This window comes from Balneola sp., assembly GCA_003712055.1.
Classification (GTDB): domain Bacteria; phylum Bacteroidota; class Rhodothermia; order Balneolales; family Balneolaceae; genus RHLJ01.
Genome location: RHLJ01000001.1, coordinates 461,372 through 519,042 on the forward strand (window position 1 = coordinate 461,372; position 57,671 = coordinate 519,042).

47 protein-coding genes (1 of these 47 cut by a window edge) are annotated in these 57,671 nt (G+C 39.4%); 27 read left to right on the forward strand and 20 right to left on the reverse strand.

What is annotated here, in order from left to right:
* The 6 genes in view from ED557_02130 to ED557_02155 are tightly spaced (at most 18 nt apart) and all read right to left on the reverse strand, a layout consistent with a single transcriptional unit that may run on beyond the window.
* Positions 1 to 1,843: the 5' portion of a hypothetical protein gene (locus ED557_02130; GenBank protein ID RNC85592.1), read on the reverse strand. 1,535 nt of this gene lie to the left of the window's left edge; 1,843 of the gene's 3,378 nt are visible here — the first part of the coding sequence; the start codon lies at positions 1,841 to 1,843; its stop codon lies beyond the left edge, outside the window.
* 18 nt (positions 1,844 to 1,861) lie between these two features.
* Complete coding sequence (rnr, locus tag ED557_02135) at positions 1,862 to 4,015, reverse strand: ribonuclease R (protein ID RNC85593.1); 2,154 nt, start codon at positions 4,013 to 4,015, stop codon at positions 1,862 to 1,864.
* Positions 4,015 to 8,724 (reverse strand): hypothetical protein, encoded by a 4,710-nt coding sequence (locus tag ED557_02140; protein RNC85594.1) that lies wholly within the window; start codon positions 8,722 to 8,724, stop codon positions 4,015 to 4,017. Before ED557_02140 ends, rnr begins: the two co-directional genes overlap by 1 nt.
* Before the next feature lies 1 nt (position 8,725).
* Positions 8,726 to 9,820: a 3-dehydroquinate synthase gene (aroB, locus tag ED557_02145; GenBank protein ID RNC85595.1), complete on the reverse strand. Its 1,095-nt coding sequence runs from the start codon at positions 9,818 to 9,820 to the stop codon at positions 8,726 to 8,728.
* Entirely contained in the window at positions 9,813 to 10,376 is a 564-nt protein-coding gene (locus ED557_02150; protein RNC85596.1) for a shikimate kinase, read from the reverse strand. The genes aroB and ED557_02150 overlap by 8 nt, the downstream gene beginning before the upstream one ends.
* A 2-nt stretch (positions 10,377 to 10,378) precedes the next feature.
* Positions 10,379 to 11,950, reverse strand: a complete 1,572-nt coding sequence (locus ED557_02155; GenBank protein RNC85597.1) for a DUF814 domain-containing protein — start codon at positions 11,948 to 11,950, stop codon at positions 10,379 to 10,381.
* Between the two features lie 39 nt (positions 11,951 to 11,989).
* Here ED557_02155 and ED557_02160 point away from each other — a divergent pair, with 39 nt between their 5' ends.
* Both ED557_02160 and ED557_02165 read left to right on the forward strand, forming a co-directional pair.
* Complete coding sequence (locus ED557_02160; protein RNC85598.1) at positions 11,990 to 12,643, forward strand: hypothetical protein; 654 nt, start codon at positions 11,990 to 11,992, stop codon at positions 12,641 to 12,643.
* A complete protein-coding gene (locus ED557_02165) occupies positions 12,643 to 13,041 on the forward strand; it encodes a hypothetical protein (GenBank protein ID RNC85599.1) in 399 nt (132 codons plus the stop codon). The genes ED557_02160 and ED557_02165 overlap by 1 nt, the downstream gene beginning before the upstream one ends.
* Positions 13,042 to 13,249: 208 nt before the next feature.
* Here the strand turns inward: ED557_02165 and ED557_02170 are convergent, their stop codons facing one another.
* Complete coding sequence (locus tag ED557_02170) at positions 13,250 to 13,543, reverse strand: integration host factor subunit beta (GenBank protein RNC85600.1); 294 nt, start codon at positions 13,541 to 13,543, stop codon at positions 13,250 to 13,252.
* Positions 13,544 to 13,705: 162 nt separating this feature from the next.
* On the opposite strand from ED557_02170, the gene ED557_02175 reads away from it, so the two are divergent.
* Genes ED557_02175 through ED557_02195 form a run of 5 tightly spaced genes read left to right on the forward strand, consistent with a single transcriptional unit; the run spans position 13,706 to position 18,382 of the window.
* Positions 13,706 to 15,346, forward strand: a complete 1,641-nt coding sequence (locus ED557_02175; protein RNC85601.1) for a sodium:alanine symporter family protein — start codon at positions 13,706 to 13,708, stop codon at positions 15,344 to 15,346.
* Position 15,347: 1 nt separating this feature from the next.
* Complete coding sequence (locus ED557_02180; GenBank protein ID RNC85602.1) at positions 15,348 to 15,974, forward strand: uracil phosphoribosyltransferase; 627 nt, start codon at positions 15,348 to 15,350, stop codon at positions 15,972 to 15,974.
* Positions 15,910 to 16,512, forward strand: a complete 603-nt coding sequence (gene lptC / locus ED557_02185) for an LPS export ABC transporter periplasmic protein LptC (protein ID RNC85603.1) — start codon at positions 15,910 to 15,912, stop codon at positions 16,510 to 16,512. Before ED557_02180 ends, lptC begins: the two co-directional genes overlap by 65 nt.
* Positions 16,512 to 17,927: a hypothetical protein gene (locus tag ED557_02190; protein ID RNC85604.1), complete on the forward strand. Its 1,416-nt coding sequence runs from the start codon at positions 16,512 to 16,514 to the stop codon at positions 17,925 to 17,927. The genes lptC and ED557_02190 overlap by 1 nt, the downstream gene beginning before the upstream one ends.
* A gap of 53 nt (positions 17,928 to 17,980) precedes the next feature.
* Positions 17,981 to 18,382, forward strand: coding sequence for a hypothetical protein (locus tag ED557_02195; GenBank protein ID RNC85605.1), 402 nt, complete (start codon positions 17,981 to 17,983; stop codon positions 18,380 to 18,382).
* 13 nt (positions 18,383 to 18,395) lie between these two features.
* Here ED557_02195 and ED557_02200 read toward each other — a convergent pair whose 3' ends face one another.
* On the reverse strand, positions 18,396 to 18,992 hold the full coding sequence (locus tag ED557_02200; GenBank protein RNC85606.1) for a M15 family peptidase: 597 nt from the start codon (positions 18,990 to 18,992) through the stop codon (positions 18,396 to 18,398).
* Between the two features lie 59 nt (positions 18,993 to 19,051).
* Here ED557_02200 and ED557_02205 point away from each other — a divergent pair, with 59 nt between their 5' ends.
* From ED557_02205 to ED557_02215, 3 genes are read left to right on the forward strand one after another with little or no spacing between them, the layout of a single operon-like run.
* Positions 19,052 to 19,717, forward strand: coding sequence for a class I SAM-dependent methyltransferase (locus ED557_02205; protein RNC85607.1), 666 nt, complete (start codon positions 19,052 to 19,054; stop codon positions 19,715 to 19,717).
* Positions 19,718 to 19,763: 46 nt separating this feature from the next.
* Complete coding sequence (locus ED557_02210; protein RNC85608.1) at positions 19,764 to 20,501, forward strand: DUF1080 domain-containing protein; 738 nt, start codon at positions 19,764 to 19,766, stop codon at positions 20,499 to 20,501.
* A 6-nt stretch (positions 20,502 to 20,507) separates the two neighbouring features.
* Positions 20,508 to 20,996, forward strand: coding sequence for an N-acetyltransferase (locus ED557_02215; protein ID RNC85609.1), 489 nt, complete (start codon positions 20,508 to 20,510; stop codon positions 20,994 to 20,996).
* A gap of 103 nt (positions 20,997 to 21,099) precedes the next feature.
* Here the strand turns inward: ED557_02215 and ED557_02220 are convergent, their stop codons facing one another.
* From ED557_02220 to ED557_02235, 4 genes are all read right to left on the reverse strand, one after another.
* Positions 21,100 to 21,753, reverse strand: coding sequence for a DNA-binding response regulator (locus tag ED557_02220; GenBank protein ID RNC85610.1), 654 nt, complete (start codon positions 21,751 to 21,753; stop codon positions 21,100 to 21,102).
* Between the two features lies 1 nt (position 21,754).
* Positions 21,755 to 24,166, reverse strand: a complete 2,412-nt coding sequence (locus ED557_02225; GenBank protein ID RNC85611.1) for a tetratricopeptide repeat-containing sensor histidine kinase — start codon at positions 24,164 to 24,166, stop codon at positions 21,755 to 21,757.
* A complete protein-coding gene (locus tag ED557_02230) occupies positions 24,144 to 24,500 on the reverse strand; it encodes a hypothetical protein (protein RNC85612.1) in 357 nt (118 codons plus the stop codon). The genes ED557_02225 and ED557_02230 overlap by 23 nt, the downstream gene beginning before the upstream one ends.
* A 435-nt stretch (positions 24,501 to 24,935) precedes the next feature.
* Positions 24,936 to 27,062, reverse strand: coding sequence for an elongation factor G (locus ED557_02235; protein RNC85613.1), 2,127 nt, complete (start codon positions 27,060 to 27,062; stop codon positions 24,936 to 24,938).
* Positions 27,063 to 27,205: 143 nt separating this feature from the next.
* Here ED557_02235 and ED557_02240 point away from each other — a divergent pair, with 143 nt between their 5' ends.
* Positions 27,206 to 28,198, forward strand: coding sequence for an asparaginase (locus ED557_02240; protein ID RNC85614.1), 993 nt, complete (start codon positions 27,206 to 27,208; stop codon positions 28,196 to 28,198).
* An 85-nt stretch (positions 28,199 to 28,283) separates the two neighbouring features.
* Here ED557_02240 and ED557_02245 read toward each other — a convergent pair whose 3' ends face one another.
* On the reverse strand, positions 28,284 to 29,309 hold the full coding sequence (locus ED557_02245; GenBank protein RNC86145.1) for an alkane 1-monooxygenase: 1,026 nt from the start codon (positions 29,307 to 29,309) through the stop codon (positions 28,284 to 28,286).
* 114 nt (positions 29,310 to 29,423) lie between these two features.
* Between ED557_02245 and ED557_02250 the strand changes: the two genes are divergently transcribed.
* From ED557_02250 to ED557_02260, 3 genes are all read left to right on the forward strand, one after another.
* The gene (locus tag ED557_02250; GenBank protein ID RNC85615.1) at positions 29,424 to 30,137 is read left to right on the forward strand and encodes a hypothetical protein; all 714 of its coding nucleotides are present in this window, start codon (positions 29,424 to 29,426) and stop codon (positions 30,135 to 30,137) included.
* Position 30,138: 1 nt separating this feature from the next.
* A complete protein-coding gene (locus ED557_02255; GenBank protein RNC85616.1) occupies positions 30,139 to 30,750 on the forward strand; it encodes a hypothetical protein in 612 nt (203 codons plus the stop codon).
* A 174-nt stretch (positions 30,751 to 30,924) separates the two neighbouring features.
* Positions 30,925 to 32,223: an ammonium transporter gene (locus tag ED557_02260; protein ID RNC85617.1), complete on the forward strand. Its 1,299-nt coding sequence runs from the start codon at positions 30,925 to 30,927 to the stop codon at positions 32,221 to 32,223.
* Positions 32,224 to 32,277: 54 nt separating this feature from the next.
* On the opposite strand, the gene ED557_02265 is transcribed toward ED557_02260, so the two are convergent.
* The 4 genes from ED557_02265 to ED557_02280 all read right to left on the reverse strand — a co-directional run bounded on the left by ED557_02265 (position 32,278) and on the right by ED557_02280 (position 37,317).
* A complete protein-coding gene (locus tag ED557_02265; protein RNC85618.1) occupies positions 32,278 to 33,759 on the reverse strand; it encodes a mercuric reductase in 1,482 nt (493 codons plus the stop codon).
* A 79-nt stretch (positions 33,760 to 33,838) separates the two neighbouring features.
* A complete protein-coding gene (locus ED557_02270; protein ID RNC85619.1) occupies positions 33,839 to 36,508 on the reverse strand; it encodes a pyruvate, phosphate dikinase in 2,670 nt (889 codons plus the stop codon).
* 120 nt (positions 36,509 to 36,628) lie between these two features.
* Positions 36,629 to 36,973 (reverse strand): hypothetical protein, encoded by a 345-nt coding sequence (locus ED557_02275; GenBank protein ID RNC85620.1) that lies wholly within the window; start codon positions 36,971 to 36,973, stop codon positions 36,629 to 36,631.
* An 11-nt stretch (positions 36,974 to 36,984) separates the two neighbouring features.
* Positions 36,985 to 37,317, reverse strand: coding sequence for a hypothetical protein (locus tag ED557_02280; GenBank protein ID RNC85621.1), 333 nt, complete (start codon positions 37,315 to 37,317; stop codon positions 36,985 to 36,987).
* A 464-nt stretch (positions 37,318 to 37,781) separates the two neighbouring features.
* Here ED557_02280 and ED557_02285 point away from each other — a divergent pair, with 464 nt between their 5' ends.
* Positions 37,782 to 38,255, forward strand: coding sequence for a hypothetical protein (locus ED557_02285; protein RNC85622.1), 474 nt, complete (start codon positions 37,782 to 37,784; stop codon positions 38,253 to 38,255).
* Positions 38,256 to 38,258: 3 nt separating this feature from the next.
* Complete coding sequence (locus ED557_02290; GenBank protein ID RNC85623.1) at positions 38,259 to 40,481, forward strand: TonB-dependent receptor; 2,223 nt, start codon at positions 38,259 to 38,261, stop codon at positions 40,479 to 40,481.
* On the opposite strand, the gene ED557_02295 is transcribed toward ED557_02290, so the two are convergent.
* Positions 40,453 to 40,917, reverse strand: a complete 465-nt coding sequence (locus ED557_02295) for a hypothetical protein (GenBank protein RNC85624.1) — start codon at positions 40,915 to 40,917, stop codon at positions 40,453 to 40,455. The two genes, ED557_02290 and ED557_02295, sit on opposite strands and share 29 nt — an antisense overlap.
* Before the next feature lie 58 nt (positions 40,918 to 40,975).
* Here ED557_02295 and ED557_02300 point away from each other — a divergent pair, with 58 nt between their 5' ends.
* The 9 genes from ED557_02300 (at position 40,976) to ED557_02340 (ending at position 50,863) form a co-directional block, all read left to right on the forward strand.
* The gene (locus ED557_02300) at positions 40,976 to 41,209 is read left to right on the forward strand and encodes a hypothetical protein (GenBank protein ID RNC85625.1); all 234 of its coding nucleotides are present in this window, start codon (positions 40,976 to 40,978) and stop codon (positions 41,207 to 41,209) included.
* 199 nt (positions 41,210 to 41,408) lie between these two features.
* Positions 41,409 to 42,263: a hypothetical protein gene (locus tag ED557_02305; protein RNC85626.1), complete on the forward strand. Its 855-nt coding sequence runs from the start codon at positions 41,409 to 41,411 to the stop codon at positions 42,261 to 42,263.
* Positions 42,264 to 42,269: 6 nt separating this feature from the next.
* Positions 42,270 to 42,728 (forward strand): methylated-DNA--[protein]-cysteine S-methyltransferase, encoded by a 459-nt coding sequence (locus tag ED557_02310; GenBank protein ID RNC85627.1) that lies wholly within the window; start codon positions 42,270 to 42,272, stop codon positions 42,726 to 42,728.
* 60 nt (positions 42,729 to 42,788) lie between these two features.
* Positions 42,789 to 44,375, forward strand: coding sequence for an amidohydrolase (locus tag ED557_02315; protein RNC85628.1), 1,587 nt, complete (start codon positions 42,789 to 42,791; stop codon positions 44,373 to 44,375).
* A 23-nt stretch (positions 44,376 to 44,398) separates the two neighbouring features.
* Positions 44,399 to 44,866 carry a hypothetical protein gene (locus ED557_02320; GenBank protein ID RNC85629.1) on the forward strand — a complete coding sequence of 156 codons (468 nt, stop codon included), beginning with the start codon at positions 44,399 to 44,401 and terminating at the stop codon, positions 44,864 to 44,866.
* A gap of 16 nt (positions 44,867 to 44,882) precedes the next feature.
* Positions 44,883 to 45,413: a PepSY domain-containing protein gene (locus ED557_02325; protein ID RNC85630.1), complete on the forward strand. Its 531-nt coding sequence runs from the start codon at positions 44,883 to 44,885 to the stop codon at positions 45,411 to 45,413.
* Positions 45,293 to 46,102 (forward strand): 5'-methylthioadenosine/adenosylhomocysteine nucleosidase, encoded by an 810-nt coding sequence (locus tag ED557_02330; protein RNC85631.1) that lies wholly within the window; start codon positions 45,293 to 45,295, stop codon positions 46,100 to 46,102. Before ED557_02325 ends, ED557_02330 begins: the two co-directional genes overlap by 121 nt.
* Before the next feature lie 89 nt (positions 46,103 to 46,191).
* Positions 46,192 to 50,217 (forward strand): T9SS C-terminal target domain-containing protein, encoded by a 4,026-nt coding sequence (locus tag ED557_02335; GenBank protein ID RNC85632.1) that lies wholly within the window; start codon positions 46,192 to 46,194, stop codon positions 50,215 to 50,217.
* A 193-nt stretch (positions 50,218 to 50,410) separates the two neighbouring features.
* On the forward strand, positions 50,411 to 50,863 hold the full coding sequence (locus ED557_02340) for a hypothetical protein (GenBank protein RNC85633.1): 453 nt from the start codon (positions 50,411 to 50,413) through the stop codon (positions 50,861 to 50,863).
* A 62-nt stretch (positions 50,864 to 50,925) separates the two neighbouring features.
* Here the strand turns inward: ED557_02340 and ED557_02345 are convergent, their stop codons facing one another.
* Complete coding sequence (locus ED557_02345; GenBank protein RNC85634.1) at positions 50,926 to 53,526, reverse strand: hypothetical protein; 2,601 nt, start codon at positions 53,524 to 53,526, stop codon at positions 50,926 to 50,928.
* Between the two features lie 169 nt (positions 53,527 to 53,695).
* Here ED557_02345 and ED557_02350 point away from each other — a divergent pair, with 169 nt between their 5' ends.
* Positions 53,696 to 54,109, forward strand: a complete 414-nt coding sequence (locus ED557_02350; GenBank protein ID RNC86146.1) for a Dabb family protein — start codon at positions 53,696 to 53,698, stop codon at positions 54,107 to 54,109.
* A 112-nt stretch (positions 54,110 to 54,221) separates the two neighbouring features.
* On the opposite strand, the gene ED557_02355 is transcribed toward ED557_02350, so the two are convergent.
* Positions 54,222 to 56,513 carry a hypothetical protein gene (locus ED557_02355; protein RNC85635.1) on the reverse strand — a complete coding sequence of 764 codons (2,292 nt, stop codon included), beginning with the start codon at positions 56,511 to 56,513 and terminating at the stop codon, positions 54,222 to 54,224.
* 146 nt (positions 56,514 to 56,659) lie between these two features.
* On the opposite strand from ED557_02355, the gene ED557_02360 reads away from it, so the two are divergent.
* Positions 56,660 to 57,616, forward strand: coding sequence for a pyridoxal-phosphate dependent enzyme (locus ED557_02360; GenBank protein ID RNC85636.1), 957 nt, complete (start codon positions 56,660 to 56,662; stop codon positions 57,614 to 57,616).
* Positions 57,617 to 57,671 lie beyond the last annotated feature (55 nt).

Genomic DNA, 57,671 nt, shown 5'->3' on the forward strand with positions numbered 1-57,671 from the left:
GGGCATATAGAGTAGCAGGCACTCTTTCTTCTTGTGTCTCCTGAACCCTTCGCTGTGCCCAGTAATTTTTTACCAAAGGCTCAGTTTTCTTTCTTGAAAAAGGTGATTTCAAAAGAAAGATATCCAGATATCCTTCATTTATTGCTCCAATAGCAATTCTTGAACCGTCGGCACTCATACTAAACTGAGAAACACCAGCCTGAAGGTCGGTAAGTGCATATGCTTTCTTAGTCTCGAAATCATACTCATAAATATTCTGAATACCATTTTCATCAGAATTGAATGTTAATCTTCCAGAGCGTGTCACAGCAGGTTGCTTTTCACTCCAATCACTGGAAGCAGTAATTCGCTCAACTTGTTTTGTATTAATGTTAATCTGATAGATATCTGTTTGGTAGAAATCCAAATCAGCTAATAAACGATATTCTGTTTTATAGGTATTCGTTTCGATCTTTTCTCCCCTGTCCGAAACAAAGAAAATAGATTCAGAATCGCTTGACCATGCGGGCTGGAAATCAGAGAAAAAATCCTGGGTTAAATTTGTTAATTCTTCAGTATCAAAGTTGTAGACAAAAATATCTTGATAAGGACCGATGTTACCATCAAAAGCAATCTTTCTTCCATCGGGTGACCATGCCACAGATTCTATTGCATCAATCGTCTCAAACTCCAGCTTCTCCACTTCTTTAGTCCGATAATTTACCAGAGCGATATCATCCTTCCCTTTCCTTTTCGTTGACAACGCTATGAATTCACCATCGGGTGACCAAGTAATATTTGGGTTTAGAATATTTAGTTCTTCAAAATCTGGATTATCCTCGCCTCGAACTAATGTTTTAAGTTTTCGGCCATTTAATGCATCGATAACAATTACATCGAAATACCCTCTGCCATTTGTGATAAATGCAATCCTGTCTCCTTGGGGTGAAATAGTCGGGCTGGTATTGTATGTACCAAATTCGCCTCTTCGGGTCATTAGCGTAGAGATACTCTTTGCGCTTTCTCGTTCTGCTACTTCAGGGAAGTACCGCTCCTTAAGGCTTTGCTCCCAGCGTTCGGATAGTTCATCAATAGTAAGACCTAAAGCATCTGCAAACCCATATTCAATACTACGGGAAGTCTTTATACGATTTAATATTTCCGCAATTTTTTCTCTACCATATTCTTCAACAATAAAATTCCAAACAGACTGTCCTCCTCTGTATGCATAGTAATTTCTCAAATACCGAATTGGAGGCAAATATCCATTAATAACGGCATCCCTTATAAACATATCTGTATTTGTATCCCATCCAAGTGCTGTATACTCTGCAAGCCCTTCTTCGAACCAAAGTGGAAATACCAATTGAATATTATTCTGAATTATCGACTGGATGTTTCCACCATAGAACATGTCGTTGAACACAGCATGCACAAGCTCATGATGCAATGTTCTTCTGAAGTCATTATAGTCTCCCATAAATGGAACTGTCATCCTGTTTTTCCACTTATCGGTTACCCCACCTATTCCCTCGGTACCAGTCGGGTCAAGTGGTACGACATTTGTCTGAGAGAAATCGTTATGAGAATCATAAACTATTAGAGGAATACGACTTACAATTTCATGGTTAAAATCTTCCGAAAGTTGTTTGTAAGCGGATTCCAGGCTTTGGGCAGAAAACTCAGCAAGCTCGTAATTTTTCTCTCCGTAATAGTAAATATCAAAGTGCTTCGATTGGATGAATCTCCACTCAAAATTTTCATATTGAACACGGTTTTTCCCAAACGGAAAGTACTGTGCTTCTGCTGATGTAATACCAAACCCAACAGCTAAAATCAGAATAGTTACAAACTTTGCTTTCATATCTTACCTCGATAATGCTTATACAGGAATAAAATCAATTTGCCTTTTTTGGTGATTAACACTATCCACTTTCACATGGATTTCGTTTCCTAATTGAAACTTTTTCTTCGAAGATCTTCCGACTAGCTGATGACTTTTCTGATCATAAAAAAAGAAATCTCCTTTCAAATCACCAACACGGATCATCCCCTCACAATGTATATTTTTTAGGTCAACAAAAATACCTCTTTCAGTAACGCCGCTGATTACGCCTTGAAAGGTTTGCCCGATTTTGTCGCTTAAAAATTCCACCTGTTTAAGTTTAATAGAATCGCGCTCGGCATCAACTGCCACACGTTCTCTTTCGCTACAATGTTCACCGTGTTTTAAAAGAGAGTCGTAGGAGTAAGAAGTAGTACCTTTTGCATACTCTTTAAGAATACGGTGAACAATCACGTCAGGGTAACGGCGAATTGGGCTTGTAAAGTGTGCATAATGTTCAAAACCAAGACCAAAATGACCAATATTTTTGGGACTATACTCTGCTTTAGCCATTGCTCTTAAAGTAAGCTCATTTACAATGGTTTCAACTGCCGTGCCCTTAACCTCATTTAAAAGCTTGTTAATCCCCTTTGGAGATAAGGAATTATTAACTGAAAAGTGAATCCCTAATGGAGAAACTTGCTCCGCTACCGCGCTCAATTTTTTAGCATCTGGCTTATCATGGATTCTGTAGAAAAAAGGAAAAAGATTCTTTGACAACTTTTTTCCCGATTGTTTTCGGAGGTTATCAATATGGATGGATACGGTTTTATTTGCCATTAGCATGCATTCCTCAATGAGCCGATGAGCAAACTTCCGTTCTTTGAGGATAACTTCAATTGGTTTTCCTTTGCTATCAAGTACAAAACGTGGTTCAGGGGAATCAAAATCAATTGCTCCTTCTCTGAATCGCTTTTCCATCAATGTTTTGGCTAGCTTACCTGCCAGGTGTACCTCTTTTTTATATTCATGATCAGCACCGTCCAAGATCTCCTGAGCTTCTTCATAGGTAAATCTTTGCTTAGAATGTATTATGGTTTCTTCAATAGAATAATCAACAAGGTTTCCTTTGTCGTCAATTTCCATAAAACAACTATAGGTAAATTTGTCTTCATTCGGTCTTAAACTGCACAAGCCATTACTTAGTCGTTCAGGAAGCATTGGTATTACCCTATCAACCAGGTAGATACTTGTACCTCGTTCGAAAGCTTCTTTATCTAACACTGTTTCCGTTTTCAAATAATGGGTGACGTCTGCAATATGCACTCCGAGATAATAATTACCTTGTTCGGTATAGGAAATACTAAGAGCATCATCAAAATCCTTAGCGTCAGCGGGATCTATTGTGAATACCATTTCAGACCTTAGATCCCTCCTGCTACTTACATCGTCCTGAGTTATTTCCTCAGAAATTTCCTCAGCATATTTCTCTACCTCGGGAGGGAATTCGGCTGTAAGTTCATTTTCAGCTAGAATAGATAGAATATTTGCATCGTTACTGCCAGACTTCCCTAATACGGAAGTAACCACTGCTTCTGGTAGCGCTTGTGGATGAACCCATTTCTTTAATTCGAATGTGACTTTATCATTGTTCTCAGCACCATTCAAATTTTTTGATAATACATAAAAATCTGTGTGAGCTGATTTTTGATCAGGCTCGATAATAAAGGTCTTGGTACCGGTCTTCTTGAGTGTTCCTACATAAAACTCTTTCCCTCTTTTTAGTATTTCTTCAATCTTACCCTGAGGCTGACCTGAATACCGATTGGTTCCACTTATTTTAATACTAACCCAATCATCCTGAAGAGCGAGACCAACATCTCTTTTCGATATTTTAACGTCTTCATCTAATCCTTCAACCGTTACAAAACCCATTCCTGATCTGGTAATTTGGATTTTACCTTCCAGTAGATCCGGTGATTTCCTGGGTTCTTTGTTTCCTTTCTTAATGGATATACTATTACCGTCTTTTATAATTAGCCTCTTTGACGCCAGACTATTTATTGCCTTATCTAATCTTTTAAGCTCTTTCTTACTGCTTAATAAAAGTACATCAATGACGGTTTGTTTTGGAAGTCTTTTATTTGGACTGTTTTTGACAAGGTCCATTACAATTTCTTCGAGGGTGCTAAGCCGCTGGCTTCTACTCATTAATTCCCTGGTACTGATGAGGTTTGATTTTCTGTTATTTGATCTTCCTGTTCGTCGTTACTATTCTTTCGCCCGAAAAGCTTTCTAAATGGTCTGGTTATTTTTTTCAAAAATTCATCCCAGCTATTAAAGTTAACCTCTGCTTCTAGGCCTAACCCGTTTATATCCTGGCCTTGTTGGTTTTCATCGCCTGAACCTAAATTACTAAAAGTTGGATCTTGCCTGTGAAAAGCAGTCACCGATAAGGTTTGGTTAATTCGATAGGTCGCACCAATATCCCCAATATTTGATTGTGCTCCAGTAATCTGTCCTTCCCTGCTAAGTATGATACGGTCATTATATAACCTCAAAGCAACCGCTAGATCAACATTGTTATAGGTATTCAAATTAAAATCGATATCAAGACTACCAACATCACTTCTTAATAACGAGTTTATCTGATTAGAAAGTAACGGACTTATTACCTGGCTCGAAAGTAAAGGATTTAACACCGCACCACTTCCCGAAAAATTTTCACTAAAAGAGTCGGTAGTACTGGTCGTAGCAGTAGTAGATGGGATAAAATCTCCCATTAGCAGAAAACTTGTAGCCTGAATAAGCTTCTCATCTTCATTTCTGTTCAATGTGTTTATTTGAGCACTCAGTGCAGTGTTCTGTCGAGCTTCGAACGTATTGGGTAATCGGAAGAAGAAATTATTTTCAATACTGCTAAGTGTCCCACCCACATTTAATACCAACTGAACAGGTACCCTTTGAGAATTATCCTGATCAATATCTGACCTGGATTGTGTTAATGTATTAATGTCTGGTCTTGCTTCATAAAAAGCATTTAGATTTAAGCTCGCATCAGTCGGGTTTCCATTCCAGGTAATAGTACCTCCTCGTTCCAGCTCAAATCTTCTTGCAAATATATCACCACTTACAAATTGATAATTACCTCCTGATATATCGAACTGCCCAAACATTGACAGCTCTTCATCTTGTAATCGTATTTGTAATCGACCCGTACCATCTGCAGTAATCGCATCTCCGGTAACCGGATCAAATATTAGCCTCACCGTCATTGGTTGAAGAGCTATAAACTGCAAATCCATGGTAAAGCGTTCAGTAAATGTACGCTCAAACGGATCTTCATCTTCTTGTGCAAGAAAAGCTTGTGCTCCTGAAGTAGTGGTATTATCAATTCTTCCTAATGATGAAAAATCATCTACAAAACGGATGAATTTATTATCCTCATCAAATTCAGTTTCTTCTAACAGAGGAATTCCAATATTTGAGAAATCAGAAATATAAACGGGGGTAACTGTTTCCAGCACTGGATCCAAATTTGTACCAGTCAATCGAATCGTACTTGAACCATATGCGTCTCCAAAAAATGGAACATCCTGATCCAATATGCTATTCAAGAATTGGAATTCATCCATTTCAATGAGCAGATCCATGGAATGTAGCTTACTAAAATCGTTAAGATTATACGTTCCACTTACTATTGCAGCGCCACCAGATGGATCTATAACGAACACATCTTCAAAATTGAGTCCTTGATCACGACTAAAACTCAATGAACCAATACCATAATAGAAAGTATCCAAAAAACGGGGCCTCATATACACTGCATCGTCCATACCTATATCATAGTTAATATTGAAGTCATAATCTTCAAGATTCCCCCATACAAGTCCACTTCCGTTGGCTTTACCTGACATTTCAGAAAACACTTTAGGAGCGATGAAGGGTATGATCCATAGGTCTACATTCTCAAAATCTAAATCAAACCTGAATAGTGAATCTGTTTCCGGGAACCCGTTATTGTCTGGCGCAAGAATATACCCCTTCAAACTGATATCCTGACCTGTTCTGTTATTCCGGAAATAATAATCAGGGTATTTGGTTGAATCAGTATCTACGATTATTTCAGTATCAAATCGGTTTAATGGTTGATTGAATTCACTTAATACAGAAATGTCGCCAACCACATTATTGTCCAAACCTAAACCCAGGATGTTTAACTCTCCTTGAAGTGTCGGAGACCGAGTAAGAGATCGAGTTGTAAACTGACCATTCAAGTCCCCAGAGAAGTTTATTCGGCCATTTATCAAATCTGAAATTCGTTCCAGATCTACATTTTCTATCTGGTAATTCACAGAATCGGTTGCATCTGCACTTAAAATACCTTCAATCGCAATATTCTCGTCAAAATTGCTTAGCTCAAAATCCTGGAATCTTAATTTTTCATCGGCCAGATACTGCACTGACGGAGTTTCCACCCCTTCCCATAAGTATAAATCACTACCCAACGCAAATTCGTGAATGTAAGCTGTTATTGCTGAATCCGTAAGCGCTATACCACTTGTTAGTTCGAATTTTGAATCTTCAGCTATTTCATCAATCGTATGAGTATAAATGATCGAATCTTCCTGCATATCAAATTCAAAAGAGAGGCCTTTTGCATCAAGCAGACCTGTACTAATTGAACCAAGATCGAGCTGAGCCTGTAACCCGGAAAATGATTTAAGAGTCTCTGAGCTTCTAAAACTTCCGGTCACCTGTAATGCAAGTGAATCTATAGTAGTTTCCTTAAAACTGATTGATGGATCATTTATGGAAGCATTAAAGAGAAGTCTATTAGGATTCCCATTTACATTAGATCTAATTTGAGCTGCTGATTGAATTGAAGGGAATGCAGGCACATAGGCTTTTATGAAGTCCAGGTTTTTTATGGAAGCGTTCATAGTAAAATTCTGATCCGAGCTAATCACCAATGAATCCGAATCAAATGTATCTACTGTTGTTAATAGAACTTCCTCATCAACTCTTTCCTTAAAATAAGAACTCCAATAAGGGGCCATTCTTACTAGCTCATTAAGTTGAAAGCTACCCTGCATAGACATATCAAAAGCGGTAGAAGTGAACCTTAATGCTCTGGTTGCATTGCCAGGCTCATTTAAATCCATATACACCTGATGAGTTGGAAGAGTGTCTTCTCCTATAGTAGCAAATGGTACATCGATCGTAAGTTGCCCATATACATTATCCCAACTATTGCCTTTCAAAAAGATTTCGTACTCCAGATTTGCGAACACTGAATCTAATGACTGAGCCTGCGTCAAGCCTTTCAAATCAACATTTTCTCCACTTCCTGTAAACTCCAGACCAGGTATTGAATCTGTCATATCAATAGTGCCCCTCCCTGTTAGGTAAGCAGAGGGTGAGGTAAACATCAAAGACGGACGGATAATCCCTTCGTTCCATGTTCCTTCTGCTGAAAGAGTATCAAAATTTACCCTGTTTAAGTTACCATCAGAGAAGAAGAAACTAGAAGAACCAGAAGCGTTTCTTACGCTTCTCCAGTCATCAGAATTTATTGCAAAAGAACCGGTTAAATGACTTTCAATTATTTGATCCGAAATAAGTCCTCCTAAATTTATATCAGTAAAACTTCCATTAAGATCTATACTAGCATACTCAGTCATTCCCAGGTCAAAATTAGTAATCACCTCGCCCACAGAACTCAATACTTCAACCTCTCCTGCTAACCCCGATCTATTTCCACTGATCTTTACATCAAAACTGGAGGTTGTAATAACATCTATTTGAGGCTCGCTTAATTGAGGTACGAATTCCGAAAATTCTGAACTATCTACCAGGACGTTTTCTAAATCAACCTCAAACTGAAGACTTTCTAAATTCAAGGGAGATTTGACGAAGCCATACCCATCAATCCCGCTTCGTCCCATAAAGAAATCGAATTCCTCAAACCATAAGGAATCAAGACTTCCATTACCTTTAAAATTCGCATAAAGTACTTTATCAAACCTCTCATATTCAGGATAAAATCTGGTAATCAAACCAGGATTTACAAGAAGTTCACTTATTCTGTAGGAGATTTCGGAACTCTGAATCTGCCCGAGAAAATCATCTTTTAAAAAATCTACCCCATTAAACTCACTACTGAATTCAAGTGCTGAACTTCCTAACCTGATATTAAATGCATTGAATTCCAGGTATTGCTCATCGTTAAACACCTGCCCAAATATATTCGCGTTTTCAATATCCAGTTCTGGCATATTGAAACTGAAGCGATCTATATCAAAAAATCTACTTTCTCTTTTGTTTTCAATAAATATTTGGGCATTAATATCCCGAATTGTCAATGTATCCAGTCCTTCTTGAGCAGATTCTTGAGGGTTATCAAAAATTACCACCCCCCCACTTATTGTTGCTGATGGTACCAGTACTTCAAAATTAATGCCTTGAGCTTCATTATTGGTTGAATCGAAAGTATCGTTCTCACAAGGTTCAATAGCATACGCTAACGATCGTCCTTCTCTATCTCGAAACAATACCACAGGATCCTTAATATCAAGATGGTTAATGATGAGCTGGTTGCGAAATAATGCCCAAAAATCTACCGAAGCGTTTACCGTATCAGTAGAAAAAACCGGCCGGAATGACGTAGAATCTTGATATATGGCTACATTCTTAAACTCGAAATCAAAAGGAATTGCTCCTGAAAACTCTCCTAGCTTTAATACTCCCTTGTATTGGTTGTTAAAATTATCCTCAATCTTAGATGCTATATAACTCTTTGATGCAGGTAATTGTAGAATTGCAAAACCAAGGGTAGACAAAACCACACAAACCAGAATCAATACCCCTAGTATGGTCCAGAAAAGCTTCCAGGTTCTATGTACCCATCTATATGCCATATCACGAGAACTCCGAGATCAACGCATTCCAACTCTCTTCAATCAATAAAGTTTCGGAAAAAGGCTTAACAAAAGGATCACCTAATTCTTGAAGGAGAATTAATCGAATAATATTGTCCTTTACTTTCTTGTCGTTCAACATTAGCTGCGTAAGCTCTTTTCCGGTAGATGATAGTTCACTCAAATTAAAGTCATACAACGGTTTAAACTGCTCTAAATTGGCTAATCCTATACTTGCACCTATTGCATTAGAAACCGAAACAGCTCCAAACATTCCTGCAAAAACGGCCTCACCATGGGAGTACTTTTCATAATTACCTACATTTTCAATTACATGAGCAAAGGTATGTCCAAAATTGAGTGCTTCTCTAATACCAGACTCCTTCACATCTTTTGACACTATATCTGCTTTAATTTGTGCGCTCTGACTTATAATTGGAATCCATTCCTTTGGAGAGGCAAACTTTCCATTCTTGGTGAGCAAGGTCAATTGTTCAAAAATATCCGGAGCCTCAATCATTCCGTATTTTAAAATCTCACTTAATCCGTTTACCCATTCTTTTTTAGGCAAAGATTTCAAAAAACGAATATCAGCAAAAACTGCTTTCGGTTGATAAAATGCTCCTAATAAATTTTTTCCAACGGTATGATTAATCCCGGTTTTTCCCCCTATTGAACTATCAACCATTGCTAATAACGTAGTGGGCATATGAATTAAAGGAATACCCCTCAACACGCTTGCAGCAACAAATCCCGCTAAGTCACCAACCACTCCACCTCCAATTGCCAGTAACGCTGTATTCCGCTCTACTCCACTTTGTAAAACGAAATGAGCAACACTTGAAAATTGATCCAGACTTTTATTTGTCTCCCCACTAGGAACCACATATTTGATTACCCGTTCAAAATCTTTACTAAGACCTATATCGATATACTCACTGTGATTGGAATAGGCCTTTTCATCAATAATGACAAAGATTTTTTGGGAGCTGAATTTGGCAGAAATAAATTCAGAAGCCTCCTTTATGAGGTTTTTTCCAATTTTTATTTCGTAAGTATCTACTGAATTTGTTGAAACTGAAATGACTTCAGACATGCCTTTTGAGCTTTTCAATAAGTATTTGAGCTATTTCTTCTTTGGGTCGATAACCATCACTTTCCACAGTAATTTGCGCCTGAGAATACAACCCTTCACGACTTAAATATAAGCTTTTAAGCTCGTTTAACAGAGTTTCTCTCGATTTTATTTTTCCTTCTGCATCAAGAGTAATTGGCCGGTTTTTATTCCTCGAAACTCGCTCTATAATTACCTCTAAGGGTATCTTAATAAGTACGAGAAGACCGCGTAGTTTTAGTTGGTCAATTATCCTTTGATTTTGCAGAGCCCCTCCTCCTAAAGCAATTACTCCGGAAAAGTTTTTTGTTAGCTCTAAGAGGTATTCCCTTTCTTTATCTCTGAAATATTTTTCTCCTTCTTCTTTGAATATGTCTTTAATCGACTTTCTTTCCTTTTCTTCGATTATCTCATCAAGATCAACAAAAGGTCTATTTATTAATTCTGCAACTAACCTACCTATTGTAGACTTACCCGAAGCCATAAATCCGGTTAAAAAAATACTTCCTTGAAATCGATTCAATCTGTAGTCATTCATAATTATGGTTTTTCAGGCTCAACAAATTCAACCTGTTCTTTTTGAACCAGGACCGCACCGGGAGCTGCTCCTTTCGGTTTCCGTACAAATTTCCTCTTAGTGTAAATTACTGGTACCAATCCAGCACCCTTTGCTTTAGAATTATACGCTGCATACGCTGCTACTTTTTGTACTACCTCTTTATCTGGCATACTCTTTTGATTCCTCATCCTGATAATTACATGTGACCCGGATACTCCTCGTGCATGTAACCATACATCTTCCTTATGCGATAGTTGAACCAGTTTATCGTTACTCTTCGCATTTTTACCTATCCAGATTTCATAACCTAAAACATCCATTAGATGAAACGGAAGAGCAGCATTTTTTTCATTATTAGAGGTGTTTTTGAATAATATAAGATCGTCTTTATTCTTTTTCTCCCAATCATTTAATGCAAAAAAATCACTTACTTCATCAAGTTTGGATATCAAGTTTACTAATTGGTCTTTTCTTTGCTTCAACACAGGAATTTTTTCTCGGGCTTCGAAATATGATTTCTTAGAATTTGAAGAGCGTTCGTAAAACTTAGAAGCATTTTCTGCGATACTTAACTCTTGATTTACTTCTATTACAAGCTCCTCATTGTTATTATAAAAATCGACTGCTATAAGCTTCGTGCTTTCAGGCATCCCCTTGTGTGCATTAGCCATTAGAATATGCCCCTTTTGCTCATAATCTTGAGCACGGTTAAGACCGCCTTCTGCTTTTTCTAGATTCTTGAGCACAGCCTCAGTTCGCTGTAATTGCTTTTTTAACGATTTGATATGAATATTTTTTCTTTGATTAAATCTTAGTCGACCAGAGTAATTCTTAGTTCGCCATAGAATTAGCTCATTTATACTTTCGAAAAATCTTTCTGTACTTGAAGGAAAAATCCTTTCAGGAAAAACCGTTGTTTCTCCATTTGTTAATAATCTGAATTCTGCCTCATTTTCCAATGCTGTAGTTAACTCTTTGGAAAATTCGATAATCCCATCAGTTGTAAGCTCTTCCAAACCGTGGTAATTGACTAGATCGTCTAAATCAGCCCTTGGGAGCATCGGGTTACTTTCGATCAGTATTTTCTTAGCCGTTTTACCCTCCCCTGTTACTTCAAATAGTGTTTGACTCTTGGCTTTAGGAGTAGCTGAACCAATTTCACCGAAATCCTTGAATAGTTCGGCAATTATACCTTCTTCAATTAAATACGCATTTGCTCGTGAGCTAAACAGCTTGAACAAAAGTGCTTTTCCATCCCCAAATTCTATAGAAATAATCCGATCATTTTTAACCAATTCTACTCCCTGAATGGGTGTTAAATAAACATCCTCAAAAAAGGTAATCCGATTCGCTTTTTTTGGAGGACGATAGCTATCAAGGAAGAGTGAAATATTACCCGGAGACGTATTGAATATTAATCGGGAACTTTCCGAATCTCCTTTTATATACAGCTCAAGTGTGTTTTTGAAAGGCGTTGTTGCCAATTCAATTACAGCATTTGATAATTTGTTTTTCAGCTCCCGCTTTAAATATATTAGCTCGTAATAATTCAAACCTACTAAGTAAAGAGAGTAATTTAGTTAATCATACTTATGCATTATCCAATATTCAATTCCATTGTAAATACTGTAAGCACTCAATTGGATAAACGTGGAATTAAAAGTCAGACTTTTAAAACCTGGGAAGATAATAAGATTAATGCCATTGGCTTAGAATTACTTATTGAACTCGATAAAAGTTCAGAATTTCTTAAATCACTGTCCATAAACTTTGATTGGGATAGTTTTCGTGAAACCACTGTTGCCAGTAAACTTGAAGGGATGAAAGGACATCCTTTTTTAAAGATCAAAAAACTTTTCAAAACCCCCGTTGCCCCTACTATTGATATTGAAATTTCCTGGCTTTTCGATATCGAGCGTTGCCAACCTGAATACCCGGGGAAAGAAGGAAATTATCGGATTGAGCAGGCCAGCCTATGGATGGAATCGATAAGCAAACAGATTAACGAACTTCTTAAAGACCAGAACATTATCACAAGATGGCATATAGAAATTGAAGGAGATGAATCAGGTAAGTACCTCTCTGCCATAAATTTAATTTCCTACTTTCAATATGAGTTTACATCACCAAAAACGGTAAATGATGTGAACAATATTGTAAGTAAGAAATTTCAGGATCTTCTTTTAAAAGCTAGTAAAGTCATTCACCTTTGTGATGAGGTTCTTCAAGAAAGCGTAGCCGCTTGATGAATAAACCCATCGTTCTCCGTGCTTATCAAAACACCAATGAGGCTTACGCAAACAAATGCCTTTTAGAGGATGCAGGGATTACAGTTTTTCTTTATGATGAATATACTCCCTCTACCCTACCAAGTCCTTCTTCAGGAACAAAGATTGTTGTACCCGAATATCAGGTTGAAGAAGCACTGTTGATACTAGATCAAAACTTTAAAGAAAACCATCCTGATTTATATTCTGATGAAGATACAGTTCGGTGTCCAAAGTGTGATTCAAAAAGGATTTTCCTAATGAAGAACCGACTCACCTTAGCTCGATTAATATTCTCCATAACGTTTTTCTTCTTTAAAGATGACAGAAAGAGATACCAATGCAGAGATTGTCGAAATACCTGGAGAGAATTTTAGAAATAAAAAAGGCTCCGTAAAAGGAGCCTAAAATCTTACTTTTTCTTTTTATGCCTGTTCTTTCTCAGGCGCTTTTTGCGCTTATGCTTCGCAATTTTAGCGCGTTTTCTTTTTTTACCACTTGGCATAAATGCTCACCTAGGTGTTAATTCATTGTTTATTGTTCGAACAAGGGTCAAAAATAAGAACTTTACTAAGGTTTTCTAAATCAAATTTTAGCGGACATGGATTCATTAACCGCTTCTTTGAAGTCCCTGGACATTTTTAACACAGGAGCAAACTGCTCAGGTACAATTACTTCCACATTGGTTTTAGGATTTCGTGCAACTCGCTGAGCTCTTTTTACTACTTTAAAGCTCCCAAAGCCACGAAGCTCAATAGTCTCACCCCTTTTCATGGCATCAACCACTGTTTCCATGAAGCCATTTACAACAGCCTCAGTTTCAACTTTGGTAAGCCCTACTGATGATGATATAATATCTACGATATCTGCTTTCGTCATTTTTTTTTAGCTCGTTATTCTTAATTAGCATCGCAACACAATAGGAAAAGCAAATCGTTCATTTTATTGCAATAAAAGAAATCTGGTTGGATTCTCTTATCATTCTTTGTCAAATGTTTATTACTTTGGCAGCTTTAATAACCATTCAATCAAACATAGTGCATGGAAACTTTTGAAAGTATTGTTAATACCCTGAACAATCTTGTTTGGAGTACCCCCACCTATTTCCCATTAATGGTAGCTGTTCTTCTAAGTTTTGGGATCTTTATTACTCTTAGATTAGGCTTCGTTCAGGTAAGGAAATTCAAACACGGTATACTCTCCGTAATGGGGAAATATGATGACCCCGATGCAGTGGGTGATGTAAATCACTTCCAGGCGCTAACTACTGCATTATCCGCAACTGTAGGTATTGGTAATATTGCCGGTGTTGCGATTGCTATTCACTATGGAGGACCAGGTGCGCTTTTCTGGATGTGGGTAACCGCCTTTTTTGGAATGGCCGTTAAATACACAGAATGTACACTAGCTGTTAAATATCGGATCCAAAATGATGATGGATCCGTTTCTGGTGGCCCAATGTATTATATAGAAAAAGGACTCGGTGAAAACTGGAAATGGCTGGCAGTTTTCTTCGCCGCAATGGCAGTTATTTGTTCTTTCCTAACAGGAAATGCAGTACAGGCTAATACGGTAGCTGATACTTTACAAAGCACATTCTTAATTCCCGGATGGATAACAGGATTGGTAACTGCCTCACTTGTTGGTTTTGTAATTATCGGAGGGATCAAAAGAATTGGTAAAGTAACAGCTAGCTTGATGCCAATCATGGCCATTATTTATGTTCTTGGAGCACTAATTATTCTTTTACTCAATTATGAAAAAGTTCTTCCTGCTTTCGGTACCATTCTTGAGTATGCATTCACACCAAAAGCAGGAGCATTTGGAGTAGGTTCTGGACTATTCCTCACTACTCTTGTATGGGGGATCAAGCGAGGTTTATTTTCAAATGAAGCCGGACAAGGTTCAGCTCCTATTGCTCATGGCGCTGCTAAAACGAAAGAGCCAGTCCGAGAAGGTGTTGTAGCACTATTAGAGCCGTTTATTGATACTCTTGTGGTTTGTACCATGACAGGTCTTGTTATCGTGAGTACTGGCGTTTGGGATCAAAAGCATGATGTTTTATTCACATCTAATGCCACTGAAACCGAAATTGTTATTGACGGACCAGGAAGCACTCTTCTGTTGGTTGATGGTGTTCCGACAAATGGTACTATCCAAAGAAATGATCATGATAAAGGCACCTTTTATACCAATGAAGCTAGGACTCAGGCTTTTAATGGTAGTATAGAAGTACAGGATGATGGAAGTGTTGTTATAACCGCATCAAGTGGAGCGGAGGTAGAAACTCTCTACACAAGCATTGTAGAAAATGGTGCTCCTCTTACAGCTATTGCTTTTGAAAAAGGTCTAGCTCCCCTATTTGGTGGAGGAAAATATATCGTAACCATTTGTGTGATTTTATTTGGAGTTTCTACTGCCATTAGCTGGAGTTACTATGGTGATCGATCTATCCAATACCTGGCAGGTGATAAGTCAATTATCTATTACAAAGTGGTTTATCTGATCATGCACTTCATAGGTGCCGTACTTGCCCTTGAAACCGTATGGGCAATCGGGGATATTGCTCTTGGCTTGATGACCTTCCCTAACATTATAGCTTTGTTTGCACTTTCTGGAGTAGTTGCTACTGCTAGTAAGGTTTACTTTGCTAAAATGGATGGAATAGAATCAAAAGACTGAGATGAATAGACTAACGGTAGTTAAACACCCCATTGTTGATCGGTACCTCACGTTCTTAAGAGATAAGAACACAAATACTGCTTTATTCAGGCGGGCAATGTCAAACATTGGGGTGATTCTTGCCTACCACTCTTTGTCAGATTTACCACTTGATGAAACCGAAATAGAAACTCCTATTCAAAAAACAATGGGCTATGTTCCTGGCCCTGAGGTAGTCGTAATACCCATACTAAGAGCCGGGTTAAGCCTTGTTGATGGAATCGTTGATTTTATGCCTGAAGCAAAAGTAGGGCATGTTGGGGTGTATAGAGATGAGGAAACTCATGACCCGGTCAACTACTATGATAATCTTCCTCATGGAATTGAAGAAGCCTATAACCTGGTAGTAGATCCAATGTTGGCTACAGGAGGTAGCGGTAGCCATGCTATTTCATTCTTGAAAGAAAATGGAGCCAAGACCATAAAATTTGTTTGCCTCATAGCAGCACCTGAAGGAATTGAACGACTTCAGAAAGATCATCCCGATGTACCGATAATTACTGCAGCTGTGGATGAGAAGCTAAATGAGAATGCCTTTATCGTACCCGGCCTTGGAGATGCAGGAGATCGGTATTTTGGAACGATATAGCCTTTTCCCCTTCTTTTTATGCCTTCTTTTTTTGGTGAACTGCTCAAAGCTTTCTGAGTATGATACTCAACAAATAAGGAATGCACTGGCTGACTCACTACTCACAACTACCGAAAGTTGGGATGTTTCGATGAAGGTTATTGAAGATGGAAAAAGAAGCCTTAATATAACTGGTAGTTACTCCACTACTATTAAAGATTCCGAAAGACATGAGACAAGGATAAGTGGCCCTGTCTTTATCGAAATATTTGACAAAAATGGAGTGTTCAAAAGTAGTGTTGATTGTGATAGCGCGGTATACAGACCAGATGAAGGTATTTTTGAAATGTTCGGAGAGGTACGAGTAGTCACAAACGATTCACGTAAACTTCGATCCGAGTATCTGAAGTGGGATAGAAATAATGATAAAGTAAGTACTCCCGAATTCGTGATTTTCATTGCTCCTCCCGACAGTATTGCCGCAAATGGATTTATTGGGGATACTGATCTGACCAATTACACCCTTAATGAGGGTGGCGGACAAGTAGTTATTGATTAATGAAGTATCATTTTTTAATAGCACTCTTCTTTTTTATTGGGTTATCAACCTCCCCCTTTCAAAGTAAAGCTCAAAGTATTGTTACCCTCGAGCGCTTTGAGTCGGCCAGACTTGAAACCATAGACGGAGAACAAATTCGAAAGATTTATACAGCCAGAATGAGCCTCGGCGATGTAACTATGGTTTGTGATAGCGCCTGGCAATTTATTGATAAGAATGAGCTACGCGCTTTTGGTAATATTCAAATAGACACTTCTACCGAGAATATCTGGACCGATACACTATACTATTATACCAACCAGGAGCTAAGCAAACTTCGTGGCAGAGTAGTTATTTTTCAGGACAGTACCACCCTGTTTGGGGAAAAAGTAGATTATAACTTTGCCACCAAAGTCGCCTATTTCAAGGAAGGGATACGCCTTGAAGATGAGGATGGAGTGCTTACTGCTTTTCAAGGAGTCTATTTTCAAAACCAGGATAGTGCAATATTTCGAAATCATGTACAGATTTCGGACTCTGCCCAATATGCCGAAGGCGATAGTCTCTTTATCAATAGAGAGCGAGAATTTTTGCAGCTTTATAGCAATGTATTTGTAATCGACAGTACAAATAACGGGCTATTAACCGGAGATTTTCTGGAAGCCGATTCAACAGGTCGTAGATATGTAGAAGGGAATGGGTATCTGAGAAAAATAGATGCTGATTCAGCAAGCTCTGATACCACACACATCTATGCAGAAGAACTACTCATGATCGAAAATGACTCGACATCAACAATAAGTGGATTTATAGATGTATCTGTGTGGTCTGAAAATTTCTCCTCGTTATCAGATTCATTGTTTTATGATTCACAATCAGAACTCTTTGAATTGGAGGGTAATCCAATAGCGTGGCATAAACGTATTCAGCTTTCTGGTCCATTCATAGATGTGCAACTTGATAGCAACAAAGTAAAGCTGCTCAAATCTTATATAGGAGCTTTTGCTGTGCAGGAAGATTCGGCCACCGGTCGATTACATCAACTAAAAGGCGATTCTTTAATAGCATTCTTTGATCAAGGGGAAGTTTCTGAAATTCTGATCCACCCCAACAGCGAGATATTATACCATACCAAAAATGATAATGGAGATGCAGACGGGGCTATGGAAAGTACATCTCCAAGAACGATACTCTATTTTGAAAATGGCGAACTCACTCAGGCTAAAATGGGTAAAAACCAGGGATATTTCTTACCCGAATACGCTGAGTTAGCAAGTCGCAAGCTTGATGGCTTCCAGTGGAATCCTGAATTGAGACCTCAAAAAACAGAAACCAGTCCTGCACCAAAATGGGAACCTATTCCAACAGAGAGACCTTTTGCATTGCCTACAAGGTTTGTTAATTTTCTGGAGCTCAAAGCTTCAGAGAAAAATTAATTTTTGTGAAAAGCTTTTTCAATTAACTTTACCAAGAACTAAATAATCAGGTCATGAAGCAATTTTCAGCAACACTCTCTATTCTTTTTATGCTAGTAGTTTTAAGTTGTGAATCATCGACAGTTACTGGCAGCGAAGATGTTATTGTCATTCAAAATGTCAGTATTTCTTTAGATTCCACCTATGTATTCGGAAATGAATTCCGTGCTAATGGTACTATTACCAATAATAGTAACTCCAATATCATTCCTATTTGGTACTTAGAAGGATCTTTTTTCAGGGATGCTAATTCTTCTTTCAAAATGGGTGGAGAGAATACTTCTTTCACTTTTTCCCTTGCACCAGATCAAACTACTGGTTGGGAATTAAGATTTAATGATTCTCAATACCCTGCCTCAAATTACCCTGACTTTAGTGTTGGCGAACTAAGGGCTTATCGTTATGAAAGTGATTAGAATTGATTATGAACTAGACCAGCTTATGAATTGACTCCCAGGGCAATTGAAAGTGGTGGTAATCGGGCTTGTGTACCCAACCCCCTCCCCAATCTGTAAATCCGTGCTTCTCAAAAATTTGCACTATCGGTTCTACCATCCCTTTCCGAATTGAATTTCTATTCACATAATCAATTGCGCTTGATGGAAACACGTTAATTTTCGCCTGCTTCTTATCTAATAGCATATATGGATTCTGAGCCGGATTAATATCAATGGCACAACCATAAGCATGACTACTCCAACGATCGGTATTCATTATTCTACGTCCGTTAAAGGCAGAGGAGTTATTAGCCTCCATAGAAGCAACATCATCCCCTTTAAATTGCTCCATGGGTACGATACTATAGATTGGGAATGCAACAGAAAAAAGCTCTTCAAAAATAAGCTTCACCTGTTCAGAAATACTATCAAGTACAATCATCGTTGAGCTATGCTCATAATCATCAAATCCAAAGTATTTAATTTCAACAACACGAAGGCGTGAGTGATGCAATGGACAATCTTCGCTCCATATATTGCCTGATTGCATGGATTGAATCTCGTTTTCTGTTAAGGATCGTATCGACATCTTTTATAACTTTTGAGCAAAGGTAATCAAACTCATACCGTATTTTGAAAGAAAACAATATGCATGATGAGGCTTTCCTAAAAGAAGTAGCTGCCCAGCTTCGAAAACCAAGCGGGGAGTTTGGGACTGAAGTTGCTCTGGCCATGAATGAAAGCAACAAAACAATGAATCTGGCTACGATCTCTGCCCTTCAGATTGAAGAAGGTAATCACATTCTGGAAATAGGAATGGGTAATGGATTTTTTGTTTCTCAAATCCTGGAGCAGGCTGATGATCTAAGATATACTGGTATAGATTATTCTGAAGATATGGTTCAACTGGCTTCTTCAGTTAACCGAGAATATATTGAAAAGGGACTAGCAGTATTTCATACTTCTCCTGCTCAACACCTTCCTGTTTCAGAGCAATCTATTGACCGATTGTTTACGATTAATACCCTTTATTTTTGGAACGATCATACTTCAATTCTCAACGAATTTAGAAGAGTAATTACCCTGGAAGGTTTATTGGTCATTTCTATTCGCCCCGAAAATTGTCTAAAAGAATATCCGAGTACCCAATTTAATTTCGAATATTACACTAATGAAAAAGTGTCCAGCTTACTAGAAGACCATGGCCTTGCGGTACAAGAGATTATTAATAAAAAAGAGCCTGAAACAGAAGTACTGGGGAAAGTCATTATTCCTGAATATTCGATTATCATTGCCAGTATCAAAGCTACTTGAAACAAAGTCCTTTTACCCTTAACCTTTTCGAAACTAAAATTGATATATGAATACCAGACACGTCCTTTCACTTCTTTTTATTTCTTTTCTGATTTCCTTTTGCGCAGATGAACCTCAACAACAAGTAAAGGAAGTTGAAAGCGAGCCAGAATGGATTTCACTGTTTGATGGAGAAAGCTTTGAGGGGTGGAAAGAGTATAATTCTGACACCATCAATCCAAAATGGCAAATCGAAGATGGGACTATCATTATTTCTAAAGATGGAGATGATGTAACTAAGAATACCGGCTTTGGTAAATCTATCATCACGGAACAGCAATTCGGGAATTTTGTACTTGAGCTGGAATACAGAATGAGTCGAGGTGGAAATAGCGGTATCATGTACCATGTGGTCGAAGACCCAAAGTATAACAACGATTTTGAAACCGCCCCTGAATACCAGTTACTGGATGACGTGAACTCTGCTTCCGAATACCTCCCCCATCGCCTCACCGCTGCAAATTATGATATGTTTGCTCCTGATACTTCCTTAAAACAACTAAACCCTCCTGGCGAGTGGAATAAAGTTCGCCTGGTATATGATAATGGGCGGGTTGAACACTGGCTAAATGATATTAAAGTGCTGGAATTTACAGAAGGAAGTCCGCAGTGGCAGCAGGCTTATATCAAAAGTAAGTTCTCAAAACACTTTCCTGACTGGGGAAAATCAAATACAGGGCATATCAGTTTACAGGATCATGGGGATTATGTGGCATTTAAGAATATCCGTATTCGAGAGCTCTAGCCTGTTATGATCAGGGAAGCCACGCTATTGGACGCTCCGGCTATTACCAAAATCTACAATCATTACGTAGAACACTCGGGAGCAACGATGGAATACGAAACGGTTTCCTCTTCCTTCTATGAAGACAAGATAAAAAAGACATTGGATTCCGAGCAGTTTTGGCTAGTAGCAGAAAAAGATGGTGAGATAATCGGGTATGCATATTCGAGAATATGGAACCCACGAGATGGTTATCGTTTTACCTGTGAGGTTTCCATTTATATCTCCCCTACTGTTATCACCAAAGGATGGGGCACTAAACTCTACACTGCACTATTTAACAAGCTCAAAGAAGCAGGCATGCTGGTAATCATTGCTGTGATTACTCTTCCCAATGAAGCAAGTATCGCACTACACGAGAAGTTTGGAATGAAGAAAGTAGCTCACTTCCCAAAGATGGGAATTAAGTTTGATCGATGGCTGGATGTTGGTTATTGGCAGGTTAATCTCAATTAATATTCTTTCTTTTAAATAGTCATTCTGAGGCTACTGCCGAAAAATCTAATCGGATCTTTACCCAATTAGATCCTTCGCAAGTATGCTCAGGACGACTTTGTTTTTACTCAATCAACCCAAGAATAAAGGCTTTCTTAATTAAGCCAGCCGTATTTTTGACATCCAGTTTGGCCATTATATTCTTGCGATGAGTCTTTACAGTATGTTCGCTTAGAAATAAGCTCTCGGCAATTTCTTTCATGGTAAATTCTTCGGCGATTAGCCGAATTAGCTCTACTTCACGATCAGTAAGTTTTCCTGTATCATCATTAGTCGAAGTATCTAAAAGACCAGAGGAAGATTTATATCCGCTTACTATTACTTCCATAACCTCAGGACTAAATGCGAAACTGCCCATAGCAACATCTTTAATTGCTTTTTTCATTTCAGGGAAACCAACACTTTTCAACAAATATCCCGAAATCCCACTTTCCATCAAGTGACTGATAAAGTCTTCATTAAAGTAAGTGCTAAGCATAATTATCTTAACAGAAGGATATTGACGTAATACATTTTCTGCGACTTCTACCCCATTAGGTTTTCCCATTTCTATATCCAACATAAGCACATCAGGTTGAAGCCCTGTAGCAAGGAAACGCATCACCTCCAACCCATTAGTGAAGGTACCGATAACTTCTATTTCTTCATTCCGGTTGAGTAGTACCTCAACCCCTTGAAGAAATACTTTGTGATCATCTACAAGTACTACTTTAACCATATCAGTTTAATGTGAGTGAACTCCAAATGCCTTCTTTTTGAATGACAGGAATATGAATATCAATGGTTACACCCTTTCCTAACTCGGCCTCGAGGTTAAATTTACCACCTAATAGTTTTACCCTGTTCTCCATATTCTCCAAACCGTAACTATCCTGCCTTATACTTTCTGCTTCAATAATGCTGGTATCAAATCCTACCCCGTTATCTTTGATCATCACATTCAATTGATTTTCTTCATCCAGGTCTAATTCTAATTCAATAAGCTCCGCTCTGGAATACTTAAGTGAATTACTTAAAGCCTCTTGAATAATCCTATATACATTCATCTCCACAAGATTATCAAGTTTCCTGTCCAGTTCAATTCTACTATTTATCTCGATACCAAGCTTAGTAATTTTGGATAGCAGGGTCTCCAAATCCCTGGTCAAACCCTCACCAGAGGAAGTACCTTCTTTCATTTCCTTTATTAATGCACGAACCTCTTTAAATGCATCATCCAAAAACTGATTTCCTTCAGTAAATGAAGGAAGCAATTCGGGCTGCTTTTCCTTGATATCTTCGTTTAAGGAACTAAAGTATAGTTTTACCAAAGAAAGAATACTTCCGAGGCGATCATGTAGTTCTGCAGCAAGCCTTTTTCGTTCTTTATCTTGCCCTTCCATCATTGCCGAAATTGATTCCAGGCGCTGTTTATCTAACAAGGAGTCAATCTGGTTTTGATAAAGTGTTTCTTTTTGTGCTGAGATAATCCTCTTTTTCCTACTTCTATACTGAAACCAGGCGATGATCCCTATTACCGTACCCAGTAACGAGAATACACTAATTATAAGTGCTCTATTTTCAGCATTCCTTCGTTCAATTACCGCCTGATCCTCGGCGTTTTGAGCCCTTAAAACCTGATTCTGCGCCTCTATTTTTTCTGTTTCATATTCCGTGATTAACTCTTCAATAGCCTTTATTCGAGCAAGGTTTACGAGGCTGTCTTTATATGCATCATAAAGTAGCTGAAAGTTATATGCGTTCTCGAAATCATTAACATCAGCGTATAGCTCAGCCAATCCAAATGATGCACTTCGCTGAATTTCTAAATACTCCGATTCGTCTGCATATTGAAGACTCCTTAAATAGTAGTTCTCCGATTGAATGGCGTTTCCCAAATAGAAATAGGTCGCACCCAAATTATTATACACCTCAGCCAGCTTACGATGATCTTCTAATTCTTCGTACAAAGTTCCAGCCTCTAATAGGTAATCTCGTGCCTGCCTGTACTCCTTTTTTTGATTGAATAACACCCCAAGATTACTCAGAATATTTGCTCTTCGACCAGAATTATTGGTTCCTTCGACCATTTCTAGAGCCCTGTTGTAATATTTAAGCGCTGAGTCGGGTTCACTAATTTCATCAAATACTTTTCCAAGATTCTGGAAGACTTCTCCCTTTCCCTGAGGATCATCAAACTGAGTATATACCCGAAAAGCTTCTCTAAAATATTGAATGGCCTCTTCGAAATATTCTTGCTTTTCGTATACCACTCCAATGTTTAGATATTTTGAAGCCAACAGTTTACCGTCTTCCGGGCTTGATATAAGTGCAAGCTCTAAACTGGCTAGGTAATTGGATAGCGCGTTGTCATATTGTCCCCAATCGAAGTACAGATTACCAATATTATTTATCACCATCGATAGTCCAATAGTATCTTCTGAAGCGGTTTTTATCTCTTTAAATCGTTCATAATATACCAGTGCATTTTGATAGTCGGCTTCCCCTGCAAGCCAGTTACCCATATTTAATAACGCACTTGAAAGATAGCGCTCATCTCCCAGTGTTTCTCGTATGTCAATACTGGTTTGATAACTGGCATAAGCCGAATCAGAGCTCCCATGTGCCCTATATGCATTTCCAAGATTATTAAATGATCCGGCTACTCCTCTCATATCTCCAAATGCCCTTTTCAGGCTAATACTTTGTCGGTAGTAGCCGATAGCTTCATCATACCTACCTGTGCCCCGATATAATAGTCCAATTCTGTTATAGGAATCAGCCAGTTGCTGCTGATTCCCCTTTTTCTTGCTAAGCTCGATTGCTCTCAGAAAAAAGGTTTCTGATTCATTCGTTTTACCCTGCCTGCGATATATCAAGCCAAGCAAGTCAGCCATTTCTTCATGCAGAGGAGTATTTAATCCCAGGTTTTGTATGGAAAACCATGCTTCGTTTGCATAATAAGCAGCAGAATCTAATCGGGATGGATAAAACTCATCTGCTTTTTGAGCCTGATACTCGATCTGAGATAAATCTTGTGCGAATAATGCCACTGGCATAACCAGCAACACTATCCCCCATATTACTCTTAAAGCCCTTGAGATGAATACTCCCCCTAATGATAAAGGGTTACTCTTCTTCGGCTTCATCATATTTGGTTACTGTACTACCTTCATCCTCAGGATCATCTAGCCAAACCGTAACTTTTATCTGGGTATCAGGAGCTACTTTATTTTCAGGTGTGGGCAATGAAACTACCAATGGCACTACTTCCCATTGCTCTGAAGGATTTTTCTTTGGCCCATCAACATCTACATTAACCTGTACAAGTTTAGGATTTTCTATACTGATGGATGGCTGCTGAGATATTTTGTAATTCTTAGGAATGAATACAGCTATCCACAAAGAGTATTCATTGGAAGTATTTTTTGTTAATCGAATATATGGTTTCAGAAGGCCCAACGATTGATCTGATTTTGAACTCATGACAGCAAATTTTATTAAGATTGAAGTGATTTAGAAAAGCATATCTCTAGAATACCACAAAAGGGCTACCCATAAATACACCTTTTAGTGATGCCTTTAATATCAATTGAAGACAACTTTCTACCCGATAGAGTTAACATACTATCCAGCAACTTTGATTACAAATCAAGATTAATAAAAGGCGTGTGAACAAGAAATTATTTTTTTAAGCGATAGAGCTTTCTGAATAGAGACAGAAAGAATAGAGACAAACATAGATTTCAATGTCCTTCATTACCACCGAGGATGAATTCCGGGTGGTAATTTTTTATAAAGATTTCCCGCACGTTAATGGTTATTGGTGAATCTCCTTTCCAATAACCATTAACTAGTAACAAATAAGCTATTAAACAATTGTTGTGCTATGATCTATCTTACTTCATACACTTAATTACCTCATGCTTCTTCTAACTCCAGGTTTTCCTGTATCACCCGTTCCTGGATATCAAACGGAACCTGGGCATAATGGGAAAAACTTCTTGAATAAGTGGCACTACCTTGGGTCATAGACTTAAGCCGGGTTGAATAGTGATCCAATTCTTCTAAAGGAACATGAGCCTTAATCTTTTGAAGTGAACCTTCTGCATCCATTCCCTGGATCTGTCCCCGACGTGTGCCAAGGTCGCTCATCACATCCCCCATATAATCTGAGGGTACGGTTACTTCGATTTCGTATACAGGCTCCATTAACCTTGGATTTGCCTGTAGGAAACCATCGCGGAATGCCATACGGGCTGCAGTTTTGAAAGCTGCTTCGTTGGAATCAACGGAGTGCATCGATCCATCATACACAGAAACTCGAATGTCCCTGGCTCTACAACCACTCATTGGTCCATTCTCCATCTTTTCCATAATTCCCTTTACAATTGCAGGCATAAAGCGATTATCGATCACACCCCCAACTATGCAGTTCTGGAATACAAGCTTCCCTCCCCATGATAATTCATGGTCTTCTCTGTTTCTGACTTTCATATCAACAGGATCTGGCATTCCTTCTTCAAAAGGCTCAATCAGGAAATGAACTTCGGCATACTGCCCGGCTCCCCCAGACTGTTTCTTGTGCTTGTATCTAGTTTTAATTGGAGAGCCAATCGTTTCCCGATAAGGTATTCGGGGGGTAATGAACTCAATATCCAGATGAAACCTATTGGTAAGGGCGTGTTCTATAGTATTTAGATGCTCCTCACCTTGTCCATGTATAATTATTTGTTTCAGTTCCTGGCTGTGTTCAATTACTACGGATGGGTCTTCACGATGAATCTGATGGAGGGCATTGCCCAATTTATCTTCATCTCCTTCTTTCACTAATTTAACTGCCGTTCGGATAGTTGTAGCCGGAAAATGAATAGGATCCAGTTTTACATCATTACCTTTTTCATGAAGTGTATCATTCACCTCACTGTCCTTGAGCTTTACAACCGCTCCTATATCTCCCGTTTTAACTTCGGCAATTTCAATGCGCTTATGCCCTTCGGTTAGGTAGAGATTTCCAAGGCGCACCGTATTGGAGTTACTTTCATTTACCAAATCCATTCCAGCCAGAACTGAGCCACTATATACTTTAAAATATATCAGATCACCAACATGAGACTCGGAATGGGTTTTAAATAGAAACATGACTGGTTTTCCATCCGGATTCATGACGAAGTCGTCTCCTGCTTCGGTTTTTGGAGAAGATACTTCAAGAGGATTAGGAGCCACATCATCTATAAAACCCATGATTCTACCCGTACCCATATTCCTTGATGCACATGCACAGAAAAGCGGATAAATTTGTTGTTTTACTAAGGACAAATGAAGTCCTTTTTGCATTTGTTCTTCGTCCAGTTCTCCATGCTCGAAATAGATATCCATTAAGGTCTCATCATTTTCGGCAATTACTTCTACCAGCTCCTGGTGTAATCGTGATGCTCGCTCCTGCTCAGATTCAGGAATAGGAAGTTTATCGGGCTTACCTCCTCCTTCAGGAAATTCATACATTGTCATTCTTAGCACATCAATAATGGCATGGAAATCCCCTCCCTCACTAAAGGGGTACTGAACTACCGTTACTTCTCGGCCAAAGTGTTCTTTTGCTTCATCCACAGCCTTCCAAAAATCAGACCGTTCATTATCCAGTTTGTTAACCACAAACATAGAAGGGGTTTGATACTTTTGTGTGTATTTCCATAGAGAATCGGTTGCGACTTCTACCCCGTTTTCTGCATTAAGTGTAAAAATTGCTGTATCTGCGACCCGTAATGCTCCTACTACTTCCCCTATATAATCAGAGGTTCCCGGAGTATCGATTAGGTTAATTTTGTGTCCCCTCCAGTCTAAATTCATAAATGATGCGAAAATCGATTTACCTTTCTCTTTTTCCTGCTGATGGTAATCTGATACCGTATTTTGATCTTCAATAGTTCCTCGTCGATTGGTGGCTCCGGACTCAAACAACATAGTCTCAGCGAGTGTTGTTTTACCGGAGCCTGAATGACCCAACAGTACAACATTTCGGATGCGGGTAGGATTATATACTTTCATGGCGAACTCCGTTTTTGATTGCTGATTATTTTAGAAAAGAAAAGCGCTTTCATATTTTGCGCTTATATTTGTCAATGAACATGCTGAACATTCGTGAAGAGAATGTGAAGCGTTAAGTTAATCGACTGGAGCAAAGAATCAAGATGAAAAAAATCCTCATTATTCAAACCGGAGGAACCATCGCCATGAGCGCTAAAGGTGAAGGCGTTGAGTTGGATCCCGAAGCCTGGTCTGAAACCCTATATCAGCGAATTGAAGGACTGAATGAACTGGCCGAAATTACTACCGTTCCTCTTTTCTTTGAAGACAGCTCCGACCTAAACCGAGAACATTGGACTGAACTAGCCCGCTGTATCGAAGAACATTATGATGCTTATGATGGCTTCGTAATTCTCCACGGAACCGATACTATGGCCTTTACTGCCTCTGCCCTTTCTTTCAGCCTGATCAATCTGTCCAAACCGGTTATTTTAACCGGAAGCCAGGTTCCTTTAAGTAATATCAGAAGTGATGCCCGTCGAAATTTCATTAATGCAATCGAAATAGCTACTACTAAAATCAATGAAGTAGCTATTTGTTTTAATGATCATGTCTATCGCGGCAACAGAGCTACCAAAACGAGTATTGGAGATTTTGATGCTTTTGGCTCTCCAAATTTTCCTGAATTGGCAGAAATTGGATTGGAAGTAGAACTCAATATTTCTCCTATTTCAGGAGAACATCCCTTTAGTGTTCTTCCATCATTTGACAATTCGGTGCTGGTACTAAATGTATTTCCTTCATTAAACACCAACTACCTAATGGCATTGGAACTTTCAAAACTAAAAGCAATCATCGTTCGATCATTTGGTAGCGGAAATTTCCCAATGAAAGGTGAGTATAGTCTCCTCCCTTTCTTTGAAAAATGCAGAGAGCATGGAGTGATTGTGGTGCTCCTCTCACAGGCCGATTATGATGCCGTTAATCTTACCAAATACCCAGCCGGTAGAGCTGCTCTTAAGGCTGGAGCAATTTCCGGTGCCGACATGACACTTGAAGCTGCTCTTACAAAAATGATGTGGCTACTGGGCAACTATGAAGACAAAGGAATCATTGAGAAACTATTTCAACAAAGCCTGGCCGGAGAGTTAAGCTGAGTGAACATTGAACATTGATCATTGTACAATGCCTTTCAAATCTTACCTCTTAATTCCTTGTTCTTTATTCTTACCTAAACATCCCTCAAGGTATCCTCTTATCCATCAGAAAAAACCAAAGCGGAGGTAATAGTGCAGCCAGGATCATAGCAGGATAACCTGCAGGGAGTTGGGGTGAATCTTCATGGTGATCTAATATCTGGTACTTCTTACTTGCTATATAATGATGATCGGAATGGCGAGTAAGTTCATATAGTACAATTCGTCCAAAACTATGATTGGAATTCCAGGAATGCTTGGGTAGTACTTTTTCATATCGGCCATTTTCAAGCTTCTTTCTTCTTAACCCGTAGTGCTCAAGGTAATTGATGGTTTCAAGAAGCAACAAACCAATCACTCCTGCTAACAACACATAGAGCATATTTGGATATCCTGTAAAAAAATAAATCAGCCAGATATAGCCAATCTGTGAAAAGGTGAATAACAGCATGGTATTATCAATAGAGAACACTCCTTGCTTATTTTTTCTCAGACGATCTGCTTCAATCTTCCATGCACTGGAATACCCTAAAAAAGTTGATTTCAACCAGAAGAAATAAAGCCCCTCCCCTTTCTTGGCGCTGGCAGGATCAAGATCAGTCCCAACATGTTTGTGATGGCCTCTGTTATGCTCTACAAAGAAATGGACATAAAGCGCTGGAAGAAGCAAAAGCTGCGAAGTTAAATGATCAATCTTCGAAGTCCGATGCCCCAATTCATGGCCTACATTGATACCGCATGTTCCAATCACAATACCTACTGATATAAGGTTACCAGCCATTTCGAAACCAGTCATTGGAACTGTATTTAACTGATAGATAAAATAACCTAACACAAAGTACAGAATGGGAAGGTTGAGATATAACAACCAATCAAATAACCGACGTTTCAAAAATTCGGCTTGCTCATTTATTGAAACGTTCTCCTCTGAAATGGGACTAAACTGATCAATGATAGGAACAAGTACGAATACAAAAATCACATTCATGAACGTATAGCCCCCTCCTAACCATAGCCCAAGCACTGTTAGAGTGGGATTTATATAAGCAGCTAGATATTTGAGGTCTTTGATCATGACTGGCCTTAATTTAATTGGAGTGGGTCTACATATCAACGACAAGCTGTTCCGTCCAGTTGAAATGTCTACTCATTTTAGTATTATCAGCCAGCAATCCGGCCTTCTGACATGTATTTTATTTTTGATCTAGAAACTATTCCTGATATCGAATTTATTCGAACTGTACTTCATGATGATAAATCAGATGAAGAGCTGCTATTAGAAAAAGCCAGTGAAGAACTGGCAAGAAATAAATCCGGTTTCCTTCCACCTATGTACCATCGCATGGTTTCCTGGGTAGGTTTATGGATCGAAAATACTGGTCAGCCCCGACAAAAAGTCGCCTGGAATGGAACTGATGAGAAAGAAGGACTTCAGAAAATCTTCGAGACTATAGGTACCTATAAAGACTTTGGACTAATTCATCACAATGGAAAAGGCTTTGATATTCCCGTTCTCACCTATCGAGCTATGAAACACGGCCTACAAATGCCTGTCCGAATGAGTGATTACGATATCCGGTATCGATATAGCAAACATAACCTGGATTTGGTGGATGAGTTCAGTAACTATGGAGCCAGCTCCTGGCCTAAGCTAAAACATCTTGGACAACTTATTGGCATTCCCTTCAAGCAAACAGGCGAAGGAAACCAGGTGTATGAGATGTTCAAAAGAAATGAATTACCGCTCATTGAGCATTATTGTTATGAAGATGTAATGGCTACCTATATCGTCTGGCTTTACTACCAATTCACAGCTGGGCATATCCCAGAAGATCAGTTTACGAATTTGAGAGAAAGAGCCCTCCAGAACCTTAATCAGATACAGAAAAATAACTCTTAAGATGAATATTAAAATTACCTCTATTCTAGTTTTAGCTTCTCTTTTTTTAATCTATTGCACAACTACTAAGATAGATTCGCAGGTAATGGCTCCGAACTTTGATCAAAAAGTAACAAACCTATTTTATGTGATTAATCTCCAGGATAAAATGGAAAAAACTGTTCCGACCCTTGTTGATAAATCCAAGTCGATTTACACTGAAAATGGATTCCCATTTAATCATGAAGAATATACTTTCTTTAGTGAAAGAGGGACGTTTACACTTGAGAATATGGTTATTAGTGCTAAGGAAAAGAATTTCGATTTCTTTCTAATTCTTTTGGAAACTGACCATGACAGAGAAACATATTTTTCTGGCCCCACAGTGGGGGCTAATGGTATGTTCGTAGGAGGAAGTACATCAAAAACAATCAAGCATGGTCTGGAAGCCTACTTATATACAGTCTCTGATACTACAGAAATATGGAGAGCAAAAATTGAGGTTACAAGTGGTGATTATGGTAATTCTACTCAAACAGGTAATTCATTAGCCAAAGGAGTAATTGAAAGGCTTTTAAGTGATGGGCTTCTACCTTCAGGCTTTACCATACCTTCTGAATGGGATGAATATTAAAAAACCCACACTACTTAGTTAATTAGAAAAAGTCAATGTTTATTTTCCAGAAAAGCGCTTTTTATATTATTTATCCTTAATTATTTAGGAATAATAAAAAATAGACTAAAGTTTTTTTGTCTATCTACCCCTATACTCCCAACGCCTAATCGCAATTAATTTGGAGTACAATCGATGAAAAAACTCGCAGCTACCCTAATGCTGTTATTTTTAGGGACAATCTCACTTTACGGGCAAGAAACAGAAACAGCTATTAATGCAGGTGATACTGCATGGCTTCTTATTGCAACTGCTCTCGTTATGCTTATGACCCCCGCCGGCCTTGCTCTTTTCTATGGCGGATTAACCCAAAACAAACACGTACTCAATACAATAGGTATGAGCTACATGGCATTTTGTACCGGTACTATTGTATGGGTAGTAGTGGCCTATTCCCTCGCTTTTGGAGAAGGAAATGCCTTTATAGGCGACTTGAGCAATGTCTTTTTAAAAGGAATTGGCGTGAATGATGTTTCTGGAAGCATCCCCACTCTTCTCTTTGTGGTTTTCCAGGGAACCTTTGCGGCTATTGCAGTTGCTATTGTTAGCGGCTCAATTATTGAACGGGTACGCTTTTCAACATGGGGAATTTTCTCTGTTCTCTGGGTAATTGCTGTTTATTCTCCAATCGCACACTGGGTTTGGGGAGGTGGATTCCTAAGTGAATCTGGTGAAATGGACTTTGCAGGTGGAACAGTAATTCATATTAATGCTGGTGTTGCTGGCCTTGTACTTTCATATCTGGTCGGTAAACGAATGGAGCATAGTCTTGAGGAAATAAGAAAACCCTCCTCTATTAAATTTATGATTCTCGGATCTGCCCTTCTCTGGTTTGGTTGGTTTGGATTCAATGGCGGTAGCCAGCTTGCTGCAGATGGAATTGCTGCTAATGCATTATTGGTAACCAATGTTGCAGCCTGTGCCGGTGCTCTTATCTGGTTAACTATTGAATGGTTTATTGTTAAGAAACCAACACTAATTGGTATGGCATCAGGTGCGGTTTCAGGCCTGGTTGGGATTACCCCTGCTTCAGGTTTTGTGGATGTAAGTGGTGCACTTGTTATTGGAGTCGTTTCCGGTTTAGTTGGATACTGGGGTGTTGTTCATCTCAAATCATGGGTTCGCCATGATGATACCCTGGATGCTTTCGGTATTCACGGATTAGTAGGTATAGCCGGAGCTATCCTAACAGGTGTATTTGCTAACCCTGAGATCAATGGCGGAGCTGGAGCACTCTATGGAAATGTTGGCCAGATTTGGGTTCAAACAAAAGCAGTACTAATTACCATTGCTTATTCTGCAGTAGCTACATTCATTGTGTGGAAAGTCGCGTCCTTAATTACTTCCGGTGGTAGAATTACTGAAAACCTGGAGCTAGAAGGAATGGATATTGGATACCATGGTGAGAAGCACATGGATATCGAAACCGAATAATTTGCTCTCTCAATAACTCCTTAAAGCCTGTTGCCTATCAGTAACAGGCTTTTTTTATACAATCCGGTCAGGATCGCTGAAGTCAGGAATCTCTCCTCTATAGCCAAACACTTTTTTGATCAGCTTTACTGACCACTCACTTTGGTTCTTGATATACCATTGATCCGCAGCTCTTCGTGCTCCAAGGCTCCAGCTTGGATAAGGATGGATCGTATCAGCAATCCCCCTCATGCTTACTCCATTCTTCATCGCAAGCGCATATTCCGAGATAAATTCACCAGCATGAGCACCAACTACAGAAGCACCATAAATCTTGCCCGAAAGTTTATTGGCATAAATCTTTATTAATCCCGTTGCTTCACTTTCTGTTAAGGCTCGATCAATTTTGGAATATGGGAAACGATAGGTCTCAAAACTCACCCCTTGCTCTTCCAGTTGAGTTTCTGTCTTTCCTACATGGGCTAACTCTGGTTCAGTGAAGGTAACCCAGGGCACATTCTTTTCATCAATTTTCATTGGAAGTTTTAGTAAGGCACTTGTGGTGGCAACTTTTGCGGTATGCTCACTCATATGAGTAAACTGGTACCGACCATTTACATCACCAATTGCATAAATATGGCTCACATTGGTCTGACAGGAATCATCTACTGAAATACCCTTTCTGTCGAAGTTGACCCCTGCTTTCTCCAGGTCAAGCGTTTCAATATTCGGCTTTCTACCAGTGGCTATAAGTAAATGAGTTCCGAAAATTACTTTCGCTTCTCCGTTTTGAACCACATGTACTTCTACCCTTTCCTCATTTTTAACTACCGTTTTTATGGATGATTCCATTTCGAAAACGACCCCTTGTGATTGCAGCTCGCTCATTAAAATTTCTACAAGCTCTTCATCATCATTTCTCATGATACGATCGGCCATATCAATCACAGTAACTTTGGAACCCAAACTGGAAAAGGCCTGACTCATTTCCGTACCAATTGGCCCTCCACCAATTATCAATAGCTCTTCGGGAAGATTCTCGATCTCAAAAAGAGATTCGTTGGTTAAATGCTCCACTTCTTCCAATCCCTCGATAGGTGGAACTGAAGCAGAAGCTCCACTAGCAATAAAAAAATACCTGGAAGAAACTTTCCGAGAACCTCCTTGAGCCAGTTGGACATCTATTGTATGTGCATCAATAAAACTCGCCTCTCCAAATACTACCTCTACCCCTTGATCTTCATAAATCTTTGGATCATCCGCATCTTCATAAACTTCATCCCTTATTTTATGAACATGTTCTATTACTTTTTTAAAATCGACAACAGGTTCAGTATCAACTAATCCGAATTTAGAAGCTTCTTTTATTTGCCGAACTACTTTACCCGCTTTAAGAAGTACTTTACTAGGTACACATCCAGTCCATGTACAATCACCACCTAATCGATGGCGCTCAATCATCATGGTCTTAGCACCTATATTGGCAGCAATACCTGAAGCTGTTAGCCCTGCGGCTCCACCTCCAATTACTACAGCATCATATTCATATTTCGACATAAAGAACTCCGGTCTTAGTTTAAGCGTGACAAATATATCGTTCGCTTTTCCTCAACCAAAACCAGAGATCGATTGTTTACTAATTTGTTATAAATTCAGCTTTTTTTTTGAAGCTCCCGTGTTTGATTACTGATTGTGCTATTGCCAGGTGAGCTATTGGCACTCTATATGGCGAGCACGATACATAGTCCATTCCTAGTTTATAGCAGAAATCTATACTAGCAGGATCACCTCCATGCTCACCACAAATTCCAATCTTTAGGTCAGGATTGGAAGCGTGTCCAAGCTCAGTACCCATATGAACAAGTTGCCCGACACCATCCTTATCTAAGGTCTGAAATGGGTCATCTTTCAGGATACCTTCTTCCAGGTAATGAGGGATAAATTTTGCGGCGTCATCTCTACTATAGCCTAGTGCCATCTGGGTTAGATCATTCGTTCCAAATGAGAAAAACTCCGCCTCTTTAGCTATTTGATTAGCTACTAAAGCTGCCCTGGGTACTTCAATCATAGTTCCAATTTTGAAACTTAGTCGATCTTTGAACTCACCAAATACTTGCTCAGCTGTTTGCTCAACAATGGCACGCTGATTTATGTATTCCCTTACGTTTCCTACTAAAGGAATCATGATTTCGGGAATAACGGTTACTCCTTCTTTCTTTAGCTCCAGAGCAGCCTCGATGATCGCTCTAGTCTGCATTTCTGTAATTTCAGGATGTGTGATCCCCAATCGACATCCGCGGTGTCCAAGCATTGGGTTGAATTCCCTTAGAGCTGTTACTTTCCGTTTCAGTACTTCTACGCTTATTCCCAAATCATCTGCTACTTCTTTGATTTCACTTTTGCTTTGAGGTAAAAACTCGTGAAGAGGCGGATCAAGTAACCGAACTGTCACCGGTAACCCATCCATTACTCTGAAAATGCCTTTGAAGTCTTCCTTCTGGAAAGGAAGAATTTTATTCAAAGCCCTGGTACGCTCTTCGGTAGTTTCAGCTACAATCATTCGGCGCATTGCAATAACCCGATCATCTTTAAAGAACATGTGCTCGGTACGAGCGAGGCCTATACCCTTGGCACCAAGTTTTCTTGCAAGCGAAGCATCTTCCGGAGTTTCGGCATTGGCGCGGACATCTATTTTTTCGAATCCGGATACCCAACGCATAAAGGTTTCATATTCCTCGCTTAATACAGGAGGGTGCATATTATGCTGTCCCAACATGATCATGCCTCGAGTACCATCAATTGAAATCCAGTCGCCCTCATTCACGGTTACTTCACCATTTGTGAATGACTTATTCTTATAGTTGATAACAATATCACTACATCCGGCAACACAAGGTTTGCCCCAACCGCGAGCCACTACAGCTGCATGTGAGGTCATTCCTCCACGAGATGTCAGTATTCCCTCAGCTGAAGACATGCCACCAACATCTTCCGGGCTGGTTTCAATGCGAACCAGAATCACCATTTCTCCAGCTTCAGCAGCTTTTTCTGCCTTTTTACTGGAGAAAACTACCTTACCAACAGCTGCACCAGGAGATGCTGGTAATCCTTTTCCAAGTATTTCCTCTTCCTTAAAATCATCCACCGAGAATTGAGGATGCAGTAGCTGCTCAATATGCTCCGGCTCAACAAGTGTACTTATAGCCTCTTCTTTCGATAGTACATCCTGGTTCACTAAATCGACAGCGATCTTTACAGCTGCAGTTCCGGTTCTTTTTCCGTTTCTGGTCTGCAAGATATAAAGCACCCCCTCCTGCACAGTGAATTCAATATCCTGCATGTTTTTATAATGTCCTTCCAGTTTGCTTGTGTACCTGAAAAGTTCGTCATACACATTAGGCATCTGCCTTTTCATTTTTTGAATTGGCTGTGGAGTACGGATACCTGCTACAACGTCTTCTCCCTGTGCATTCACAAGGTATTCACCATACAGTTCGTGCTCTCCGGTAGATGGATTTCGAGTGAAACAAACACCAGTAGCACTGTTCTCTCCCATATTTCCATACACCATGGCCTGCACATTTACCCCGGTACCAGCAAGACCTGTAATATGGCTAATCTCTCTGTATTTAATGGCTCTACCACTGTTCCAGGATGAAAACACTGCATTGATGGCGAACTTTAATTGCTCAACAGGATCTTCAGGAAACATATGGCCTGAATGTTTACGATAAATAGCTTTGTATCGATCTGTTAGAATTTTTAGATCATTGGCTGAAAGCTCTATATCCTCTTTCACATTCACCTGTTCTTTAAGGTGCTCAATTGCTTCTTCAAAATGTTCGTGAGCTACCCCCATAACAACATCTCCAAACATATCTATAAAGCGACGATAGCTATCATACACAAAGCGTTCGTTCCCTGTCTTTTTGATCAGTGCTTCAACAACGGTATCGTTTATACCCAGATTCAATATCGTATCCATCATCCCTGGCATAGAAACAGCAGCTCCGGATCGAACCGAAACCAATAAAGGATTTACCGGATCCCCAAATTTGGTTCCTGTTTCTTTCTCTATGTGATGGATTCCATCCAGTACTTGATCATATAACTCCTCTGGCCAAACCATTGCATGTTCAATGGTATACTGGCATGCTTCTGTTGATATGGTAAATCCCGGTGGGACGGGAACTCCAATGTTACACATTTCGGCGAGGTTCGCTCCTTTACCTCCAATTAGTTCGCGCATCGTTCTATTACCGTCAGTCTTCTTTCCAAACCGGTACACAAAGTGTTTTTCTTGCATAATAAACCTCTAAATAGTTGGTTTAGATTTCCTCGAGTGAAGAGCGGGAGCACAGAGCGCCTGCTCGAAATACTCAACCTAAGTATTCAAAACGCTTATGAAGATATGATGTAGAAGAACCTATGCTTTTTCAGAAGATTCAGATTCTTCCAGTTTTGACGTGATCTTTTTTCTCACGGTATGAGTGCTATAAATGATGAGAAATACAATTGTGAGATATACCCACCAAGCCACATTCCTTCCAAAAATTGCTACATAAAGGGCTGGCATAATGAAAAAGAACAAGGTGCTTATAACAGGAAGGTTGATACTTTTGCCTTTCCTATTATTTCTAACTGCCCAAACCATTGAGCCCATGTATGGAGGAATGGAAGCGAAATAAAGTATCGCAAACAAAATAGGATTTACATTATGCTCGCTTCCAAGCACAGTAATTTTATCCCATAAATCTGCTAAATACTCCACAATAACTATTATTAATCAACTTCCTGGATTCTTCCTCGCACTTTTTTGTAGGTGGATATTGCTCCTCCCGTAACTAAAGCCAGAATGAACAGATATACCCAAAAAGGTACATTTCTTCCCGCAATTATCAGATATAAATAAGCCGATACAAAGAAAAAACCAGCGCTCAAAGAGGGTAAAACAATTGACTTACCTTTTCTGTAATTCTTTACCAGCCAACCAATTGATAGGGTAAAAAAAGGGATAGCTCCAACATAGATGGAACCAAATATAATTGGATTCACCCCATAGTTTTCTCCAAGCCCAAGAAACCATATTTTAAAGCTCTCAAAAAGTTCTGCCATAGGAACTAATTAAACTGTTTTTTACTTTTTTTGTACTAATTTTGAAATATTATATGAACTTGAATAGTTCATTTAATCACAAATTCATCAAATCTTGAACTCGGTCAGGTCATATTTCTTTGCTTGTGTTAGTGTCTTGTTGGTAGTTGGGTTATTAGGTTCAGCAACTCACTATCATCATGAGACCATAGAATGCCTGATTCATTTAGATGAGCAACATTTTGTACAGGATGAAAATACATTTTGCCCTACCTGTACGCTAGTATCTGAAGATGCTATTTATTCATCCTCTTTTACGTCTTATGTACTTGTTACAGACGAAACGATTTTAATATTTAATGAGCCATATATAGAAAAAAGTTTAGCACCATCTAATATATCCCGAGCCCCACCTGTGCTAAGCTAATCCCCTTCCCCACTTTCGTGGGCATTTTCTAAAACAAACATAACTCATTAAAAATACTATGAAACATTCATTCATTAACTCGGCAAAAACTGCCCTATTATTCCTATTAGTATCAGGTCTTCTAGTTGCCTGTTCAAACTCTACCAGCTCTGAAGAAGAGCACTCCGATCCGGAAGGCTTCCGTCTTAAAATGAACGGTGAAACCGTAGTTGAGCAGCTTCCAGGTGGAACATTAACTGGTGAATTCGAGCTTGAACCAGAAGAAGAAACAGCATTGATTACCATTTTCTTCCTTGACGATGATGGTGACGAATTCCAGCCAGATGAACCAGAGTATAGCTTAGGTGCTGTATTCGAAGATGAAGGAATTGCCGAGTTTGAGCAACATGAAGAAGACGGTGTCTGGAGCTTCCATATCCATGCCGAAGCTGAAGGTATCACTGATCTGACTCTTCAGTTAATGCACAATGGGCACTCTGACTTCAATACTCAGGCAATCCATGTTCATGTTGAAGCAGCATCTCCAAATTAATAAATGACCTCTGCTTTATTTATCGTAACTCTCCTTGTGAGCCTATCGGGAACTCCGTTAGACTCCTTGGAGAGTTCGTTTATTATTTCCGGTACTATAACTGATGCACAAGATCGTGAATCAGTATCCTTTTCTTACATACACCTCGAAGAGTTAAACCGTACAACTACTTCTAATAGCGAAGGCTATTTCGAATTAAAAAACATACCTGCCGGAAATTACACACTTAGTATTCACCGAATCGGGTATAAAACTCAAAAGAGGAAAATTGAATTAGAGAAAAATATTTCTCTGGATATTGTACTCTCCGCTACTATTCTTACCTCAGAAACGGTGGAGGTTATTTCCTCCGATAATAGTCTTACAGGTTCCAGTATAGGTCATGCCTCAAAAAGTGTTTCTGGTTCTTCTTTGCGGAGAGATTTGGGTTCTACTTTAGCTAATACCTTATCCAACCTTCCAGGGTTTGAGCAGCGATCACTAGGCAATGCCACTACCCGACCCGTGATTCGAGGGTTAGGAGATGAACGGTTAATAATCTTACAAGATGGTTTAACAACCGGAGACGTTTCTGATCAATCTGCTGATCATGCAGTATCAGTTGATCCGATTGCCAGTTCCGAAATAGAAATTGCCAAAGGCGCTGCCGCACTACAATATGGAGCTAATGCGGTAGGAGGAATTGTTAATGTGGTCAATAACCTTGTTGCTTCAACAAAGCCAAATACAATAAATGGAACAGCGACATTAAATGCTCAATCAGTAAATACCAGTGCATCAGGAGCGATAAATCTTTCGCTACCTACTAGTGATTTTGTTATAAACACTCATCTAAATGGAAAGATTGGTGGCGATACAAATACACCCGAAGGAATTATTGAAAACACTCAATTTGAAACTACAAACAGCGCTGTTGGAATAAGTTATGTGCGTGATTGGGGGTATATCGGAGGTTCTTTTGGAACTTATTTGAGTAATTATGGAATACCGCCGGACCCAAATGGTCATCCAGATGGTGTTGATATTGAGATGCGAAAATTTAATTACGCACTGAAGGGAGAGTATTTAATAGAAAACTCTGTGTTCAAAACTATTGAAGCAGATTTCAGCATTAATAATTACAATCATAAAGAATTTGAAACCACCAGCTCCATTGGAACTGAATTTGGATTAGTTACCACTACTGCTCAAGTAAATGCAAATCATGGCGAGTTGGGCTTCTTTGAAAGTGGTAAAATCGGACTTTGGGCGGAAGCCGAAGACTATGCAGTTTTCGGAGCTAGCACTCCGGATGCCAATAGCTATAAAATCGGGGTATATATTATTGAAAATATGCATCTGGGGGCTCTGCACCTGGAAACCGGAGTGAGATACGATTACGTACTTAATGAGCCTATAGAAGATGATCCGGATTCAGATATCGGATTTATAAGAGCCAGAGATTTCCATGCCCTTTCCAGCTCTGTGAACGCTTGGTATGACTTAGGAAAAGGGTTTTCAGTTGGCACTGTTTTACTACATTCATTCCGAGCTCCATCACTTGAGGAATTATATTCGGAAGGGCCTCACCTGGCTTCATTTAGTTTTGAAATTGGTAACCCCAACCTTGATCCTGAGAGGAGTCTTGCTAAAGAGGTTTTTACACAATGGCAGGGAGAAGCCTCAACATTCAGAGCCGCTTTATTCCATAACGGGTTTTCTAACTTCAATTATGCAAGAAATACCGGGGAACAAAATGTTCGATTTCCAACCCTGGACAACTACCAGTTTGTAGGAACAAAAGCCCGGCTTTATGGATTTGAAATTGCAGGAGAATCAAAAATTACCAACCGAATTGTAGCTGATGCTTCGGCAAGCTTTACCATTGGAGAGCAAGATACTACCTCTTTGACCGGAGACTCAGGTGTTCAGCCTCTCCCCCAGATTCCCCCTCTTAAAGTCAAGTTTTCATTGAAATATGTTAAAGGAGGGTTAGAAGCCGGAAGTCGATTAGTCCTTGCTTCAAACCAAGACCGAACAGGAGAATTTGAAACTGAAACGGATGGATATGTACTTACCAATTTATTTTCTCAATACCGGTTCAGTTCAAATAAGCTACTTCATACTTTCTCTCTTGGTATTAATAACCTATTTGATGTAGAATACAGAAACCATTTGTCAAGGATCAAAGAATTAAATCCTGAACCCGGTAGGAATATCACTTTTCTCTACCGAGTTTACTTTTAATTAGAGCGTTAATTTTCTTTTCTATTAATTCTATTTGGAGCTTCTTCTCGTCCTCGGATAAATTTTTATTCTTCAAAGCTTCCGTATAGAGTTTTTCTACTTTGCTTATGTCCTCAAAGAAGTCTTTCAATTGAACTGATGAATCATCCGAATCTTTGCTCGAATACACAGTTTGTGTTTCATTTACCTCATCTGATGGGGCTTCTTCCAATACCCAATTCTTGCCATCCTTGTTGACTGTAAATGGGAGTGGTTTCAATAACTCAAGTTGAGTGATCCTTTTTGGGGTACTCTTCCCGTTAATATATTTACTTATTTGTCCCTTATCCTTTCCAACCTCTCTCGATAACCAGGCAGGAGTTACACCAGTCCTGTCTAAAGCCTCTTGCAAAGCTAGACCGAAACTATGGAAAATATTAGATTTTGAAGTTGACAATAGTTGTTTATAATTGTATATTATTGGTAATCCAAATTTGGATAACCAAATGTAAACAATGCACGAACAAGGTAAAACTGATATTAAAAAGAGGATAAGAGAATGGAAGGCTAAGTGTATTGCTAATGAGATGTCCTATAAAGAAGTGATAGAAAGTGCAGATATGAATTACAATTCAGTTATAAATGCTCTGAATAATGCGCTGAAGGGAAACCCGGTAGCAATATCTGCTAAAAAATTAGAGAAACTCGAAAAGGCAATTTATCTCCTAGTTATAAAAAGGAACATATAAAAAAAGCTCCGGTGGTTCAGGCCGGAGCTTTGCTTTAGGTTTTTAGCTTAAGGAGTGACTAGTTGACTAACTTCTGTAGGTTTATACAGATGCTCTCTTAGCTATGCACAAGAGTACACTCACTTTTATGTGTTACACTTTTTTTTAAAAAAAATTTATTCACTAGTTTTCGCCCATCAAATAACTATTTCAAGGGTTTATGGGCATCATAAAAAAGGGCGTTTTAATACTTTCAGGAGTATTTTTTCTTCAACATTGTGCAGAACTTCAAAATTTAGCTTCCGTTCAGAAACCAACAATTTCTGTCGAAAATGTTAAGGTGTCCAATATTTCTTTACAGGATATCGAGCTGCTTTTTGATCTCGAAGTGGACAACCCTAACCCCCTTTCGCTTTCACTCGCTTCCTACTCCTATGACTTCCAAATCAATTCTAATTCGTTTGTTAAAGGTACACGGGAACTTGAGACTGAAATTGAAGCCAATGGGTCAAATACATTATCAGTGCCCGTTACATTTACCTTTGAAGAATTGTACAACACTTTCACTTCTCTTAAATCGGAAGACGAAGCAGGGTATACCTTACTCGGATCGGTTGGTGTAAATGTACCTGTAATTGGCTATGTAGAAGTACCTATTGAAAAAGAAGGGATATTCCCTGTAGTGAAAGCTCCCTCTCTTTCGCTTACGGGTGTATCTGTTAAAAATCTTTCTCTAACAGGAGCCGAACTTGAAATAAATGTCGGGGTAGATAATCCTAATTCGTTTGGCCTCAACCTAAACTCTTTAGATTATGAAGTAGATCTGAACGGGTTAAGTCCTCTTTCCGGAACTATCTCAGAACAAGTATCAATTGGGCAAAAGGAATCAGGAGCACTTATCATCCCTGTTAGTTTAAATTTCCTTCAAGTTGGAATGGCTGCTTATAATGCATTAAGGCAAGATGAGTTTGAATATTCCTTGAATGGAACTGCGAATCTTGGTGCAGACCTTCCACTTTTTAAGCCATCTTCTCTTAATTTTGATAAAAGTGGTATTGTTAACATCCTCAAATAAAAAACATTGACCTACCAAAGCTACCTTAATACTCCTATCGGATATCTTCGAATTCTTTCTAATGGAGAAGGCATTACAGAAATAAAATTCCAGGATACAGATGGGCCTGAGGATCCGGATATTCATACTGAATCTGCACGGACCCAGCTCAGAGAATACTTCGAAGGAAATAGAAATCAATTTAATCTTACTATTGACTTGAGGGGAACAAAATTTGAAGAAGAAGTTTGGAATGAGCTTAAAATCATTCCTCATGGCTCTACTACTACCTATGGAACCATCGCACAAAAACTCGGAGATAGGAATTTTGCCCAGGCTGTTGGACATGCAAATGGAAAAAACCCGATAGCCGTAGTGATCCCTTGCCATCGGGTTATAGGATCAGATAACAAACTGGTTGGCTATGCAGGAGGATTACATAGGAAAGAATGGTTATTAAAGCATGAAGGAGCATTACTTTTATAACTATTTACGGTGCTAATCATATCCTTTTAATACTTTTTATAACTTTAAATCTCTTGTGAAATGAAAAAGCTACTTCTCCTGATTTTTACGATCAGTATTCCCAATCTGTTAATTGCTCAAGGTATGCCTGACGCTCCTCCAAGAGCAGAAGGTGAAGGCCCTTTTGAGCGAATGATCATTCGTGGAGTTCATATGATTGATGGAACAGGTTCTCCGGCAACAGGCCCTGTAGATATTGTAATAGAAGGAAACAGAATTACCAGTATCAATACAGTTGGATACCCCGGCCTTCCCATTAACGAGCGTAGAAGGCCTCAGGCTGATGAGAATACAAAAGTAGTGGACGCTACGGGAATGTATGTACTACCTGGCTTTTTTGATATGCATGCGCATACTGGTGGTAACGCACAAGGAACAACTCCTGAATATGTTTATAAGCTTTGGTTAGCTCATGGTATTACTTCTATAAGAGAACCCGGCTCTTTTCTTGGCATGGATTGGAATCTGAGGCATCGTGAAATGAGCAAGAGAAATGAAATTACGGCTCCAAGAATTTCTGCATGGATAGGTTTTGGGCAGGGATTTGATGGGACAATAACTACAGCTGAACAGGCCCGGGAATGGGTGCAAATGATTCATGAAAGGGGTGCTAATGGGATTAAATTCTTTGGAGCATCACCAGAAGTGTATTCTGCTGCAATTGATGAAGCAAATAAGCTTGGACTGGGAACCATGACTCATCATGCTCAAACGAGAGTGGTGTATAATAATGCGCTTACCTCGGCTCGATTAGGGCTCACAAGTATGACCCACTGGTACGGATTACCCGAGGCTTTATTCGAAGACAAAATTATCCAGGATTACCCCTTAGACTATAATTATAATAATGAGCAACACCGCTTTGAAGAGGCAGGGAATCTCTGGAAACAAGCTGCAAAACCCGGTTCTGAAAAGTGGAATGCTGTAATGGATGAACTGGTCGAACTCGACTTCTCCATTAATCCAACCATGACCATTTACGAAGCAAGCCGCGACTTGATGAAAGAACGAAGAGCAGAATGGCATGAAAAATACACCCTCCCTTCTCTTTGGAGATTCTATGCACCTAGTCGCATTTCTCATGGTTCTTATTGGTTAGATTGGGGAACAGAGCAGGAAATAGCATGGAAAGAGAATTATAAAATCTGGATGCAATTTTTAAACGAGTTCAAGAATAAAGGGGGACGAGTTACTCTTGGCTCAGACGCTGGATATATCTACAAGCTTTATGGTTTTGGATATATCCAGGAAATGGAATTACTTCGCGAAGCTGGCTTCCACCCTCTCGAAATCTTTCAATCAGCATCTCTAAAAGGAGCTGAGGTACTCGGTGTAGATCATGAGCTTGGAACAATTGAGGTAGGAAAGCTGGCGGATTTGGTAATTGTGGATGCCAATCCGATGGCCAACCTAAAAGTACTTTACGGTACCGGTGCAATTTTTGTCGATGAATATAATAACATTAAGCGCCATGGTGGGGTTGTATACACCATTAAAGATGGGATCATTTTTGATGCAAAACAGCTATTAAAGGATGTTGAAGAAATGGTGTCTAAAGCAAAAGCTGAGGAAGATTTCACCATCACTCAACCTGGACTTGATTACTAATCCTAATTCTAACTACCCCAATTATGAAAAAGAACATTTTCTCATTACTCATACTTACCATTTTATTAACCGCTCCCGGAAGCGTTCAAGCACAAAACGACGTTGCTCTCGGTGGTGAACTTATAAATCCAGTTGGACTTTCCTATAAATTTGGAATTTCTGATAATTCTGCCATTACTGGAGCACTAGGACTCATTTTAGAAGAAGGAAACACTTTTGTTGCTTTTGAAATGAATTATCTTTCTTATAGAAATCCTGAAAGTATTAATATTAAGTCAGGGCATTTATCTCCTTACTTTGGGGTAGGATTATCGGTTGGTGCTTCTCCTGACTCAGAGGAATCATTATCAATTAGGATTCCACTTGGCCTGGAATATACAATTGACGATACGCCTTTTGAGCTTTATATGGATATCGGTCCTTTTATTACAGTCACAGATCCCCAGGGTTTTACTTTCGATAGCGCTTTAGGTTTTAGATATCGCTTTTAACTAATTAGAAAACTACATGAGTTGGCACTCTCGCCGCGACACACGTAAAATTCATCGATGGGGAGCTATTATTATTGCACTCCCCTTTCTTATTGTCCTGATTACGGGACTTTTTCTGCAACTAAAAAAAGATGTAGCATGGATACAGCCTGCATCTATGGAAGGGGTCTCTACCATTCCGTCTATTACGTTTGAAGAAATCCTGGAAGTATCAAAGACCATCCCTGAAGCAGAAATTTCCTCCTGGGCTCATATCGACCGCTTAGATGTACGACCCGATAAAGGCATGGTCAAAGTTCGGGCTATTAATCATTGGGAAATACAAATAGACACTGAAACTGGTGAAGTGCTTCAGGCCGAATTCAGACGCTCTGATATTATTGAAGCCATGCATGATGGCTCTTGGTTCCATGATCTAGCTAAGCACTGGATCTTTTTACCCACCGGCATCATAGTTACCATTCTTTGGATTACCGGGATATATATGTTCTTCATTCCTTACCTAAACAAGAGAAGGAATCGGAAACGACTTCAAAGAAACAAATAGACGTGAATACTTCCCGCATTGCTATTACTGGAGCTTTGACAGAAGAAATCCAGGAGCTCCTCAATTATCTTCAAAATCATAAAGAAGAACACTGGAACGAGATAACTTTCCATACCGGAGAACTCTTTGGTAGAGAAGTTGTGATTGTAAAATGCGGAGTTGGAAAAGTATTCGCAGCCCTCACTACACAAAAACTTATTGAGCTATATAATCCTGAGTCTTTGATTTTCACTGGTGTTGCCGGTGCTCTAAACCCGGCTTTTGAAATTGGAGATATTGTTCTTGCAAATGATTGTACTCAACACGATCTGGATGCCACAGGTCTGGGAATTCCGCGTGGAACTGTTCCCTATACCAATTACCGACTTTTTAACTGTGATAAGGAATTACTCAAAAAGGCTCTTCAAACTCCTTCAGAACACACCATTCATACAGGCAGAATCCTGACAGGAGACCAGTTTTTAACCGATAGTTCAGGATTGGACTACCTCACTTCTGAGCTTAAAGGAGATGCCGTTGAAATGGAAGGCGCTGCAGTAGGATTCGTTTGCACTCTAAACAAGATTCCATTTCTTATTATTCGCACTATCTCCGATAAAGCTGATCATAGTGCCAGTGTTAACTTTACCGAATTTGTTGAAGAGGTTTCGAAAAACTCACTAGATGTATTGAGGCATTTACTGAGTTAGGTTAATCCACCAAACTACCCTTCTATTTCTGGATTATTTGCTCTCTTATACCTTAATTAGCATCTCATCAAGAATTTAACCTAACCGAGATGCTTTTGCATTCTTCTTTCAGACCTTTTTTACTTGCTATCGTTGTACTTTTTGGAGTTACCAGCATACCTCCCATTGAGTTAGCAGCTCAAACAGTAAACCTTGGAAAAGGAAGTTATAGTACTACTATTCCGGATGGAGCGAATGGTCCATCAACCTCATCAGGAGGAGAAGCCACTCCAAAAATCTCAGATTCATTTGATCAGCTTATCACCACCAATGATTTTTGGAGTAGTTTGATCTTTCCTTATAACAATGATCCCCATTCAAATAATATCTATGCCCATCCACTCAACTTAAAGGCGGAAAGCAACGGATTACAAATTGGGTATTCTACCACCCATACATTGGTAGTTAATGATTATTTCTTCCCCTTCTCTCAGCAGCTATTAGTTGGAGTTGATGGATTAACTGCCTCAGAAACTTTAACGCAGGCCTACGGAGACTGGACGGTAACCGCACTTTGGGAAAATGAATCTGCTTCTATGGAAGCCACTTTTGGCCATGGTCTTCCTTATACTTTCTTTACTATAGAAGGTGGTAATGCACAGGTAATTAGCAGTACAGAACCGGATATTTGGCATAATGAAGATGAAGTCATCGGTCTAAGTGTTGATGGCAAGCATTATGGACTATTTGCTCCAACAGGATCAGCCTGGACTGGTTCAGACACACTTTCTTCTTCCCTTAATGGAAAAGACTTTTTCTCAGTAGCTGTGTTACCAGATACTACTTCTTCCACTCTCGAATTATACAGAAACCACGCTTATGCTTTTGTAACAAATAGCACGGTTGAATGGGACTATGATGAGAATACGAATGCTCTTTCCACTACCTACACCTATGAAACAGTGCTTAAAGACAGCAGCGGTTCGAATTCCGATGAGACCCTTTCAGCACTGTATCGGCATCAGTGGCTGAATACTTCCTCCTCTCTTACCGCCTACACTTATGAGTCTCCCAGAGGCTCCATGAAAGTACATGAAGGCAATACCTTTACTACTGAGGTCATGTTTTCAGGAATCCTCCCGTCCTTACCAGATATGGGAGATTATGATCGAATCCAACTTCTCGATTATGTCCAGGACATTACGGTAGAAGTTCTTACCAATGTTGGCACCTACGAAAGTGGTAAAGAAATGGGAAGATTTGCTCAGCTCGTTCATATCGCAGATCAATTGGGAGCCATCAATGAAAGAGATTACTTCCTGGCAGAAATGAAACTCCGACTGGAAGAGTGGTTTACTGCAGGAGGAGAACAAGAGTATATTTACCATGAAGACTGGAATGCATTGACAGGTACTCCTACCGGATTTGGTGCAGACACTCAGCTAAATGACCAACATTTTCATGCAGGCTATGCTGTAATGGCCGCTGCTACTATAGCTCAATACGATAGTGCCTGGGCCTCACAAGAAAACTGGGGAGCAATGGTAAACTTACTCATCAGAAATGCCAGTAACTGGGATAGAAATGATACAGAATTTCCTTTTTTAAGAAATCATGATATTTATGCTGGGCATTCATGGGCAGCAGGTCATGCAGACTTCACAATTGGTAATAACCAGGAATCGAGCTCCGAATCTATGAACTATGCTGCTGCTGTTACGCTTTGGGGAGAAATGACTGGCCAGGATGATCTCAGAGATCTTGGCATCTTCTTATATACCACTGAGACAGAAGCCATAGAGCAATACTGGTTCGATATCGATGATGAAGTATTCCCGGATGATTACTCTAAAAATGCGTTAGGGATAGTTTGGGGAAGTGGAGGCGAATATGATACCTGGTTTGGAAGTGCACCTGAGTATATCCATGGGATCAATTTCCTCCCTATAACAGCATCATCGGTATATCTTGGCAGAGACGCAGATTACGTACTGGAAAACTATAATGATATTGTTACAGAATTAGGAGGCCAACCAGCCCTGTGGAAAGATGTGCTATGGTCTTACCTCGCGCTTTCTGATCCGGAATTAGCAATCTCATATTACCTAAGCGATACTGACTATGAGCCTTTTGATGGAGAATCTAAGGCTCATACCCTCCACTGGTTATATAACCTTAAGGAGATGGGACACTTTAATACTGAGGTTTATGCCGACATTGCAACCTACAGCGTATTTGTTAATGAAGATAGTGACACCACGTATACCGCTTATAATGCTGAAGCCTCAGATAGATTAGTAACTTTTACTGACGGCTTCTCATTTACTGTTCCTGCTCACTCAATGAATTCAGTGAGTACTGCTCCTGATCAAAGTACGATGGAATCTGCCCCCTCCCCGACCATAGTTACTGAGAATGTAATCTCCATATTTAGTGATACCTATGGTGGTGCAACTGAAGTTGATTATAACCCCGAAGAAGGCCAATCAACCATAGCATCATTGGAAGTAATTGATGGAAATAATACACTTAAGTATGACAGCCTCGACTTCCAAAGCATCCTCTTCGAAATACCTCAGAATGTATCTACAAGATCTGAATTTCATGTTGACTACTGGACAGATAATGCCACGAATTTATCTGTTTTCTTAGTGAGCTTGGACGGAAGTGAAACCGACTATGAATTCACTATTACTAAAGAAGCATGGCAAAGTGTAGATATTCCGCTAAGTACTTTTGCTGATTCGGTTAATTTATTTGCAGTTTCTGAAATACGTTTCGAAGGTGATGGAACTGTGTACATCGATAACCTGTATTTTTCTGGAGATGATCCGGTTCCGGGCGGTCCGCAAATAGCTGCACCTACTCCGGATCTTGATCCTGAGAATGTTATTTCTATTTTCAGTGATGTTTACGAGAATATTGTAGGCACCAATTTTAATCCTGATTGGTCCCAATCAACTATTACCTCCACTGTTTCCATCGCTGGCAGCAATACACTTGTTTATGATAGCCTGGATTACCAAGGAACAGAACTAGGGGATACTTTGGATGTATCAGAAATGGGCTGGTTTCACCTTGACTACTGGACAGAAGATGCTACCGAGTTAAGTATTTACCTAATTAGTCCTGGACCTCTAGAAACTGAGTACGATGTATCTGCAAGAACAAGCGGCTGGCAGAGCATTGATATCCCTCTCTCTGAGTTCGAAGAAGTTGTAGACTTGACCGAGATTTTCCAGATAAAAATAGAAGGAAATGGAACCATATACTTTGACAATCTATACTTCGGTAAGAATCCTGAGCTGACTCCAGCTCCTACCCCAACTCATGATCCTGATAAGGTAATTTCACTATTTAGTAATACCTATGAAAATCGAAATGTGGATACCTGGTCAGCATCCTGGGATGTAGCCAATGTAGAAGATATCCTAGTTGACGGAGATGACATTAAGTACTACACGAACCTCTTTTATGCGGGTATTGAGTTCTTTAGAGGTGGAAGTATTGATGCCACAAATCTTACGCATTTCAGGTTCGATTTATGGACTACAGAACCTACCGAAGCACCCGCCACTTTTAAAGTAAAACTGGTTGATTTTGGAGCTAACGGGGTTTGGAGCGGAGGAGACGACGTAGAACATGAACTCACCTTCAGAGAAAACTCAGCGCCCAAACTGGTGAGCAATCAATGGATTAGTTTTGATATTCCCATTGATAATTTTGTGAATATGACTACCAGGGAGCATTTGTCTCAATTATTATTCCTCGGGTCTACTCAAATAAGGGAGGTATATATTGACAATATCTACTTCTATGGAGACCAGGTATTGAGTAGTAATGAGGAGGAAGAAAATGACCAAAGTATTCCAGCTGTACTTGAGTTATCACAGAACTACCCGAATCCATTCAATCCAACCACCAATATTGAATTTGGAATTCCTGAAGCCTCTCAGGTAACTCTGAAAATCTATAATACTCTTGGGCAACTGGTTTCCACTTTGATGGATTCTCGATTAAACCCAGGTTCATACTCTGTTCCATGGGATGCTTCACGATATACTTCGGGAGTGTATTTCTATCAGTTGAGTGCCGGGGGTGAGTTACTGACTAAAAAGATGTTATTGATTAAGTAACACTTAGTTTTTTGTTGGTCATCCTGAGCATACCTGAGAAGCATCTAGTCGGGTAAACTCATCCGTTTAGATTCTTCGGCAGTAGCCTCAGAATGACTAATAAAGAAGATAGCTTAGAGAAAAAGTCTCTTATATTTCATAAATGTATTAAATAAAAAGCCTCTCCGGGTTTCCTGATGGGCTTCCAGTTATTATGAAAAAGATATCCGGATCTCACCTTTACTATAAAGTTATATGGCCTTCGACTATTTATTCCTTTTTAGGTTTAGCGTTCCTTATCACTTTAATTGTAGCGTCAGAACCTGAAGACGCAATCATCCTTTTTGGCTCCCTTTTCATGCTTCTTCTTTTCCACATTACTTTTAGGAAAATGACTTTGAATACCTACGATCAGGTATTTGATTATGGAGATTATTTAGTATTTAATAAAGGAGAAGAATCTATTAGAATTGAATTAAGTCAAATCATATCAGTAGACTATAGGCGCTTTGTCAGTTATCCTCCGAGTGCAATAATTAAAGTAAAATCGGATAAGCCCGAACCAAGAGTTTTTGAATTTATGCTTCCCTTGCTAAACCGACTTTCAAAATCACCTATTGTAGAAGATCTGCAGAAAAGGATAGGTCAAGAGTATGCTAGACATTAAAACTGTATAAAAAAAGCCCATCCGGTAAACCAAATGGGCTTCTTATTAATTTTCTCTTTCTACTAAAAACCTGGCACCAGCATAACGGCATTTTGTACCAATCGCGCTGGGCCTACCCAGAACATCCGGTATTGGGTATTATCGAGCAGGATAACCACCTGCCCTTGCCCCATATCCTGAACAGCGGCAAAAGCTTTTCCTGCAGCGTTCTTTTTATTCTCAGCAGATGAATACCCTGAAGCCAGTACTTCTTTTGGATCATCGAGATAGTACCCTACTGTATGGAAAGATGGATCAGGTTTAATCCCGTCCGTTCTGAATTTTAAAGAATACAGTTTGTCAGACATTCCAAATGCAAGAGGATGTGAATTATCTACCTTAGCTTTAAACGCCGATCCAGGAATGCGTCGCAAACCCGTTGAATCTTCACGGTCCATATATCGGGTGTAGGCAGCAGGATCAATCTTTTCGTCATCTTTATCCTCTTCTTCTTCAAATAATTCCATAGAAGAAATACCAGATTGCCCACTAGTAAGCCATGATCCACTGGATTCAGTACCAATGAGTGTTCCTCCGTTTCTAACCCAGGCTTTTAACTGTTCCCTGGTATTTTCACTCATTACTCCATTAAGCCCGAAGCCTCCTGGCATCAAAATAACATCATATTCATTCAGTCTAAGGTTCCCTCCCATTCGGTCAGAACGGATTCTGGAAATTCCAAACTCAGTCCATCTGTCAAATAAGAACCAAAGCTGACCAGTGGTATATGAATTGAATCCTGCATCCATCAGCAAGCCAACTTTTGGCTCGGCGATCGGTCTCATACTAGGAGAGCCCAAATCGCTGCCTTCGTCCATCCTACCTGTATTGAAGCCCTTAATTTCTACCTGAGCAGATTCTGCAATTTTCCTCATATCTGCATGAATCGAGGAACTTTTATGACGATTCCTCCCCATAAGCACTACTAATGATCCACGTGAGTAATCGACACCATCTTTAGTAAAACCTTTAAGTGAAGAGCGAACTTTATAGCCATGATCCCATAACCTTGCCAATGCTTTGGGTGCGTGTCGCTGATTCCAATCTACAACATAAGCGTAGGTGGCATTACCTCCACTCACTCCATTTGGAGAATCCAATTGAGCGTCTACATTTGAAGTTGATACCCCTACATTTGATGTAGTCCATGCTGCATCTAAATTATAAGCCAGCGGAATCGACCAGGTACTCATATCGTACATCACTGAGTCTTTGATATCCAACTGCCTTCTGAAAAGTGTGTTTATAAATAAATGCGCCGGTTGATCTGTTTTAATAATGAAATCACCTGCTTCAAACCTTTTGGAAGAACTTGTTCCATCCCAATAGCTGTAAGCATTTCGAACGGTAAAAGCTTCGTCAGCTTGCTCAACCTGAACACCTTGTTTTAGCATCAGATTTACTACATCATAAGTATAATCATTAGGATTATTTTCAAGGATATAAGCTTTGGTGTTTCCTTTTTGGGCTGATTGAGACCGCGCATTTCTAAAGTATTCTAGTAAAGCTTCTCTATTATCAACAGAGGTTTTTACGACAGATACTCCGTTTTTGTAGTGATCAAATACCCGCTGACGAAGTGTAAGTACGTAGCCATCATTAGTTTCTACAGCACGACCTCCCATACTGTGTCCACCTTGCTCTGCAAGCATTCCAATTCCTCCCATAATGCTCGGATAAGAAGAGCCATATCCGGGATAAAAGAAATCAAATCGCTCACGTGTTTCAAAATTTACATTCGCTTTATCAAACTCTTCGATAGCTCCTCTTCCAAATACATCTGCCCAATACTCGTAATCTTCAGGAAGCTCATGGTTTCTCGGAGTTGTACCTGGCATCGTGAAATAGTTATTGTTAAAACCTTGCTCATGAAAGTCTAAGTGTACTTGAGGCATCCATTGCTGGTATACCTTTATTCTTCCAGCTGATTCAGGATGTATCAACCAAACCCAATCTCTATTTAAATCAAACCAATAGTGATTAGTCCTACCTCCAGGCCATATTTCATCATGTTCCAGATCTTCATAATTAGTATTGAGGATATTTGCCTGGCTGGATTTATACCAGTACACATATCGATCACGACCGTCCGGGTTAAGCATTGGGTCAATGATAACCACTGAATTTTCCAACCAGTTTTGGGTTTCTGAATCCATACTGGCAACAAGCCTGTAAGCCGTTTGCATTGCTGCCTCACTACTTGATGGTTCGTTTCCATGTACATTATAACTCAACCATACTACAACCGGCTCCTCTCCTATATCAACCGAACCAGGGCTATTAGCGATTTGCAGATTTTGTTGTTGAATTTCATCCAACCTACTATGATTCCCTTCTGATGAAATGACGGCGTAATTAAGAGATCTGTTTTCGTAAGTTCTTCCATATTCATGAAAGCTAATTTTGTTTGATGAATTGGCAAGTACCTCAAAATACTCCATCACCTTATGATGGAAGGTGTATTCTTCACCCAGTTCATACCCTAAGAATTCCGATGGAGTCGGAATTGAAGAATCATAGGTTATTTCCGGATCAAACTGGAAACGTTTGATTTCTTCTTGAAATTGAGCTGTAACAGATGTGCTAATAAGCAAAGCAAAGCCCAGCAAAGATAATTTTTTCATGATGTAGTTAGTTTGAAGTTCAGGCTTGAGGCTAGCAAAAAATCCGGTAAAATGGAGTAAATAATTGCCAAGAAATATGGTATCGTTAAGCGGTCGTAGGAACCATGGCTCTTTGTCCGGTAGAGTTGACAAAGAAATACATAAACTTGTACTCACTAATCACTCAAAAATGAAAACTATCTATTTAGCCTTATTCGCAATTGTTCTGATTTTTACTGGATGCCAGAGCGCTCCGAAAACAACACTAGAACTGGTTACTCCGGAAAATAAATCGGGACAAGTTGTTCATCATGTCTTTTTTTGGCTAGCCAACCCCGATTCAGAAACTGACAAAGAACAATTAATCGAAGGCCTTAACACCTTAAGAGAAATCGAAGAAGTAAAGGAACTGTTGATTGGAACACCTGCATCAACGTTGGAGCGAGAGGTTGTTGATAATAGCTTTCATGTTTCTGAATTGATGTATTTCGAGAATGTGGAGGCTCAGGATGCTTACCAAGAGCATCCAATTCATAAGGAATTTGTTGAGAATTACAGCCATCTATGGGAAAGAGTGGTTGTATATGATATGATTGTGGAGTGAGATTTTGCTTCGAGTTTGAAATTACCCACCCCTCAATCCCCTCCAGTGGAGGGGATTGAGGGGTGGGTAAGTATGAGTCAATTATTCTAGTTTTCAGATGGAATGACAAGCACTAAAAAGCGAAGGTGTGGTTGTACTTAATCAGAATAGAGCCGTTTTCCACAAAGGGAAGATTAGGTAATCCCATCTGTCTTTGTTCTGTATTTACCGTTTCGTTGAGTACAATCCAAAAATCTCGTCCCTCACTGAAATTATAACGGAAACGCAGGTTTGCCCCGGCCAACTCTTCTACATTACTGTATTGAACAAAAGTACTTAGTGTGGCTTTTTTATTGAATGCATATTGAGCTCGGAATTGCCCCAGATGAGACGTGAATTCCGTAATGCTTCTATTTATTGTTACATCTCCTGTACTGGTATTCTGTTCAACACTGGAAGGAAAATCCAAATGGGTTAATCGGTAACTACCACCTATTTCCAGTTTTCTGGAAGCAAAAAATCGTGGATTAATACTGAATTCCTGCAACGTCCCATCGTAAAAAGTCCCAAAAACTGCATCGACTCCTCCTGCAATTTTCCAGGCCTCCGAAAACTCATAGCTTAATTCTAAAGCATTTGTAGAATAGGAATTAGCAGGTATGGTAATTCTATCCAGTACATCGAAGTCATCTCCGACTGGAATAACCTCTTTGTCACTACTTACTTCAATATCGAAACTGCCGATTAGTTTAAAATTAGTAGACCATCTAAAGCTGGTAAATCTCGATTCAAGTCCGTTTTCGAAATCTAATAAAGAATGATCATCATTAAAGAAACGACCGAAATAGGCAAATCGGAAACTATGCCGCTGTACTATCGACTCTTCACTTGCAAACCATCCGTAACCTAGTCTTGCAAATTTTTGAGAGATCCCACCCAAACGTACAAAACCAAGTTCAGGATCATAATTGTCCCCTATCCTCGTAAAAGTTGCCTGGTAGTTAATTCCTGTGTTGGTCGATCTTCGAACAGAAAGCCGATACGTGCTTAAATCTTGAGGCTTATCTTGAAACGATACGCTGTCCTCATCATCAGATGAAAAAGCACCACGGGCTTCAAAAAATGTTTCTTTACCCAAGTCCAATTCTGTATCTAACCCAAACACAAAATTAGTATGCCCATCTGTATTAACACGGGTAGTGGCAATTCCTCCCACAAAAGACCGCTCATTTAGCACCTGCTGTTTCAGACGAACTACGCCAAAATTCTCCGAAGCCAATGATGAAGTTTTCGCTGTTTGAAGATTAATTACACCAACATCCAGATTCCCAACTCTACCAGTAACCCTGCCACCACCTAGAATCCTAACCGGGTTACCATCATCATCTAATCCAATACGTCGGCTATAGAAAACCCTGTCTCTACCAAACGAAAAATCGAACAATCCAGCACGTTGTTGGAAAAACTGTCTCTTTTCTGGGAAAAAGAGGCTGAACCGAGAGAGATTTAACTGTTGATCATCCGCCTCAACCTGAGCAAAATCAGTATTAACCGTCAAATCTGCGGTAAGGTTACTGGTAAGGTTATATTTCAAATCAAAACCCAACTCACGGGTAAGGTCATCCTCGTAACCGTATGCACTGGAATCAACTGAAAGTTCATTTTGACGAGCTACCCCTGTAAGTCCATATGGAGTAAAATAGACAGGATTCTTTGAGTTAACTCCATTCAATCTGACATCTTGAGCCTGGGAAGGTTTTGCATTGCCCAGGTTCCAGTTAGGGGGAATCGCAGGGTATATATGGCGCTCATTAATTGCAGCAAGCCATCTATAAACAATGATGCCCATTTCTGTTTCTCCAGAGGCATCTACCTGAACACCTATACTAGAAAAAGGAACCCGAATCTCAGCAAACCACCCTTCTTCTGATTTTGAGGTTTCTGCATCCCAAAAAGTATTCCAGCTGCTATTAATCGCATTTCTGCCTCCGCTAAAATCTGCGTCATTTGAAACAGCAAAATCAAAACGAACGCCATCAGGATTAATAAAAAACCAGGTAGCGTTTTGATTGTCATTAAAGCCATCGATGATTATTGCAAATACATCATCACTACTGTACTGATCCCGCACTAGTGAATTGGTAACTATAGTACCCGGATCTTTTGTATACAGCTCACCCATTACATATACATAATTTTCATCATAGGCTACTTTAAACCTGGTAACTTCGTTCATCTTCCCTTTATACACTGGTTCGTACTGAACAGGATTTAAATAAGGCACAGATTCCCACGCAGGTTCATCGGCTACGCCGTCAAGTATTATCGGAGTTGAAATTTTTGTAAGTGTAACTTTTTCCTGAGCAAACAAAATATTTCCAAAAAAGAGCAGAAATATGGGAAGAGCTATGATTTTGTTAGGCAATACGTTCTCCAAGATTTTAGTCGCCAAACTTAGAGCTTTTAGAAAGCCAAATGGTAGTATGATTTTCTAATTTTTACACCTTTACTTTTTTTAAAAAGCCAAGTGTTTAAAAGAGAATCTCCTTATTTTTGCCAAACTCTTTTTTCATGATTGATCTACTTGCACGCCCTACTTTAAAAGATGTACAAAAAGCCCACGAGGTAATTAAACCTCATGCCCATATAACCCCTGTATTGTCCAACCTACATGTAAATAAAAGGGTAAATGCCGAAGTTTTCTTCAAGTGTGAAAACTTCCAAAAGGTTGGAGCCTTCAAGTTTAGAGGAGCTTGTAACGCAGTGCTTACATTATCTGATACAGAAGCTAAACAAGGAGTTGCTACCCATTCTTCTGGTAACCATGCCCAGGCATTAGCTCTTGCAGCAAAAATTAAAGGGATTCCAGCCTATGTAGTTATGCCGGAAAATGCTCCAAAGGTAAAAGTAGAAGCTGTTCAAAACTATGGCGCAGAAATTACTTTCTGTGAATCTAACCTGGAGAGTAGAGAATCCACTCTTATTGAAGTTGTCGAAAAAACAGGAGCAACAATCATCCATCCCTATAATGATGCCCGAATAGTGGCTGGTCAGGGTACGGCAGCGCTAGAATTGTTAGAAGCTCACCCTGATCTTGAAATCATTTTAACTCCCGTAGGTGGTGGTGGATTGTTATCCGGGACAGCATTAGCTGCAAAATCACTTAACAGTAGTATTAAAGTTATTGGAACTGAGCCTGAACAAGCAGATGATGCCTATAAGTCTTTTAAAGCAAAAGAACTGATTCCTGCTTACAGTACTAACACTATTGCAGATGGTCTTCGTACCTCATTGGGCGAACTCCCTTTTTCTATAATCAAAGAGAAGGTGGATGATATTGTTACCGTATCTGAAACATCTATCATAGAAGCAATGCGATATATCTGGGAGCGAATGAATATAATTATCGAGCCTTCATGTGCTGTTCCTGTCGCTGCAATATTTGATAAAAAAGTAGAGATAGAGGGTAAAAAAATCGGAATTATTATCACGGGTGGTAATGTCGATCTTGACAACTTACCCTGGTAAAAGAAATATCCTGCTCTTTCATTCGTCATAATAGCTGACTCATCTGATATTGGGG

What these genes read in the sequence shown, in the direction of transcription:
- ED557_02335 (RNC85632.1), top strand. Translation starts at nt 46,192, where the DNA reads ATGCTTTTGCATTCTTCTTTCAGACCTTTTTTACTTGCTATCGTTGTA.
- ED557_02320 (RNC85629.1), top strand. Translation starts at nt 44,399, where the DNA reads ATGAAAAAGAACATTTTCTCATTACTCATACTTACCATTTTATTAACC.
- ED557_02215 (RNC85609.1), top strand. Translation starts at nt 20,508, where the DNA reads ATGATCAGGGAAGCCACGCTATTGGACGCTCCGGCTATTACCAAAATC.
- ED557_02350 (RNC86146.1), top strand. Translation starts at nt 53,696, where the DNA reads ATGAAAACTATCTATTTAGCCTTATTCGCAATTGTTCTGATTTTTACT.
- ED557_02255 (RNC85616.1), top strand. Translation starts at nt 30,139, where the DNA reads ATGAATATTAAAATTACCTCTATTCTAGTTTTAGCTTCTCTTTTTTTA.
- ED557_02325 (RNC85630.1), top strand. Translation starts at nt 44,883, where the DNA reads ATGAGTTGGCACTCTCGCCGCGACACACGTAAAATTCATCGATGGGGA.
- ED557_02345 (RNC85634.1), bottom strand. Translation starts at nt 53,526, where the DNA reads ATGAAAAAATTATCTTTGCTGGGCTTTGCTTTGCTTATTAGCACATCT.
- ED557_02260 (RNC85617.1), top strand. Translation starts at nt 30,925, where the DNA reads ATGAAAAAACTCGCAGCTACCCTAATGCTGTTATTTTTAGGGACAATC.
- ED557_02290 (RNC85623.1), top strand. Translation starts at nt 38,259, where the DNA reads ATGACCTCTGCTTTATTTATCGTAACTCTCCTTGTGAGCCTATCGGGA.
- rnr (RNC85593.1), bottom strand. Translation starts at nt 4,015, where the DNA reads ATGAGTAGAAGCCAGCGGCTTAGCACCCTCGAAGAAATTGTAATGGAC.
- ED557_02200 (RNC85606.1), bottom strand. Translation starts at nt 18,992, where the DNA reads ATGTCGATACGATCCTTAACAGAAAACGAGATTCAATCCATGCAATCA.
- ED557_02360 (RNC85636.1), top strand. Translation starts at nt 56,660, where the DNA reads ATGATTGATCTACTTGCACGCCCTACTTTAAAAGATGTACAAAAAGCC.
- ED557_02150 (RNC85596.1), bottom strand. Translation starts at nt 10,376, where the DNA reads ATGAATGACTACAGATTGAATCGATTTCAAGGAAGTATTTTTTTAACC.
- ED557_02210 (RNC85608.1), top strand. Translation starts at nt 19,764, where the DNA reads ATGAATACCAGACACGTCCTTTCACTTCTTTTTATTTCTTTTCTGATT.
- ED557_02170 (RNC85600.1), bottom strand. Translation starts at nt 13,543, where the DNA reads ATGACGAAAGCAGATATCGTAGATATTATATCATCATCAGTAGGGCTT.
- ED557_02315 (RNC85628.1), top strand. Translation starts at nt 42,789, where the DNA reads ATGAAAAAGCTACTTCTCCTGATTTTTACGATCAGTATTCCCAATCTG.
- lptC (RNC85603.1), top strand. Translation starts at nt 15,910, where the DNA reads ATGAGAATGCCTTTATCGTACCCGGCCTTGGAGATGCAGGAGATCGGT.
- ED557_02230 (RNC85612.1), bottom strand. Translation starts at nt 24,500, where the DNA reads ATGAGTTCAAAATCAGATCAATCGTTGGGCCTTCTGAAACCATATATT.
- ED557_02240 (RNC85614.1), top strand. Translation starts at nt 27,206, where the DNA reads ATGAAAAAAATCCTCATTATTCAAACCGGAGGAACCATCGCCATGAGC.
- aroB (RNC85595.1), bottom strand. Translation starts at nt 9,820, where the DNA reads ATGTCTGAAGTCATTTCAGTTTCAACAAATTCAGTAGATACTTACGAA.
- ED557_02280 (RNC85621.1), bottom strand. Translation starts at nt 37,317, where the DNA reads ATGGCAGAACTTTTTGAGAGCTTTAAAATATGGTTTCTTGGGCTTGGA.
- ED557_02285 (RNC85622.1), top strand. Translation starts at nt 37,782, where the DNA reads ATGAAACATTCATTCATTAACTCGGCAAAAACTGCCCTATTATTCCTA.
- ED557_02205 (RNC85607.1), top strand. Translation starts at nt 19,052, where the DNA reads ATGCATGATGAGGCTTTCCTAAAAGAAGTAGCTGCCCAGCTTCGAAAA.
- ED557_02160 (RNC85598.1), top strand. Translation starts at nt 11,990, where the DNA reads ATGCATTATCCAATATTCAATTCCATTGTAAATACTGTAAGCACTCAA.
- ED557_02270 (RNC85619.1), bottom strand. Translation starts at nt 36,508, where the DNA reads ATGCAAGAAAAACACTTTGTGTACCGGTTTGGAAAGAAGACTGACGGT.
- ED557_02165 (RNC85599.1), top strand. Translation starts at nt 12,643, where the DNA reads ATGAATAAACCCATCGTTCTCCGTGCTTATCAAAACACCAATGAGGCT.
- ED557_02220 (RNC85610.1), bottom strand. Translation starts at nt 21,753, where the DNA reads ATGGTTAAAGTAGTACTTGTAGATGATCACAAAGTATTTCTTCAAGGG.
- ED557_02140 (RNC85594.1), bottom strand. Translation starts at nt 8,724, where the DNA reads ATGGCATATAGATGGGTACATAGAACCTGGAAGCTTTTCTGGACCATA.
- ED557_02235 (RNC85613.1), bottom strand. Translation starts at nt 27,062, where the DNA reads ATGAAAGTATATAATCCTACCCGCATCCGAAATGTTGTACTGTTGGGT.
- ED557_02195 (RNC85605.1), top strand. Translation starts at nt 17,981, where the DNA reads ATGAAGCAATTTTCAGCAACACTCTCTATTCTTTTTATGCTAGTAGTT.
- ED557_02265 (RNC85618.1), bottom strand. Translation starts at nt 33,759, where the DNA reads ATGTCGAAATATGAATATGATGCTGTAGTAATTGGAGGTGGAGCCGCA.
- ED557_02300 (RNC85625.1), top strand. Translation starts at nt 40,976, where the DNA reads ATGCACGAACAAGGTAAAACTGATATTAAAAAGAGGATAAGAGAATGG.
- ED557_02190 (RNC85604.1), top strand. Translation starts at nt 16,512, where the DNA reads ATGAAGTATCATTTTTTAATAGCACTCTTCTTTTTTATTGGGTTATCA.
- ED557_02305 (RNC85626.1), top strand. Translation starts at nt 41,409, where the DNA reads ATGGGCATCATAAAAAAGGGCGTTTTAATACTTTCAGGAGTATTTTTT.
- ED557_02180 (RNC85602.1), top strand. Translation starts at nt 15,348, where the DNA reads ATGAATAGACTAACGGTAGTTAAACACCCCATTGTTGATCGGTACCTC.
- ED557_02175 (RNC85601.1), top strand. Translation starts at nt 13,706, where the DNA reads ATGGAAACTTTTGAAAGTATTGTTAATACCCTGAACAATCTTGTTTGG.
- ED557_02225 (RNC85611.1), bottom strand. Translation starts at nt 24,166, where the DNA reads ATGATGAAGCCGAAGAAGAGTAACCCTTTATCATTAGGGGGAGTATTC.
- ED557_02340 (RNC85633.1), top strand. Translation starts at nt 50,411, where the DNA reads ATGAAAAAGATATCCGGATCTCACCTTTACTATAAAGTTATATGGCCT.
- ED557_02250 (RNC85615.1), top strand. Translation starts at nt 29,424, where the DNA reads ATGTATTTTATTTTTGATCTAGAAACTATTCCTGATATCGAATTTATT.